At 56.4% G+C, this 57,671-nt stretch carries 50 protein-coding genes and 1 tRNA gene (1 of these 51 cut by a window edge); 21 read left to right on the top strand and 30 right to left on the bottom strand.

Annotated features, from left to right (window positions below; translation table 11 throughout):
- The first annotated feature begins 63 nt into the window (after positions 1 to 63).
- Positions 64 to 984: a LysR family transcriptional regulator gene (locus tag ACR0KX_RS01880; protein ID WP_170623101.1), complete on the top strand. Its 921-nt coding sequence runs from the start codon at positions 64 to 66 to the stop codon at positions 982 to 984.
- Between the two features lie 455 nt (positions 985 to 1,439).
- Here ACR0KX_RS01880 and ACR0KX_RS01885 read toward each other — a convergent pair whose 3' ends face one another.
- From ACR0KX_RS01885 to ACR0KX_RS01930, 10 genes are read right to left on the bottom strand one after another with little or no spacing between them, the layout of a single operon-like run.
- Positions 1,440 to 2,270, bottom strand: a complete 831-nt coding sequence (locus ACR0KX_RS01885) for a 3-oxoadipate:acetyl-CoA acetyltransferase (protein ID WP_170353296.1) — start codon at positions 2,268 to 2,270, stop codon at positions 1,440 to 1,442.
- Between the two features lies 1 nt (position 2,271).
- Positions 2,272 to 3,141, bottom strand: coding sequence for an intradiol ring-cleavage dioxygenase (locus tag ACR0KX_RS01890; protein WP_480627385.1), 870 nt, complete (start codon positions 3,139 to 3,141; stop codon positions 2,272 to 2,274).
- Positions 3,142 to 3,194: 53 nt separating this feature from the next.
- Positions 3,195 to 4,952 (bottom strand): FAD-dependent oxidoreductase, encoded by a 1,758-nt coding sequence (locus tag ACR0KX_RS01895; protein WP_170528644.1) that lies wholly within the window; start codon positions 4,950 to 4,952, stop codon positions 3,195 to 3,197.
- A 28-nt stretch (positions 4,953 to 4,980) separates the two neighbouring features.
- Positions 4,981 to 5,562 (bottom strand): VOC family protein, encoded by a 582-nt coding sequence (locus tag ACR0KX_RS01900; protein ID WP_170528642.1) that lies wholly within the window; start codon positions 5,560 to 5,562, stop codon positions 4,981 to 4,983.
- A 3-nt stretch (positions 5,563 to 5,565) separates the two neighbouring features.
- Positions 5,566 to 6,633, bottom strand: coding sequence for a branched-chain amino acid ABC transporter permease (locus ACR0KX_RS01905; protein WP_170353292.1), 1,068 nt, complete (start codon positions 6,631 to 6,633; stop codon positions 5,566 to 5,568).
- Entirely contained in the window at positions 6,633 to 7,496 is an 864-nt protein-coding gene (locus ACR0KX_RS01910; protein ID WP_170353291.1) for a branched-chain amino acid ABC transporter permease, read from the bottom strand. Before ACR0KX_RS01910 ends, ACR0KX_RS01905 begins: the two co-directional genes overlap by 1 nt.
- Positions 7,493 to 8,203, bottom strand: coding sequence for a branched-chain amino acid ABC transporter ATP-binding protein (locus ACR0KX_RS01915; RefSeq protein WP_170623105.1), 711 nt, complete (start codon positions 8,201 to 8,203; stop codon positions 7,493 to 7,495). Before ACR0KX_RS01915 ends, ACR0KX_RS01910 begins: the two co-directional genes overlap by 4 nt.
- The gene (locus ACR0KX_RS01920; RefSeq protein ID WP_170623107.1) at positions 8,203 to 8,922 is read right to left on the bottom strand and encodes an ABC transporter ATP-binding protein; all 720 of its coding nucleotides are present in this window, start codon (positions 8,920 to 8,922) and stop codon (positions 8,203 to 8,205) included. Before ACR0KX_RS01920 ends, ACR0KX_RS01915 begins: the two co-directional genes overlap by 1 nt.
- Positions 8,923 to 8,972: 50 nt before the next feature.
- Entirely contained in the window at positions 8,973 to 10,247 is a 1,275-nt protein-coding gene (locus ACR0KX_RS01925; RefSeq protein ID WP_170528638.1) for an ABC transporter substrate-binding protein, read from the bottom strand.
- Positions 10,248 to 10,272: 25 nt separating this feature from the next.
- Positions 10,273 to 11,334: a maleylacetate reductase gene (locus tag ACR0KX_RS01930; protein ID WP_170353287.1), complete on the bottom strand. Its 1,062-nt coding sequence runs from the start codon at positions 11,332 to 11,334 to the stop codon at positions 10,273 to 10,275.
- A gap of 103 nt (positions 11,335 to 11,437) precedes the next feature.
- Here ACR0KX_RS01930 and ACR0KX_RS01935 point away from each other — a divergent pair, with 103 nt between their 5' ends.
- From ACR0KX_RS01935 to ACR0KX_RS01950, 4 genes are all read left to right on the top strand, one after another.
- A complete protein-coding gene (locus ACR0KX_RS01935; RefSeq protein ID WP_170623109.1) occupies positions 11,438 to 12,364 on the top strand; it encodes a LysR family transcriptional regulator in 927 nt (308 codons plus the stop codon).
- A gap of 667 nt (positions 12,365 to 13,031) precedes the next feature.
- Positions 13,032 to 14,381 carry a site-specific DNA-methyltransferase gene (locus ACR0KX_RS01940; RefSeq protein ID WP_480707789.1) on the top strand — a complete coding sequence of 450 codons (1,350 nt, stop codon included), beginning with the start codon at positions 13,032 to 13,034 and terminating at the stop codon, positions 14,379 to 14,381.
- Positions 14,374 to 14,739: a DUF5681 domain-containing protein gene (locus tag ACR0KX_RS01945; RefSeq protein ID WP_170449314.1), complete on the top strand. Its 366-nt coding sequence runs from the start codon at positions 14,374 to 14,376 to the stop codon at positions 14,737 to 14,739. Before ACR0KX_RS01940 ends, ACR0KX_RS01945 begins: the two co-directional genes overlap by 8 nt.
- An 88-nt stretch (positions 14,740 to 14,827) precedes the next feature.
- Entirely contained in the window at positions 14,828 to 15,232 is a 405-nt protein-coding gene (locus ACR0KX_RS01950) for a DUF5681 domain-containing protein (protein ID WP_170623111.1), read from the top strand.
- A 29-nt stretch (positions 15,233 to 15,261) separates the two neighbouring features.
- Here the strand turns inward: ACR0KX_RS01950 and ACR0KX_RS01955 are convergent, their stop codons facing one another.
- Entirely contained in the window at positions 15,262 to 16,230 is a 969-nt protein-coding gene (locus ACR0KX_RS01955; protein WP_480707790.1) for a restriction endonuclease, read from the bottom strand.
- Positions 16,231 to 16,318: 88 nt separating this feature from the next.
- On the opposite strand from ACR0KX_RS01955, the gene ACR0KX_RS01960 reads away from it, so the two are divergent.
- On the top strand, positions 16,319 to 16,522 hold the full coding sequence (locus ACR0KX_RS01960) for a helix-turn-helix domain-containing protein (protein WP_170452299.1): 204 nt from the start codon (positions 16,319 to 16,321) through the stop codon (positions 16,520 to 16,522).
- 723 nt (positions 16,523 to 17,245) lie between these two features.
- Here ACR0KX_RS01960 and ACR0KX_RS01965 read toward each other — a convergent pair.
- Positions 17,246 to 17,812 (bottom strand): cupin domain-containing protein, encoded by a 567-nt coding sequence (locus ACR0KX_RS01965; RefSeq protein ID WP_170456026.1) that lies wholly within the window; start codon positions 17,810 to 17,812, stop codon positions 17,246 to 17,248.
- Positions 17,813 to 17,983: 171 nt separating this feature from the next.
- Between ACR0KX_RS01965 and aptA the strand changes: the two genes are divergently transcribed.
- From aptA to ACR0KX_RS02005, 8 genes are all read left to right on the top strand, one after another.
- Complete coding sequence (gene aptA / locus ACR0KX_RS01970) at positions 17,984 to 19,279, top strand: omega-aminotransferase AptA (protein WP_170623162.1); 1,296 nt, start codon at positions 17,984 to 17,986, stop codon at positions 19,277 to 19,279.
- 34 nt (positions 19,280 to 19,313) lie between these two features.
- The gene (locus ACR0KX_RS01975) at positions 19,314 to 20,825 is read left to right on the top strand and encodes a CoA-acylating methylmalonate-semialdehyde dehydrogenase (RefSeq protein WP_480707791.1); all 1,512 of its coding nucleotides are present in this window, start codon (positions 19,314 to 19,316) and stop codon (positions 20,823 to 20,825) included.
- 25 nt (positions 20,826 to 20,850) lie between these two features.
- Complete coding sequence (gene ald, locus ACR0KX_RS01980; RefSeq protein ID WP_170623042.1) at positions 20,851 to 21,960, top strand: alanine dehydrogenase; 1,110 nt, start codon at positions 20,851 to 20,853, stop codon at positions 21,958 to 21,960.
- A 104-nt stretch (positions 21,961 to 22,064) separates the two neighbouring features.
- On the top strand, positions 22,065 to 23,054 hold the full coding sequence (gene dctP, locus ACR0KX_RS01985; RefSeq protein ID WP_170456159.1) for a TRAP transporter substrate-binding protein DctP: 990 nt from the start codon (positions 22,065 to 22,067) through the stop codon (positions 23,052 to 23,054).
- 72 nt (positions 23,055 to 23,126) lie between these two features.
- Positions 23,127 to 23,741 (top strand): TRAP transporter small permease, encoded by a 615-nt coding sequence (locus ACR0KX_RS01990; RefSeq protein WP_480627364.1) that lies wholly within the window; start codon positions 23,127 to 23,129, stop codon positions 23,739 to 23,741.
- On the top strand, positions 23,738 to 25,030 hold the full coding sequence (locus ACR0KX_RS01995) for a TRAP transporter large permease (protein ID WP_170456020.1): 1,293 nt from the start codon (positions 23,738 to 23,740) through the stop codon (positions 25,028 to 25,030). The genes ACR0KX_RS01990 and ACR0KX_RS01995 overlap by 4 nt, the downstream gene beginning before the upstream one ends.
- Positions 25,031 to 25,173: 143 nt before the next feature.
- Positions 25,174 to 25,584: a universal stress protein gene (locus ACR0KX_RS02000; protein WP_170456018.1), complete on the top strand. Its 411-nt coding sequence runs from the start codon at positions 25,174 to 25,176 to the stop codon at positions 25,582 to 25,584.
- Between the two features lie 231 nt (positions 25,585 to 25,815).
- Positions 25,816 to 26,448 carry a tyrosine-type recombinase/integrase gene (locus tag ACR0KX_RS02005; protein ID WP_170633759.1) on the top strand — a complete coding sequence of 211 codons (633 nt, stop codon included), beginning with the start codon at positions 25,816 to 25,818 and terminating at the stop codon, positions 26,446 to 26,448.
- 253 nt (positions 26,449 to 26,701) lie between these two features.
- Here the strand turns inward: ACR0KX_RS02005 and ACR0KX_RS02010 are convergent, their stop codons facing one another.
- The 7 genes from ACR0KX_RS02010 to ACR0KX_RS02040 all read right to left on the bottom strand — a co-directional run bounded on the left by ACR0KX_RS02010 (position 26,702) and on the right by ACR0KX_RS02040 (position 35,231).
- On the bottom strand, positions 26,702 to 27,409 hold the full coding sequence (locus tag ACR0KX_RS02010; RefSeq protein ID WP_170523071.1) for an ABC transporter ATP-binding protein: 708 nt from the start codon (positions 27,407 to 27,409) through the stop codon (positions 26,702 to 26,704).
- On the bottom strand, positions 27,409 to 28,140 hold the full coding sequence (locus tag ACR0KX_RS02015) for an ATP-binding cassette domain-containing protein (protein WP_170623046.1): 732 nt from the start codon (positions 28,138 to 28,140) through the stop codon (positions 27,409 to 27,411). The genes ACR0KX_RS02010 and ACR0KX_RS02015 overlap by 1 nt, the downstream gene beginning before the upstream one ends.
- Complete coding sequence (locus tag ACR0KX_RS02020; RefSeq protein WP_170456012.1) at positions 28,137 to 29,084, bottom strand: branched-chain amino acid ABC transporter permease; 948 nt, start codon at positions 29,082 to 29,084, stop codon at positions 28,137 to 28,139. Before ACR0KX_RS02020 ends, ACR0KX_RS02015 begins: the two co-directional genes overlap by 4 nt.
- Positions 29,085 to 29,086: 2 nt before the next feature.
- Entirely contained in the window at positions 29,087 to 29,938 is an 852-nt protein-coding gene (locus ACR0KX_RS02025; protein WP_170523080.1) for a branched-chain amino acid ABC transporter permease, read from the bottom strand.
- Between the two features lie 71 nt (positions 29,939 to 30,009).
- A complete protein-coding gene (locus tag ACR0KX_RS02030) occupies positions 30,010 to 31,290 on the bottom strand; it encodes an ABC transporter substrate-binding protein (protein WP_170623048.1) in 1,281 nt (426 codons plus the stop codon).
- A gap of 98 nt (positions 31,291 to 31,388) precedes the next feature.
- Entirely contained in the window at positions 31,389 to 31,574 is a 186-nt protein-coding gene (locus ACR0KX_RS02035; RefSeq protein ID WP_170456006.1) for a RidA family protein, read from the bottom strand.
- Between the two features lie 336 nt (positions 31,575 to 31,910).
- Positions 31,911 to 35,231, bottom strand: coding sequence for an ATP-binding protein (locus tag ACR0KX_RS02040; RefSeq protein ID WP_480707792.1), 3,321 nt, complete (start codon positions 35,229 to 35,231; stop codon positions 31,911 to 31,913).
- A 583-nt stretch (positions 35,232 to 35,814) separates the two neighbouring features.
- Here ACR0KX_RS02040 and ACR0KX_RS02045 point away from each other — a divergent pair.
- A complete protein-coding gene (locus ACR0KX_RS02045) occupies positions 35,815 to 37,794 on the top strand; it encodes a bifunctional 2',3'-cyclic-nucleotide 2'-phosphodiesterase/3'-nucleotidase (RefSeq protein WP_170623052.1) in 1,980 nt (659 codons plus the stop codon).
- 302 nt (positions 37,795 to 38,096) lie between these two features.
- Here ACR0KX_RS02045 and ACR0KX_RS02050 read toward each other — a convergent pair whose 3' ends face one another.
- The 8 genes from ACR0KX_RS02050 to ACR0KX_RS02085 form a co-directional block, all read right to left on the bottom strand.
- Positions 38,097 to 40,751 (bottom strand): nitrate reductase, encoded by a 2,655-nt coding sequence (locus ACR0KX_RS02050; protein ID WP_170456000.1) that lies wholly within the window; start codon positions 40,749 to 40,751, stop codon positions 38,097 to 38,099.
- Positions 40,751 to 41,083 (bottom strand): nitrite reductase small subunit NirD, encoded by a 333-nt coding sequence (gene nirD, locus ACR0KX_RS02055; RefSeq protein ID WP_170455998.1) that lies wholly within the window; start codon positions 41,081 to 41,083, stop codon positions 40,751 to 40,753. Before nirD ends, ACR0KX_RS02050 begins: the two co-directional genes overlap by 1 nt.
- On the bottom strand, positions 41,080 to 43,515 hold the full coding sequence (gene nirB, locus ACR0KX_RS02060; RefSeq protein WP_170623054.1) for a nitrite reductase large subunit NirB: 2,436 nt from the start codon (positions 43,513 to 43,515) through the stop codon (positions 41,080 to 41,082). Before nirB ends, nirD begins: the two co-directional genes overlap by 4 nt.
- 4 nt (positions 43,516 to 43,519) lie before the next feature.
- Positions 43,520 to 45,199, bottom strand: a complete 1,680-nt coding sequence (locus ACR0KX_RS02065; RefSeq protein ID WP_170455994.1) for an ABC transporter ATP-binding protein — start codon at positions 45,197 to 45,199, stop codon at positions 43,520 to 43,522.
- Positions 45,200 to 45,204: 5 nt separating this feature from the next.
- Positions 45,205 to 46,287: an ABC transporter permease gene (locus ACR0KX_RS02070; protein ID WP_170455992.1), complete on the bottom strand. Its 1,083-nt coding sequence runs from the start codon at positions 46,285 to 46,287 to the stop codon at positions 45,205 to 45,207.
- Positions 46,288 to 46,359: 72 nt separating this feature from the next.
- Entirely contained in the window at positions 46,360 to 47,724 is a 1,365-nt protein-coding gene (locus ACR0KX_RS02075; protein ID WP_480707793.1) for a CmpA/NrtA family ABC transporter substrate-binding protein, read from the bottom strand.
- Between the two features lie 270 nt (positions 47,725 to 47,994).
- Positions 47,995 to 49,164: an ABC transporter substrate-binding protein gene (locus tag ACR0KX_RS02080; protein WP_170734275.1), complete on the bottom strand. Its 1,170-nt coding sequence runs from the start codon at positions 49,162 to 49,164 to the stop codon at positions 47,995 to 47,997.
- Complete coding sequence (locus ACR0KX_RS02085; RefSeq protein WP_170623060.1) at positions 49,161 to 49,745, bottom strand: ANTAR domain-containing protein; 585 nt, start codon at positions 49,743 to 49,745, stop codon at positions 49,161 to 49,163. Before ACR0KX_RS02085 ends, ACR0KX_RS02080 begins: the two co-directional genes overlap by 4 nt.
- 444 nt (positions 49,746 to 50,189) lie before the next feature.
- On the opposite strand from ACR0KX_RS02085, the gene ACR0KX_RS02090 reads away from it, so the two are divergent.
- From ACR0KX_RS02090 to ACR0KX_RS02100, 3 genes are read left to right on the top strand one after another with little or no spacing between them, the layout of a single operon-like run.
- The gene (locus tag ACR0KX_RS02090; RefSeq protein WP_170452284.1) at positions 50,190 to 50,444 is read left to right on the top strand and encodes a DUF3489 domain-containing protein; all 255 of its coding nucleotides are present in this window, start codon (positions 50,190 to 50,192) and stop codon (positions 50,442 to 50,444) included.
- Between the two features lie 5 nt (positions 50,445 to 50,449).
- Entirely contained in the window at positions 50,450 to 50,866 is a 417-nt protein-coding gene (locus ACR0KX_RS02095) for a DUF2924 domain-containing protein (protein WP_170452282.1), read from the top strand.
- A complete protein-coding gene (locus tag ACR0KX_RS02100; RefSeq protein ID WP_170523110.1) occupies positions 50,866 to 52,494 on the top strand; it encodes a recombinase family protein in 1,629 nt (542 codons plus the stop codon). The genes ACR0KX_RS02095 and ACR0KX_RS02100 overlap by 1 nt, the downstream gene beginning before the upstream one ends.
- 183 nt (positions 52,495 to 52,677) lie before the next feature.
- Here the strand turns inward: ACR0KX_RS02100 and ACR0KX_RS02105 are convergent.
- The 3 genes from ACR0KX_RS02105 to ACR0KX_RS02115 form a co-directional block, all read right to left on the bottom strand.
- Positions 52,678 to 52,752: transfer RNA gene (locus tag ACR0KX_RS02105), tRNA-Gln, on the bottom strand.
- A gap of 94 nt (positions 52,753 to 52,846) precedes the next feature.
- The gene (locus ACR0KX_RS02110) at positions 52,847 to 53,836 is read right to left on the bottom strand and encodes an NADPH:quinone reductase (RefSeq protein WP_170622317.1); all 990 of its coding nucleotides are present in this window, start codon (positions 53,834 to 53,836) and stop codon (positions 52,847 to 52,849) included.
- Positions 53,837 to 53,952: 116 nt separating this feature from the next.
- Positions 53,953 to 54,417, bottom strand: coding sequence for an SH3 domain-containing protein (locus ACR0KX_RS02115; protein ID WP_170453126.1), 465 nt, complete (start codon positions 54,415 to 54,417; stop codon positions 53,953 to 53,955).
- A gap of 195 nt (positions 54,418 to 54,612) precedes the next feature.
- On the opposite strand from ACR0KX_RS02115, the gene ACR0KX_RS02120 reads away from it, so the two are divergent.
- The 3 genes from ACR0KX_RS02120 to ggt all read left to right on the top strand — a co-directional run.
- Positions 54,613 to 55,599, top strand: a complete 987-nt coding sequence (locus ACR0KX_RS02120) for a 2-hydroxyacid dehydrogenase (RefSeq protein WP_170453125.1) — start codon at positions 54,613 to 54,615, stop codon at positions 55,597 to 55,599.
- A 20-nt stretch (positions 55,600 to 55,619) separates the two neighbouring features.
- Positions 55,620 to 55,994, top strand: coding sequence for a GFA family protein (locus ACR0KX_RS02125; protein ID WP_170452277.1), 375 nt, complete (start codon positions 55,620 to 55,622; stop codon positions 55,992 to 55,994).
- A 113-nt stretch (positions 55,995 to 56,107) separates the two neighbouring features.
- Positions 56,108 to 57,671, top strand: partial view of a gamma-glutamyltransferase gene (gene ggt / locus ACR0KX_RS02130; RefSeq protein ID WP_170622318.1) — the 5' portion only. It continues 230 nt past the right edge of the window; the window shows 1,564 of its 1,794 coding nt (coding positions 1–1,564); its start codon is at positions 56,108 to 56,110; its stop codon lies beyond the right edge, outside the window.

Raw genomic sequence — 57,671 nt, forward strand, 5'->3', positions numbered from 1 at the left:
GATGATAATCGTGTGAATTTGAAACTTATAGGTGAGAATAATTCGCCCAAAGGATCGCAAAACATGACTGAAATTGGCGCAATCCCCGTCTTTGTTGCCGTGGCGGACCGTGGCGGGTTCGCAGCCGCCGCGCGGCATCTGGGTCTTACAAAATCAGCAGTCAGCAAGCGGATCGGTGTACTGGAGGCACATCTGGGAACGCAGCTTTTTCATCGGTCGACGCGGTCCATTTCCCTTACCGAGGCGGGAGAAATCTATCTGGCCCACGCGGAGCAGGCGCTTGGCGCAGCGCAGGACGCCGAAGACGCAGTTGCGGCGTTGCAGGGGCAACCGGTTGGAATACTAAGGCTCAGTACACCCATGTCCTTTGGTCAACTGCATGTTGCGCCTCTGATTGCTGCATTCCTCAGGCAATATCCGGGGATTAGAATTGATCTGACAATGGATGACAAATTTGTCGATCTCGTCGAAGGGGGCATCGACGTGGCCTTACGCGCCGGAACGTTGCCGAACTCGGCCCTGATCGCACGCAAACTCGCCCCGATCCACAGCGTGATCGTCGCCTCGCCGGTCTATCTTGCGAAGTTCGGAACGCCAGAAACACCCGAGGATCTTCTGGCGCATTCCTGCCTTCACTACGCCTATTCGCGCGACCCTTCGGAATGGCGCTTAGCCGGGCCCGCGGGTGACGTGCGCGTTCAGACATCCGGTGTTCTGCGCGTGAACAACAGTGAAGCCCTTTGCACCGTGCTGCTTGACGGTCTTGGTATCGGTCGCCTGCCGACCTTTATTGCAGGAGCCCACTTGACCAGTGGCCGTCTGGTCAGGGTGCTGCCCGAATATCGCCTGCCTGAACAGGCGCTGTACGCAGTCTTCCCCGAACGAAAGCACATGCCAGCGAAAGTTCGCGCGTTTTTGGATTTCGTCGTTGAACGCATCGGGCACGACGCACCTTATTGGGATATGGATGCAGGTCCGCTTTAGGGACAAGGGCCGATGATACTCAAACAATAAACTTGGAACGACCAAGAACACCCAAAGTGCGGGGCAGTCCGGCAATGTCTTCTTCGGGGAATGCTGTAGTGCAGCGTCGGACACGTTCGTGAACGGCTGGATCGGGCCGTGGTTGGGTCGTGGCAAGCGGGGCAGGGTCAATTGCTGCGTCTGCTCCAAAGTCAGCGCTTGAGCCCATCTTGACCGATTCTGCGCGACGCACGAACGGGCGTGAACCACGTTTTGCCGCCATTTGTTATGGTTAGTAAGGTCCCAGAGCTGCCCTTGAGGACTGTTTTCAAATGCTGCATTCGCAGTTCGCATTGCTGCCGTTCGCTGCACCTGCTTGATCTCGGTAGCGATAGACGTCTGTACAGTGGACCTTGCAGTCCTCCGATTCTTGCACTGGATGGCGGCAGTCAGCTAAACGCTGACCTCGTCAATTTTCACCTGGACGACAAACCGAGTATCGCTCGTGCCTGCGTAGGTGTTGCGACTGGTCGGCCGTACTGAACGCAGATATCCGACGTGCGTTCGACCAATGCGGCGTTCGATGAGGCCAAAGTTTTTTTGTCCAGACGCACATTGTCTTCCAGACCCGTTCGTGCATGGCCTCCGGACGAAATTGCCCATTCGTTCAAAACAATCTGTTGCGCCCCAATCCCGGCGGCGCACCAGGGGGCGCCAGGGAATAGTCTATTGACAGTTTTTACATAGAAATCAAAAATCTCACGGTCTGCCGGCATCGCGTTTTGGACACCCATGACAAATTGCACATAAGGCGTATCTTTGATTTGCCCTTTCCGATGCATGTCAGCCGCCTTCAGAATGTGACTCAGATCGAAGGCTTCGATCTCAGGCTTGACGCCATAGGTCACCATTTCCGCCGCCAACCAGTCGACCAGATCAGGCGGGTTTTCATACACGCGCGTTGGAAAGTTGTTCGACCCCACCGACAAGGAGGCCATATCCGGCCGCAATGGCAACATGCCACCCCGCGTCTTGCCCGCACCGGACCGCCCGCCTGTCGAAAACTGAATGATCATGCCGGGGCAGTGTTTCTCCAACCCCTCTTTCAATCTTGCGAATTTGTCAGGATCGCTTGACGGCGTTTCGTCTTCATTGCGCACATGTGCGTGGCAGATGGTTGCCCCCGCTTCGAACGCTTGCTGGGTGCTTTCGATTTGTTCTTCGACGGTTATTGGCACGGCCGGGTTATTGGCCTTTGTGGGCAAAGACCCGGTTATCGCGACGCAAATGATGCACGGCTCGCCCATGTCACACCTCTTGGGGTGCCAGGACGAAATCAAATTCGACATCCCAATACGGACCGTCGAAGCCAACTTGCTCGGAGCGTACCGGGTCATCGACGCGGTTGAACTCGGCAATCAGACTTTCTTTGACACCAAAAACGGAATCCGAATGGAGATATTTGTCCTCGGGGTCAAAAATGTGGGTTGTCAGTTCGTCATACCCATCCTTTGACACAATGTAGTGCAAATGGGCCGGGCGAAACGGATGGCGACCCAACCGGTTCAACAAATCTCCGACGGGGCCATCGTCAGGAATAGAATAATGTTTGGGCCTGACAGCGCGGAACCAGTATTTTCCGTCCGGTCCCGTTCTAAAAACACCGCGCAGGTTAAAGTCGGGTTGGATGCCTTTTTGCTGAACGTCATAGAACCCTTCGTCGTTTGCCTGCCAGACGTCGATTTTGACGCCTTCCAGCGCGTTGCCATCAACATCTGTCACGCGCCCCCGCACCACCATATCTTCGCCCTTCTGGTCGAGGCATATGTTGTGGCCCATTGCATATTCAGGGGCATCGCCGACGTGAAATGGGCCCAACACAGTGTTCTCCGAAGCACCAGAGGGGCGGCGGGAATTTACAGCATCCACCAACATCGACACGCCCAAAACATCGGACAAAAGTATGAACTCTTGCCTCCAGTCGTCGCACATATGACCAATCTTGGTGAGGAACATGATGGCTTCGAACCATTCCTGCTGCGTCGGTTCGATTTCTTTAACCGCTTCATGAAGCTTGCGGGTGATCACCTCCATCACCTCTTTAAGCCTTTCGCTTTCCGCATTTTTGTTGCGGGCCGCAACCACCTCGGCCGAGTTTTCCTCGGTGAAGTATCCCATCTCATGCGAGTCCATTGTGATCTCCTAACCTGTAAAACCTGATCCGTTTCTGTTTATCGCGAAAGGACTGTGGTCAGAGCGCGACGCAGTTCGGCTTCGGCATCCTCAACCATATCGGTCGAGCGCCAAGCGATGTGTTGATCAGGACGGACCAGCAAACAGCCCGTATCCGAAATTTCCGATGCGCGCGCCCAATCCCCGGTGTGGTCAACATAGGTCTGGCGCGGGCCGATGACGTGACAGCGAATGGGCATTCCCAGCTCATTTGAGACGGTCTCGGCCGCTGCTACCCAGGCCTCGCCACCAATTCCGGTCAGCACGGTGAATTCTCCGCGACCACACAAATCCAGAGTTGAATGCTTGTTCCCTGTATCATGATCAAACACCCAGACATGTGGAATACGCGCGCCGGGCCAAGTCGTCGGCTGGAAGTGGAGTTCGGCGTCCTGATAGAAACCGGGGTTCGGTTGGCCATCTGTTTCAATTGCGCGGGAATCGTAACGTTGATTCATTTCGACACCGTGGGCGTCGAATTCATATTTCTTGAAGGCAATGGCCTCGCGGATTGCCTGTCTTTGCGCCGCAGCTTCCGGCGTTGACCCGGTCCTTGCCTCAAGGTTGCTTTGCATGACCTGCGGGTCGACCCCTTCGGCCATGCCAAGCGCTTCGAAGATCGGTCCGAATTCACCAATCGACTGGTTGGCCCGCGTGACGATCTGCTTTGCCACCGGTGCGCGTTCCTCGCTGTAGCTGTCCAACAAGCGTTTTCCAGCATGACCTTTCAATACGGCCGCCAGCTTCCACGCGAGGTTAAAGCTGTCCTGGATCGACGTGTTCGACCCGAGCCCGTTGGATGGTGGGTGTCGGTGTGCCGCGTCACCCATAATGAACACGCGATCCTTCTGCATATGGGTCGCGTACATGTTGTTGACGGTCCAGGTGTTGGCACTGATCAGTTCGATCTCAAGCTCGGGATCGCCAACCAATTGCCGTGCTACTTGCGTGGCCATCGCCTCATCAACTTCGGGGGCTGGTTGATTGATGTCATAGCCCCAGACAATGAGCCATTCGTTCCACGGGCGGACCATGCGGACCAGACCCATGCCGATGCCACCCACATTTGCGCCGGGTTGCATCACCCAGTAGAGAACCGATGGGCGATGCGCGACGTATTTGCTGAGATCCGCGCGGAACAGGATGTTCATCGAACCACCGACACCCATCTGGCCTTCAAACGGTAGCCCCTCATGTTCGGCGACCAGAGAATTGCCCCCGTCCGCACCGACAAGGTACTTCGACCGGATGGTGATCTCTTCACCCGACAACCGATCAAGGCACGTCGTCGTCACTCCATCTGCGTCTTGCTCATGACGCAAGTATTCAGTGCTCATGCGCGCCTGCGTGCCGCGGCGACAGGCCGTGCCGAACAGGATCGGCTCCATGAACGTCTGCGGTAGGTCGTTCATCATGGTCGGGCTGGACAACAGGTGTTCGGCCTTGGACAGGGGATGGTTGCCCCAGCTTTTCATGCGCCCAATTTCTTCACCGGCAAGGCTTTCGCAGAACACGTTCTCGCCCATCAGGTCCTGATGCGCCGCGTGCATGTAGGCTTCGGCCTCGACCTCGTGACCAAGGTCGCGCAGCACCTCCATCGTGCGCTGATTGGTGATATGTGCCCGCGGCGTATTGGCCAGCCAGCGATAGCGGTTGATGACCATGTTCTCGACGCCATAGCTGGACAGCAAAGCCGCCGTTGCAGACCCCGCCGGGCCGGTCCCGATGATCAGGACATCCGTTGTAATGGTGGCCATAAGCTCTCTCCCTTGTTCTTTGAATGTCTCAGGACCGCGGATCCCAAAGGCGGCCGTCATATTCGGCCTCATAGGCTTTGCCGTCCGGGTAGGTGACCAGTTCAAGCTGCATGCCCCAGGGGGCGAGGAAATAGACCCAGGTCTCGCCAGCACTTGGGCCGTCGGTCATGGTTGTCGGGTTGCCGAGGACCTGAATGCCCTTGTCCTGCAAATAGCTGACGGCACCTTCCATATCGGTGGTGTAGAACGCGATGTGATGCCCGCCGATATCCGAGTTGCGCGGTAGCTTCGTATCCTGATCGGGCGCCGTATATTCGAAGATTTCGAAATTGGCGCCGTCGCCACAGCGCACCAGGCGCATCGTCGGGATTTCGGCTTTGGCATCGACGTTCAGATGCTCCGCCATCCAGGTGCTGTCACCGCCCGAGAACGGTCCCAACGGGTAGAACACATTGCATCCGATCACGTCCTGAAAGAAGGTGACAGCCTCATCAACGCTCGGGACAGTAAATCCCACGTGGTCTGTGCCCGTCATTCCCGGCAGGGAGCTGCCAGCAAGTGCGCCAGTTCCAAGTGCTGCGGCCGCGACCGTCAACGCGATTGTTTTCATGGATCAATCCTCCTTGTTCGACTGCGCGCCAATCACCAAACGACGGCGCACGGGGAATATTTGAAGTCCGGTTTTTTCGGTGATCAGCCCCCAGAGGCCGCGCGGGGCGAAGAGCATGACGGCGATCCCGATCAGACCAAGCACCATGAGGTACCAGGAGCCGTAGTCGGCCAGCAGGCTCTGCAATATGAAGAAGATCAGCACGCCCAGGATTGGGCCTTCAATGGTCCCGATGCCTCCGATAACAACGATGAAAATCACGTAAGCGGTCCAGTCGGTGACCGAGAACGCCGCATCAGGTGAAATCCGCAACTTTTGAACGTAGATCAGCGCGCCGGTCAGCCCGGTTCCTGCGGCTGAGACCAAGTAGACCAGCCATTTCATCCGCACCGCATCGACGCCAACAGACTTAGCCGCTTCAACGTTGTCCCGTACCGCCGCCAGCGCCAGCCCACGCTTCGTTCTGAGCAGCCAGTAGATGCCCGCAATCGTTGCGATCACCAGCGCCAAGGCCAACCAATACGTCAGGATATCCCGCGCTGCCGCGCCGCGAACGTCAAACGTGGTTTGGATCCACTCGGTGGCCCACATCTCACGCGTTGCGGTGCGCGGCAGAGAGGTGCCGGTGCCGCCACCGAGCACTTTCCATTGGGCCACCAGCAGGCGCATGACCTCGGCGATGACCCATGTTCCGATGGCGAAGTAAGCCCCTTGCAGGCGAAAGGCGAAGAAGGCCGTAGGTATAGCGACAATCAGGGCTGCAGCGCCGCCCAACAGGATCGCCGGAACCGGGTCCATACCCCACAGGATGACGCCGCCGAACATGGCATAGGCCCCCATACCAACAAAGGCTTGTTGTCCGACCGAGACCAAACCGCCGTACCCCGCCAGCAGGTTCCAGAACTGCGCTAGTACAAGCATGGTGAAGATGAAGAACAGGTCTTGAATCAACCCCCTGCTGGCAAACGTCGGCAGCAGGATGAACAAAATGATCAGGGCGACGCAGACAGCTCCGGCGCTGTAGGATGCGCGGGTCTGAGTCTGGACGCTGTACATTGAGGTATCAGTCATTAGTCCACCGCCCTTGGAAACAGGCCTCTGGGTTTGATCAGAAGCACGATGAGAAAGGCCAGGTGGCCAGCCAGGATTTGCCATTCGGGGTTGATCGCCGCACCAACGGTCTGCGCGAGGCCGATGATGATGCCTCCAATCAACGTGCCCCACAGGCTGCCGAGGCCGCCAATGATTACGGCTTCAAAGGCGTAGATCAGGCGCGCTGGGCCGATGTTCGGGTCAAAGTTCGCCCGCATTCCTAGATAAAGCGCCGCCAAGGTCACCACGAGCATTGCGATGGCTGTCGCATTGGCGAAGATACGTTCTGGCCGGATACCCATCAGACCCGCTGTCACCGCATCATCCGAGGTCGCGCGGAACGCTCGGCCCAACTCTGTGCGGTAGAAAAGTTGGTTCAGACCTACGATGACAAGGATAGCCGAGGCAAAGGTCAGCAGCGGCAGAACACCAAGATTCAACCCGCCTATTTGAACGGAAGCGGTTGCAATCTCACCCGCAGGCAAACGTTGGCTATCTGCTGAGAACCCTTCGAGCAGAGCATTCTGCAAGACGATCGACAGACCGAATGTCACAAGCAAAGGCGGTAGGATATCAGGCCCCAGCACTCGGTTCAGCACGTGCCTTTGCAAGGCCCAACCCACGCCAAACATGATTGGTGCGGCAATGATGGCTGCCAGAAACGGCGACAGCCCAAACAACGAGACCAATAGAAGGATCAGATAGGCTGCAAAGACGATCAGATCGCCATGGGCCAAATTGACCAAACGCATGATCCCGAACACGAGGCTCAGGCCTGCCGCGAACAGCGCATAGAGCCCGCCCAACAGAACGCCCTGAATGATGGTGTCGATCCAGATCATGCGGCGGCTCCTCCGAAATAGGCGTCGTGAATGGCTTCACGGCTAAGCGTCTCGGCGGTGCCTTCCAGCGTGACGCGACCCTCCATCATGCAGTAGACGCGATCCGCGACTTTCATCGCCTGGCCAATGTCCTGCTCCACCACGATCAGGCTGGCTCCGGCCTCCTGAATGCGGGGGACGGCGTCGTAGATGTCCTTGATGACCACAGGTGCCAGCCCGAGGCTGATCTCGTCACAGAGCAAAACGCGCGGGTTGCTCATGAGGGCGCGGCCAATTGCCACCATCTGCTGTTGCCCACCTGAGAGAGCCGTCCCCGGATGGTTGCGACGCTCATTCAGGATCGGGAACAGGTCGTAGATCGTTTGCAAAGACCAATGGCCTGACACTTTTCGGCCATAGGTGCCGATCAGCAAATTTTCTTCGACACTGAGAGAAGGAAACAACCGACGCCCCTCGGGCACCATGGCCACTCCGCGCGCCATAATCTCGTCCGCGGCTAGGCCTCCGATGGGTTGACCGTCAAAGCGCACCTGTTCGGGCCCGTTGGTCAGAACGCCAGAGATCGAGCGCATGAGAGTCGATTTCCCGGCCCCGTTCGCGCCGATAATGGCGACGGTTTCGCCTTCGTTCAGGTGGATATCCACGCCGAACAGGGCTTGGAAATCTCCGTAATGGGCGGTCAGCGCGTGGGTTTCCAGCAGGCTCATCAGACTTCGATCCCCAGATAGATTTCTTTGACTTCCCGGCTGTTCATGATCGTGTCCGGATCGCCCAGGCCGATCACCTTGCCGAAATCCAGAACCAGCAGCCGTTCGACGACAGAGGTGAGCGCATGCAGGACGTGTTCGATCCAGATAATCGTGACACCGCTGCTGTGCAGTCCCTTGATCGTGTTGATCAGCGCGGTGCATTCCGCATCGGTCAAACCCCCGGCGATTTCGTCCAACAGCAGAAGCTTGGGGTTTGTGGCCATTGCACGCGCCAGCTCCAGCCGCTTGCGCTGTAGCAACCGCAAACCTGCTGCCGGATCATTGGCCGCATTCAGCATTTCCGTCTGTTCAAGAATACGAACGCAGTCCTGTTCGACCTCTTGTTCGGATTTGTTCTGCCCATGCGTTGCAGCCACCAGAAGATTTTCAAACACTGTCAGATGATCAAACGGTTGAGGGATCTGAAAAGAACGCCCAACACCGGATAAGCAGCGCTGCATGGGCGGCACGCGAGTGACATCTACGCTATCGAAATGGATCGATCCCGCGTCAGAGGTCAGGTTTCCGGTAATCAGGTTGAACAGCGTCGACTTCCCGGCGCCGTTCGGACCAATGATCCCAAGGGCTTGTCCTTGCTCGACGTCAAAGCTGACATCGTCGGTGACGGTCAGGGCTCCGAAGCTTTTGGAGACATTTTTGAGCGAAAGTATGGTCATACCGGTGTTCCTGCCCCGGGCTTGAGTCCGGGGCTTTGGTTTCGTTGCGATCAGGAAATTTCTTCCATCACACCCGCAGTCGGGATCTCGGGCACGGAAGAGTTGTCGACGATCACGAGGTCATAGCTGCCATTGTCGAGCAGCCTCCACTGCCCCCCAACCAGGGGCGTTTTGGCAACGTTCTGCGCAGCGAAGGGTGGCAGGCCCGCACCATCAAACGCGATCCGGCCCACGATAGAATCCAACTGCGTGGCAGCGATAGCTTCGGCTACGGCATCGCCATCGCCCGCGTCATCGACGCGGCCCATGACGTTTGCTGCCATTTCGAACAGTGCGTGCACAAAGCCGATGGGTTGGGTCCACTGTCGGCTAGTGGCAGCCATATAGCCTTGCGCCAGTTCAGCCGAGCTCGCGCCCGTCAGCGATGACGAGAATGGATGCGTGGGCGACCACCACACTTCGGAGCTCAGATTGTTGCCAGCGCTGCCCAAGACTTCGACCGCTTGCGGAAACAGGATAGCTTTACCGATGCTCGCGGCTTTCGGCGTAAAGCCTTGCTGCTTGGCCTGGCTCCAGAATGTAGTGAAATCGGGCGGGATCGGAACACCAGTCACTATCTCGACATTCGCCTGCCGGAAGGCATTGATCTGGGACGAGAAATCGTCCGTCAGGTTCTGGTACCGCCCGGGGTCGGTCAGTGTGTATCCAAGCTCGGAAAGAGCCGGCGGAAAGCCCACATTCGGATCCCCCCAGGCATTGCCGTCACCATCATTCGGGAACAAGGCGCCAACCTGTTTGTTGGTGTCCAACTGGCCCCACATCGCGGTGAAAACAGAGATCACATCTTCGAGCCCCCAGAAGAAGTGATAGGCGTAATAGAACGGCTCCCAAGATCCGGGATCGCCGGGATTGCCCTGCTGGCCGATGAACCACGGCTGCCACGGGGCAACGGTCGAAATGCAGGGCACTTCTTCGGCCTCGCAGGTTGACGCAACCGGGTTTGTCGTTTCGGGGGTCGAGGCGACCAGCATCAGGTCGATCTCGTCATCCACGATCAACTCACCCGCAACGTCGGCGGCGCGGTTCGGGTTCGACTGACTGTCCTTGACTATCACTTCGAAATTCGCGCCAGCCTCGGACGCGGCGAAATTATCCAGAATGTACGTGTCTGCTTCGGAAAAGGCAGCCAGAGGCCCTGATTGCGGGCTGACATAGCCCAGCTTGATCTTCGCGCCCTGTGCGATAGCGGGTGCGGCGAGCGCGCCGGCGGCCAGCCCGAGGCCGGTTGCGGCGCTGGATTGCAGCAATTTGCGTCGTGTGATCATGTGTCCCTCCATTGACACGGTGAACTCAAACGCTTGGGGCGTTGCCCGCCCAAGCGTTTTGCAATAGCGCCCGCACCCCGTCAGCCGTGACAGAGCGCGGGTTCCAATACGGATTTTTGAGTGTGATTTCTGTGGCGCGATCCAGATCGTCTTCCGAAAGGCCGAGGTCTTTCAAAGCCAGGGGTGCGCCCATGGCTATGGCAAATTCCCAAAGCGCCTGACCGGGCTTAGAACCGCCAAGACTGTCTGACACGGGGGCCAGCAGATCGGGCACGCTTACGGCATTGTAAGCGATGGCATGGGGCAGAACGATCGCATGGGTTTCCGCATGCGGCAGATTGAAGGACCCGCCCAGCGTATGGCAAAGCTTGTGGTGCAGGGCCATTCCGACAAGGCCAAGTACCGTGCCGCAGGCCCACGCGCCGCGCTGCGTTTCTTCTCTGGCTTTCAGGTCGTTGGGGTTTTCGACAACGGTTGGCAGACCCTCTGCGAACGCTTTGAGACCGTTGATTGCCAGCGCAGTAGTTTCCTCTGTGCGGTCTTTGGCATAGAGCGCTTCGGCCGCGTGCGCCACCGCGTTCAGCGCGCTGGTCACGGTCATTGAAGGCGGCAAAGAGGCCACAAGTTCAGGATCATACAAAATGACCCGCGGCAGAACGTTAGCGTCTGTAAGAGTGGTTTTGATACCTTTATCAGTCTGACCCAGGATCGGCGTGGCCTCACTGCCGGCATAGGTGGTTGGGATGGCGACCTGCGGTAGCCCGGTGCGCAGGGAAATTGCCTTGCTCAATCCGATCGTCGAGCCGCCTCCGATGGCCACTACACTGTCGGCTTGAACTGACTGGGCATGTTCGACTGCCTCTTCGGTGACGTCGACCGGCGTGTGCATTGTCGCGCGGGTAAATACACCCGACGCGCGATCCCCGATCATTGTCGCCAGTTCCATCGCCATATCCACTTGTTGCGGCGTCGAAAGAATCAGCGCTTTTGTCGAGCTTAGTTCAGACAGCTCGGAACAAATGTCGTTTCGCAAACCCGCGCCGAACCGAACCTTCTGACCGTTAATGCTGGTGATGCTGAGACCCATTGAGAGGTTTCCCGACCTGCGAAGAATTGTGAATTTGGTCAACGCTAGCAGGGCACGAACGAGTTCTTGATCGAATTTGGAACTGATAATATAACCTTGGGTTATGAAGTTAGATCCACGTCATCTCGAAATTCTCGCGGCCATCGTCGAAGCGGGTGGCTTGACCGAAGGCTCTGTTTTGCTTGGCAAATCTCAGCCCAGTGTCTCGCGCAGCGTGTCCTTGCTGGAAGATCGCGTGGGAGAACCCCTGTTCCTCCCCGCGCGGCGACCTCTGCAACCTACCGAACTTGGTCTTTCATTGGCGCGTGAGGGGCAGAGGATTCTGGATGCCGGCCGTCATGCGAGCCGTCTGGTGGACGAATACCGGCAAGGCCTTGCGGGCGCGGTGCGGGTTGCGGGTACGCCAATCTTCATGGACGGCGTGATCTCGAGCGTGATCGCGGAGTTTCAGGCCGAGCACCCAAACGTCCGGATCGACCAGTCCTATGGATATCCCGCGGACCTGTTGTCGCAGATTTCCAATGAGACATTGGACGTGGCAATTCTTCCTATTCGTCCGGCCGACGTATCTGAAGAGTACGAGTTTCGCCAAATCCTTCCTGGGCGAAATGTTATTGCTTGCCGCATAGGGCACCCTTTGGCGCGCAAGAAAGAGGTGAAACTCGATGATATTACCAACTATCCTTGGATCGCCCCGCCCGCGAACAGTCCACTTTTTCGCGACCTGAGAAATACCTTGGATGGAATTGGTGTGCGTGACCTCAAGATAAGCTTTACCGGAGGGTCTCTCAGCGCGGTCGCAAATGTCTTGACTGGCTCAGACTCTTTGACCGTGTTGCCGTTCTCGGTTGTCTTCATGATGCAACGCCAAAACACCCTGACATCCCTTCCCATCAAGATCGGCGACCCGGACCGCCACCTGGGCTGCGTTACGCTTTGCGATCGAATAATGTCTCCTTCATCGAGCCGATTCATTAGTTTTGTTGAACAAAAATTTGAGGTCTTGGATCGATTGATTTGCAATGCCTGAGTTGACCGCTGATGCAGGTCAATGGTTCCAGCCCAAGGTTACTTCAGCTTCGAGCTCATCGCCGCCCTGCGGCTGTGCAGAAATCAGCTGCCTAAAGTGAACACCGGAATGTCAGCTTTCACAGATTGCCCCACAAAATCTCGCACTTGCGGGGAAGGTCTGCAATCCGCCCTTGTTGCAGGAAATCGAGGTCGCGATGCGCAGACTGCAGAAGTTGGGGTCCGCTACGTGAATTCACGCTATGTCCAGCACAGCGGTAATTGTGAACCTCTGTGAGGATCGTCGGCTTTGGACCCTTCTAGAGCTTTTGATTGGCTCTGATATTTGTAGTCCGGATTTAGCAATAACAATGCTTCTTGAACGAGAGTGTATCGGGTTAAAGTTGAGTTTCCCGGCGTTCTGAATCTCTTCGGTTTGCCTGGAGTTCGACGTGGATGCACCGGTTGATATTGAATCTTTCACTGCAATAGTTACATTGATCTTAACAATAAAATGGCCGGAATGATCTTGACGCTGTCTGAGATTGAACCGGGACAGCGCCTGGCTGAAACAAGTGCCCAGACATATAACACGTTAGAATGCGCTTGCGTGGACCCGAAGTGAAACCCGGGGCCGCATTGTATCTGACGTTCTGAATTCGGCTCCGCCTATGTGAGGAGCCACGTCATTGACTGCGCTGAAGTTAGTTTATCAATCTCCCAACGCTCTTAAGCCAAGGAACAGAAATCCCAGAACGCATTCGAAAAGCCAGATCCGGCAGGTGATGCGCTCAATCGAGCACTTTGGGTTTACCAACCCCGTTCTTGTTGATGATGACAATCAGCTCATTGCGGGACATGGCCGTGACGAGGCAGCCAAACTCTTGGGGTTGGAGCAAGTCCCAACGATCTGTTTGTCAGGCATGAGCCAAGAGGACATTCGGGCTTATGTCATCGCGGACAACAAGCTTGCTGAAAATGCGGGTTGGGATGCAGGCCTTCTGGCGCTCGAATTCCAGTACCTCGAAGAGTTGGAAATCCCATTTGATCTCACACTAACGGGTTTCGAGTTGCCTGAGATCGATCTGAGCATCCAGGCGCTGAGACTGGATGGTGAGGAAGGGCAGGATCCGTTGGATCAGGTTCCGACACCAACTGGGAATTCGCCGGTAACCCGGGAGGGTGACATCTGGCACATTGGCCCTCATCGCCTGATCTGCGGGGATAGCACCAGGGCGGAGACCTATGCCGCTTTGCTCGGATCGGAACGTGCTCAGATGGTCTTCACAGATCCCCCTTACAACGTGCCCATACGGGGACACGTCTCGGGCTTGGGATCGGTTCAGCATCGAGAGTTTGCCATGGCGTCCGGTGAAATGTCGCCAGAAGACTTTCAGTGCTTCTTGACGACTGTATTCAAACACCTTGCCGCCTATAGTGAAGACGGTTCCATTCATTTTCAGTGTATGGACTGGCGCCATATAAGAGAAATCCTTGGGGCAGGGGACGTGGCTTACTCCGAGCTCAAAAACCTTTGTGTTTGGTCTAAGACCAATGGCGGAATGGGATCGCTGTACCGCTCACAGCACGAGTTGGTGTATTTGTTCAAATCGGGGGCCGGCAAACACATCAACAATGTCGAACTTGGAAAGAATGGCAGGAACCGGACGAATGTCTGGACTTATGCCGGAGCCAATAGTTTTGGTGAAGGGCAGGGCGGCCTTGAGATGCACCCTACAGTTAAGCCTGTGGCATTGGTGAGGGACGCCATTCTGGACTGCTCACATCGTGGCGGGTTGGTGTTGGACCCATTCTGTGGGTCGGGATCCACACTTGTAGCGGCTGAGCAATCGGGTCGCCGTGGATATGGGGTCGAGCTTGATGCAGCCTACTGTGACGTGATCCTGCGCCGTTTGACGGAAACATTCGGCCTGATCCCACGTCTTGGTGAAGACGGTCCGGTGTTTCATGAGGTCGCGGCTGATCGTGCAAGCGAAGGTGTCAGTGCGATAGCTGAATCGGAGGCAGCAGATGCGTGACAAAGACTACCAAGTTGGCTTCGGTCGTCCTCCTCGGGATACTCAGTTCCAAAAGGGACAATCCGGAAATCCAAAAGGCAGGCCCCGTAAAAAAGGGTCCATTGAACTGGATCTGGATCAGGTCCTGGATCAGCAGGTCAGAGTTCGTTTGCCCGGCGGCAGCAAAAACATGGACGCGCGCGAAGCCACACTGCGTGTGCAGGTTGATAAAGCGCTCAAGGGAAACATCCAATCGGCAAGGTACGTGCTAAAGCAGTTTGAAAAATATGAAGCCATAACACCCCCGCGATCGAAGATACAAACAGGCGTGGTGATCGCACCAAGAGCCCCCGTGCAAGAACATGAAAACGACACCTAATGGCTATCTTCAACGCTCAAAGACTGGGGCAAGCCGCGAGGTGCAAAGTATGGCCAAGCCCCTAATTTATGTATCAAGGAATTAGCCTATGACCGATGGTGCTGACCCGCTTGAGGATTTCGATCCTCTTTATCCCACCAGGTTCCAAAGAGGAAAATCTGGCAATCCCAAGGGAAGACTGCGCGGTGCGAAAGGGATGAAGCCTATTGTCCAGAGAGTTGCGCATGAAACACATGTTGTCAGCGAAGACGGCGAACGCAAGCGCTACTCGACTGTGGAATTGGTGTTGAAGATGATTCAGCGTGAAGCGCTGAAGGGTAATCTGAAAGCCAAAGTTCTACTTGATGAACTACAGGAAAAATACAGCCCGCAGGAGGTCAATAACATGGGCTACGGCTGTCTTGTTGCGCCTGAAGGTTGCACGCTTGAGACCACGCTGCTCAGGGTCGAATACGTTAAGGAGGATGAACAACCCTGGCACCGTCCGACATAGGCAGCACTGGAATGGCGTAGCTAAGTGAGTCAGACCATCCTGTCGGACAGCCACTTAAAAAGCCCGGACTCCAAAGTTCTTGAGGCCAGCTCGTTGCCTGTCCAAATGTCCAGGTTCAAATCCCTTTGCGTTGGAAGGGCCAATGCGCCGCGTGGATCGGCACATGCAAATATGAAACGGTCCCAGGACCCATCGGCTAAGAATCGTTCAATATAGCTGTCGAGCTCAGCCTGACGTGCCTGGCTCTTGACCTGAACCCAGGCCGTTTCCCCGGTCAGGGGTTGCTCGAGCACCAGGTCCACATCAGGCATGTTGCCACCCAGCAGGCTGGTACGCCGCCAGCCGTTTCGCAGGAAGATGAGATCAATCAATGTTTCAAATTCTGCCCAATGCAGGGTCCTGATCATTTGCTCTGCCAGACTATGCATCTCGTCGGTGAGCGCGCAGGCGTGGTGTTGTAGCGGATGGCGCTCTCCCCGGATGGATCGCAACAGGTAGTCCTGAGCCTCGACCTTACAAATTGTCCGCCTGTATGATGCTGTCTTGGTGAGCGCTGAACTCAGGGTGTTTAGTTGGAGAGGGGTGCCAGCAAGCGTTATTTTGGACCAGCCACTTTGTGTTGAGCGCCAACGCACCGGGCCCGACGATTTTACCTTGGATAGTTCGATCTTGTCGCCCGCAAGCGCCCACCATAGGTGCCCACGCGCCATTGTAATCCAAAGCGAGCCGTCTGGCAGGTCGTAGAAGTCTTTCAATTCCCGTATATCTTCTTTTGCGGCCTGAATTCCGCGCCCGGCCTGGGTCATCGTTGTTAGCAACATCTCCCAATCGCCTTCCAGACACAGCGAGTGGTCGGCCAGGTCAAAGTCGACAGGAATGACCGCATTCTCCTGGGCATAATCAACATGTTTGCCGCCAGAGCCTAGCTTTACATATCGCACATCTGATGGGTTCAACTGGTCTTTCATCTGCCGCGCCTTGTCGTCGATCGGTGACATACCAGCGCTTCGTTTAGGACGGAAGTCAACAGAATATGTCACTGATCGTCTGTAGACTGATCATCTGTGTCGATGTCCAACACGCTGTATGGATGTGCGCGACCGCCTTGCCAAAAACCTGCGACGCTTGCGGCAGATAAAAGGCTGGTCGCAAGAGGAGTTCGCGCATCAAGCGGATGTTCACAGGACGTACATTAGCGATCTCGAGCGCAGTGCCCGCAACCCAACGATTACCGTTGTGGATAAACTGGCTACCGCGCTTGGTGTCTCGCTGGGTGAGTTGTTGGACTAGTTCTACGGATTGACTGACTACCGATCCTGTGCAGGCTCATACGCCCGCTTTGCGCAATCCAAAGTTGGTGCTTCGCTTCATTTTCGCCCGTTCTGACGGGCTAAGAGCTCAATCGCCCGCATACGCGCGGCGGCGTGTTGCAGCGGGACCTGGAGGGACTGAACAAGCTCTATTGCTTCTTTTGGGCTAATCTTCGATCGCTGGCCTTTGAGAGCTTGCGATGCCGCGTCCTCCAAACTACCCGTTAGCTTTGCAAAAACGAAACTGAGCTGTTCACGGGTTGTGTTGTCCATGCCAGCAGTGCCGCTTGCCAAGCCATGGAAGTCGAGCAATTTCTTTACTATCATCGGATGTACGACAAAAAACGCTTTGAGGAATCCACATCAATTTATGGGACATGGCACAACTAATTGAGGTCCCAAACTTGTGGGCCCAATGTCCCATGACATGAAGCATCAGTCGTGGGTCAAGAAAATGCGACGCCGGAACCGGCCCAATCCCGACCTTCGCCGAGCATTCAAGATGCCGCAGCGGCAGCACGCATTCGGCCATTCGCTGCAGGCGCGAAACCTAATAAGCCCGCCGTCGGGGGGGGGCGTGAGAAAGGCGACAGTTGGCTCCTGATCGTGAATGTCGATTTCATTTCCACATTCTGAGTTGGTTATCGAATTTGACCATCCCGCGAAATATTGAAGCGTTCACAGAAGAGGTCTTGTGATTTAGTCAGAACGACGAAGGAGTGCATGCGCTAATGACTTTACAGGGTGTGTCTCCAGCGTTTCGAAACCTGTGTGGCAATATGCTTGAGAAATAGTACGCGTCCCCGGGACCCAGAACCCTGGACTGCCCATCTACCGTCACTTCAAGACGGCCCTCTATCACAACCGCGCATTCCTCTCCTTCATGCGATAGTTCAGACCGACCCGAGTCAGCTCCGACGTCGTACTTTTCTATGAGCATCTGAAGCTTTCTGTCTCGGCGCTCACCTGCGACAAGCAAATAGGAAACTCCGGGTGATCCAAGATCACGCATGCTGCTGTGAGGAAAATAAAAGCTGTCGTCGTTTTTGAGTTCAAAGCTGAAAAAGAAACCAAGATTTATGTCTACACCTGCAAGAATCTTCTTGAGCAATGCCACAGATGGCTGGGACGATCCGCTTTCAATTTGAGAAATCGTACCGCTTCCCACACCGGCCCGCTTTGCCATTTCGCGCTGACTGAGGCCCTTTGAGGTTCGAATCAATCGCAGCCGTCTTGCGGTTTCCAGATCAGATTTTAGTGAGGCATCCATAATGATTTCCCGCTTTTGATTTTAAGCACATTAGGGGGCGGCGGTCTGTTTTTCAATAACTTACAGAATCGCATAAAGCCGGGTGTGCGGAAGGTCTGAACTCTGCAAAGATTTGTCATCAAATGAAAATCTGTTTCACGAGGAAAGAACGTGCTCGATCAACCCAACTCAATGTCATCGTTTTGGATGCCGTTTTCGGCCAATCGTGATTTCCTTCGCGAGCCCCGAATGATCCAAGCGGCTGATGGGATGTACTACACTACCTCCGATGGTCGCAGGGTCATGGACGGCACCGCCGGACTGTGGTGCGTCAATGCCGGTCACCGTGATCCGCTTATCGTTGAAGCGGTACAGAAACAGGTGCACGAGCTGGATTACGCACCAAACTTCCAGTTCTCACACCCGCAGGCATTTGAGTTGTCGGCAAAGCTGACCGCGATGATGCCTGAGGGGATGAACCATGCTTTCTTCACCAACTCTGGCTCCGAGTCTGTTGATACGGCGCTAAAGATTGCGCTGCACTACCATCGAATGCGCGGCGATGGGGCGCGTACGCGTTTGATCGGGCGCGAGCGTGGCTACCACGGCACAGGGTTTGGTGGCATCTCGGTTGGCGGTATCGTCAAGAACCGCATGCATTTCGGCACGCTTCTGACCGGCGTTGATCACCTGCGTCACACGCATGATCTGGACAAAAACGCTTTCTCCCGCGGTTGCCCACAACACGGGGCAGAGCTGGCAGACGATCTGGAGCGTTTGGTTGCTTTGCATGACGCCTCGACCATTGCGGCTGTGATCGTCGAACCAATGGCCGGTTCGACCGGTGTTCTCCTGCCGCCGAAAGGATACCTAAAGCGGCTGCGTGAGATCTGCGACCGCCATGGCATTCTGCTGATTTTCGACGAGGTCATCACCGCTTTTGGCCGCTTGGGGGCAGCGACAGCATCAGAGTATTATGATGTAAAGCCGGACATCATCACGACCGCCAAAGGCCTCACCAATGGTGTCATTCCGATGGGAGCGGTCATCGTATCCGACAAGATATATGACTCGGCTATGGAAAACGCCGATGCGCCGATTGAGCTGTTCCACGGTTATACCTATTCCGCCAACCCTGTGTCCTGCGCCGCGGCGCTGGCAACGCTGGAGAGTTACAAGCAGAATGATCTATTCCGGCGCGCTGCATTGCTGTCGCAGCACTGGGAGGATCAGCTTCACAGCCTCAAGGGTCTGCCCAACGTCATCGATATCCGCAATCTGGGATTGGTGGGCGCGGTCGAGCTTGCACCACGAGAGGGCGCACCTGGGGCACGGGGTTATGATGCAATGAAACGGGGCTGGGACGCCGGAATAATGATCCGTGTCACAGGTGACATCATCGCCCTGTCTCCGCCGCTGATCATTTCAGAACCCGAAATAACGAAACTTTGTCAAATACTTGGAGAGGTATTGGCGGATCTGCCATAACCCCTGACTTCTAACACCAAAAAGGACTGACATCATGAAAGATGCATCCCCGATCGCTTTGATCGGCCACTACATTAATGGCCAAATCACTGTTCCTTCCGGCGAAAATACGCAGCCGGTTTTCAATCCCGCAACCGGTGCGCAAACCGGCGAGGTGTCGCTGGCGAACGTCCAGACTGTCGACGACGCAGTGGCCGCTGCCAAAGCCGCGTTCCCGAAGTGGTCAAACACACCGCCAATCCGCCGCGCCCGTCTTATGAACAACTTTCTGGCGCTGGTGCGCGAGCACAAAGACGATCTGGCACGCGCCATCACGGTTGAGCATGGCAAAGTGTTCACCGACGCTCAAGGCGAAGTTGAGCGCGGCATTGATATCATCGAGTTTGCCTGCGGCATTCCGCAACTCCTCAAGGGCGATTACACGGAGCAGGTCTCCACTGGCATGGACAACTGGACAACGCGTCAGGCGTTGGGCGTTGTGGCCGGAATTACTCCCTTCAACTTCCCGGTCATGGTGCCGATGTGGATGTTCCCGATTGCCATCGCCGCAGGCAATACCTTTATTCTGAAGCCGTCACCGACCGATCCGTCCGCTGCGCTGCTATACGCGGATCTGATGCAAAAAGCCGGTTTCCCTGATGGCGTATTCAACGTCGTACAAGGTGACAAGGTCGCCGTGGATGCGTTGCTGGAGAACGACGACGTCAAGGCCGTGTCCTTCGTCGGTTCGACCCCGATTGCGAACTACATCTACGAGGTTGGTGCGCGGCACGGCAAACGGGTTCAGGCCCTGGGTGGCGCAAAGAACCACATGCTGGTGATGCCCGATGCGGACATGAACAAGGCCGCCGACGCCCTGATCGGCGCGGCCTTTGGGTCGGCGGGCGAACGCTGCATGGCGATCTCGGTTGCTCTGCTGGTTGGCGATGCTGCCGACAAGCTTATCCCGGTTCTGAAAGAGCGCGCCGAAACCCTGAAGGTCAAGAATGGCCTTGAGCTGGATGCCGAGATGGGCCCGATCGTTACGGCCGCTGCGCGTGACCGGATCAAGGGTTATATCGACTCTGGCGTTGCAGAAGGTGCTGACCTGCTGGTCGATGGCCGTGACTACAGCGTCGAAGGGCATGAGGAAGGCTTCTTCCTGGGCGGCACTCTGTTCGACAATGTCACGACAGATATGAAGATCTACAAGGAAGAGATCTTTGGCCCGGTCCTGTCCTGTGTCCGCGTCTCGAACTTTGCCGAAGGCCTGCAACTGATCAACGACCACGAGTTCGGCAATGGTGTGTCGCTGTTCACCCGTGACGGCAACGTCGCGCGTGAATTCGGCAAGCAGGTTCAGGTCGGCATGGTCGGCGTCAATGTTCCGATCCCGGTTCCGATGGCCTGGCACGGTTTTGGCGGCTGGAAGAGGAGCCTGTTCGGCGACATGCACGCCTATGGCGAGGAGGGTGTGCGTTTCTACACCAAACAGAAATCCATCATGCAGCGCTGGCCCGAGAGCATTTCAGAAGGCGCCGAATTCGTCATGCCAACGGCGAAATGACCATCCGATCCAAGGAGTGAAGAACATGTTCATTGGTGTTCCCAAGGAAATCAAGAACCATGAATACCGCGTCGGCCTGACCCCTGAAAGCGTCGCGGAACTGGTTTCTCATGGTCACAACGTCATCGTGGAGACCAATGCCGGCACTGGCATTGGGGCTGGTGATGATGCCTATCGTGCCGCTGGCGCGGAGATTGCCGAAACCGCAGCGGATATTTTTGCCAATGCGGAGATGATTGTGAAGGTGAAGGAACCTCAGGCCGTTGAACGCGCTATGCTGCGGGAAGGTCAGATCCTTTACACCTATCTGCATCTCGCCCCCGACCCGGAACAAACCAAAGATCTGGTCGACTCGGGCGCTGTCTGCATCGCTTATGAAACCGTCACCGACGACAATGGCGGTCTGCCCCTGCTGAAACCGATGAGCCAGGTTGCCGGTCGCATGTCGATCCAGGCCGGTGCCGGTGCGTTGGAGAAAGCAAAGGGAGGCCTAGGCGTGCTGCTGGGCGGTGTGCCTGGTGTGAAACCAGGCAAGGTCGTGATCATCGGTGGCGGTGTTGTTGGGTTCAATGCGGCTCAGATGGCTGTTGGCTTGCACGCGGATGTGACCGTTCTGGACCGCAATCCGGCAGTTCTGGAGAAGCTGGAAAACCACTTCGAGGCCTCGGCCAAGGTTGTCTATTCAACCAAAGCTGCACTGGAGGAAGAAGTCACCAATGCGGATCTGGTTGTTGGCGCGGTTCTGATCCCGGGCGCTGCTGCGCCCAAGCTGGTTTCACGCGAGCTGATCTCGAAAATGAAACCCGGTGCGGTCGTCGTGGACGTGGCGATCGATCAGGGCGGCTGCTTTGAAACGTCCAAAGCCACCACTCACGCAGAGCCTACCTATGTTGTCGACGATGTTGTTCATTACTGCGTCGCCAACATGCCTGGCGCAGTCGCCCGAACCTCGACCTATGCACTGAACAACGTCACGCTGCCGCACGCTCTGGCTATTGCCAACAATGGCTGGAAGCAGGCGCTTGCAGACAATCGTCACCTGAAGAATGGCCTGAACGTGGCCCACGGGAAGGTGACTTACAAGGCTGTGGCCGATGATCTTGGATACGAGTTCATCGCCCCGGAACTTTGCTGACTTGAAGCAAAGAAATGTCCCGTTGCGCGTATTGCGGCGGGACACACACTACTGAGGAGGAAACCTTAATGATTACGAAGATTAACCGCCGCGCCATCGGCGCGATGGGTGGCGCAGCTTTGCTCGCTGCAACCACAATCTCAACGACCGCTGCAGCGGAAGACATGACACTGCGCTTCGCTGGCGTGTTCCCGATCGATCATCAGGGCACGAAGATGATGGAACAGGTCGCAGCGGATGTGGCAGCAGCGGATGTCGGCTTGAAGGTCGAGGTCTTCCCTGCAAACCAGCTGGGTTCTGGTGAGGCGCTGTTCGAAGATGTTGCACGCGGCAACATCGATCTGGCATCGGCGTTCATCTATGCCGATACAGATCCACGCCTCGAATTCCTGTCAATGCCGTTCCTGCTGGGCGGCTGGGATGACATGGAGAGCACGCTTCTGAACATGGACTCCGAGTTCAACACCATCCTGCAAGAGATCACCGACGAATATGGCGTGCGCGTCATGGCGCAGAATCCGGAAGGGTTCATCGGCATCGTTTCGTCGCAAGAGCCCCAGAACTGGAATACTTTTGACGACAAGGGCATGAACATTCGCGTCTGGTCGTCCAGCGTTGTGAAGTCGATGGTCGAAGAACTGGGTTACCAGGCGACCACCATGGCATGGGGCGACATCTTCCCCGCACTTCAGGCCGGTATTGTTGATGGGGCGATCTGCTGCACCAAGACAGCCACCTACTCGATCTTCGCTCAGTCAGATGTTGGCACCCATTTTGTCGAGTACAACTCGATTTCGGAACTGACAACTTTCTATGCGTCGCAGCGGACACTCGACAAGCTGAACGATGAACAGCGCACCGCTCTGCAAGCCGCTATGACCAAGGCGTCCGAAGACTTCTTTGCCTACAACCGTGAGAACGACGAAGTGTTCGGCCAGAAACTGATCGACAAAGGCTACACCATCTTGCGCCTGAGCGACGAAGAACAAGCTGCGATGGCCGCTCATGTCCAGGAAACGGTCTGGCCCGCAATGGCACAAAACGTCGGTCAGGACATCATCGACCGCCTGCTGGCAGCAAAAGAACAGCAATAATCACTGAGAAGAAGGGCCAGCAGATCAGCTGGCCCTTTTTTGGTCTTTGGCTCAACAAAGGGAGGGAGAAAGATGTCTAGTTCTGAAGCTGAACGTCCATTGGTCGTCGAAAGCGCAGAAAAGAAGAGTTCGCAAAAAATCACTGACGAGTTGCCAGTCATTATTGGGTATCCGCTGAAAGCAGTGGCTTTTGTCATGAGGCAGATCGTTATGTTTGCCGGTTTCCTGATGGCTTTCACATTTGGGGCAGTTGTTGTCATCCGGTATGGATTTGGCGGTGATCTGTTTGCCTACGAAGAATGGCTTTTGGGCATTAGCATCATCGGCTTTTTTGCAGGTGCTGTTCTGGCCTCTGCCCGCAACCTGCACATCAACGCGGACATTCTTGGCATTGTGATCCAAAATCCTCGGTTGATTTGGTGGCGCGGCTTTGTCGTCCTGACAGTCGAGGTGCTGGTGATCCTATTCCTCATGTACGCCTGTTATGTCTCGCTGCTTGATGACTTCTCATTCCCCCGGCTGCGCGCAACCCCGGTGCTGCGCATTCCGTTTGTGACCTGGCGGATTGCAATCATGATTGCCTTTGGCCTCATGGCGACGTTCACGGCGGCATATTTGTACGTGCACATCCGCAAAGGGCTCGGTCTACCCCTGAGATCCGAAATGCAAAAAGGAGAAACCCAATGATCATCGGAGGAAGTCTCCTTATCGTCTGCTTTATGCTGCTGTTAGGCGTCAGCGTTTATGTGGCATTCGGATCGGTTTTGATTTTCATCGCCCTTATTGGAGATCAATCCATCACCGGCTACTTGCCCACCGGCTCTACAGGTATCCGCTCACTGGTGCTTCTGGCGATCCCCCTCTTCATGATTGCCGGTGGCATCATGGAAAAAGGTAAGATCGCCGCCCCTCTTGTTGCACTGGCTGAAATGTTCATTGGTCACATCAAAGGAGGTTTGAGCGCAGCGGGGGTGCTGGCCTGCGGTGTGTTTGGCTCCATTTCCGGCAGTGCAAACGCAACGCTGACCTGTATCGGCGGCATCATGATGCCCCACCTGAAAAAGGCCAACTATCCGGGTGGGCAATCGGCGGCTTTGATCGTAGCGGCCAGCCCTTTAGGTCTGTTGATCCCGCCGAGTTCGTCGCACATCCTTTATGGCTGGGTCGCACAGCAGCATGTACTAAAGTGCTTCTTGTCCACGGTCATTCCGGCGATCATCCTGATCACGCTATTGATAATCGTTAATCAGTTCATGCTGCGGAAGTATGACGACATCAACCTGACGGAACGTCCTAAACCGTTCCTGCCGACATTCGGAGTTCAGGCGCGCCTGGCCGGACCTGCGCTTATGATGCCGTTGATCATCCTTGGCGGTATCTATGGCGGTATCATGACACCGACCGAAGCCGCCGGTATCGCAGTGGTCTACTCGATCCCAATCGCGCTCTACTTCTATCGTGGCCTGACCTGGAAAACTCTGGCCCAGACGATCCAGAATTCCGGTGTTACGATTGGTGTGGTCATGGTCATGATCTTCATGGTTCTGATCGTGTCGGACAACCTGATCTCGCAGGGTGCACCTCAGTTGGCCAAAGATCTGGTCTATTCCGTTTCGGACAATCCGGTCGTCATCCTTCTGATGATCAACGTCGTGATGATCCTGATCGGGATGCTGATGGACGATATCTCCGGTCTGCTTTTGGCAACACCAATCCTACTGCCCATCGCGCAGAGCACCGGCATGGATCCCATCCATTTCGCGGCCGTGATTGGCGTGAACTTAGGTATGGCGAACATCACCCCTCCGACTGCACCTCTGCTCTATCTTGGTGCGCAGGTCTGTGATGAACCGGTTTCGCGCATGTTATGGCCGACTTTGATCTTCATAGTCTTTGCCTGGCTCCCAACGCTGATGTTGACAACTTTTGTACCAGAGTTGGCCCTGTTCCTGCCGGACCTCCTGCTCAGCAGGTAGCGACGGGAAAGCACAAATAAGCCCAAGACGAAACTGCACGCACCCCATTCTTACGGCTGGGGTGCCTGTGCGCCCTCCCGAACGTGAAATAGGAGCGGCGAGTTAGCAGCAGAAAACTGAAGACCTGAATACGGAGGTTTGAAATGTACAAAAATATTCTAGTCGCTCTGTCTCTGGAGCATGGCATCAGTGAACACGCACTTGCGGCGGCACATGCCCTTGTATCCGAAGGTGGAAAAATCACTGCCGCGCATATCCATGAGCCCCCAAACAGACAGATAATGTACTATATGGATGAAGGAATCGCAGAAAAGTCTCTCCAAAAAGCAAAGGCGCGCTTGGCCGAGCGCCTAACAAGTGAGACAGAAGTGTCGTCTATCCTGATCGAGAGCCAATCGGCGGGTCGCGCAATCACCGAATACGCCAACAAACACGGCATCGACTGTATCGTCCTCGCTTCACACAAACCTGGGATGAAAGAGTTCTTTTTGGGTTCCACGGCTGCTCTCGTTGTTCGCCATGCTCAGTGTTCGGTGCATGTACTCCGACTGTGACGCTGGCACCCGCAACATGCTCGTAACTTCGCCCAGTGAAATCTGCGGTGATAAGCACGTCTCACGGTGACCAAGGTCTAATTTTGGTGCACCTAAAAGAGTTTCACTTTGCGGCCTTTGGGAGGTATGATTCGCAGCCAATCTCGGCGGCAACGCGGCATCCTGTGATATCCTCTTTTGTCAACGTCGGGTTGTCGTTGTGGGCGGGAATGGCGGAAAGGAGGATCAGTTATGGATACACCAAACTTACCTGCCATTCGCGCGCTTCGCCCAGCTTGGAACAAGGGACGCATCGTCGGTCAAAAACGCCCGTTAAAACCCAAACACGTCTGGGCAATTCGAGTAAGATTGGAGCTCGCAGAGAACCATCGCGACCTCGCTCTCTTCAATATGGCCATCGACAGCAAGTTGCGCGGTTGTGACTTGGTGAAGATGAAAGTCGTTGACATCATGGCCTCTGGTCAGATCAAGGAGCGGGCTTCGGTGCTGCAAAGTAAAACTCAGAAACCGGTCCGCTTCGAAATTTCTGAAGGTACTCGGACCTCCGTCGAGAAGTGGATGGAAGATGAACTTATGGTTGGGTCTGAATACCTTTGGCCAGGGCGTTTCCATGAGCGTTTGCACATTTCAACGCGCCAGTATGCCCGGATCGTGCGTGATTGGGTCACGTCTATAGGTTTGGAAGCCAGCGCATATGGCACACATTCGATGCGGCGCACAAAGGTTACTCAGATTTACAAAAAGACGGGCAATCTGCGCGCGGTACAACTCTTACTTGGGCATACAAAGATGGACAGTACCGTTCGGTATCTCGGAGTTGAGCTCGAGGATGCACTTGCTATAGCAGAGGCAATTGAAATCTGAATACTGCGGGCCGCTTTCGTTGGCGGCCCCAGCCAGTCATTCATCGACTAGGAAAGATACTGTGATCGCAACCCGCATCCTGGACGCTCGATGCAGCCGCTAAGTTAGATCGTAAACAAATTTAATCTTCTTGGACATAAGGAAAATTCGCTACGCTTTCGCCAACAATTTTTTGTTGGACTGCAGTCTTTCAGTTCGTCAAACAAGCGCCGACGCAAAGAAGAGAAATGGCCAGCACAAAGCCGCGCATGCCTCAGTGGCTGCCGAAATAGGCCTCGAGCAGCCGCTCATCGTTGCGCAGTTCTTCGGCGGTTCCCGAGGTTTGCATCCGGCCCGATTCCAGCACGTAAATCCGGCTGGCCAGAGACAGCGCGAAATTGGCGTTTTGCTCGGTGATCACAACGGTCAGGCCGAATTCCTTGTTCAACTGTCGAACAACTTCGGCGATCTCGTTGCAGATCTTGGGGGCCAGGCCGATCGTCGGTTCGTCGATCAGCAGCAGTTCGGGGCTGGTCATCAGCGCGCGCCCAAAGGACACCATCTGCCGTTCACCCCCCGATTGGGTCGAGGTTTCCTGCCCTTCCCGCTCTTTCAGGCGCGGGAACAGCTTGTGGACCATGTCCATGTTGTCCTCGATGTCCTCGCGGGCGGTATAGGCACCGACCATGAGGTTGTCGCGCACCGACATGTAGGGGAACAGGTTGAACCGTTCCGGCGCATAACCGACGCCGTGGCGCACGATCTCGGCGGGGGTCCGGCCCGTCAGGCTGTGGCCATGCAGCCGGATGTCACCTTCGGTTTCCACCAAACCCATGATGCTGTCCAAAAGGGTGGACTTGCCTGCCCCGTTGGGGCCGACCACGGCGACGATCTCGCCCGGTTCGACGGTGATCGAGATGTCGGTCAGCGCCTGCGCCTTGCCGTAGAACGCCGACAGGTTTTCGATTTCCAGATAAGACATCAGGCGCTCCCCAGATACGAGGCCTGCACGGCCTTGTCATTCATCACCTCGGTAAAGGTGCCCTCGGCGATCATCGTGCCCCGCTCGATGGCGACGGCGCGGTCGATCAGTGGCTCCAGCGCGGGCAGATCATGGCTGACGATCAGGAAGGTCATGCCATCCTTGCGCATCTGCTGGATCAGTTCCGAGATCTGCGCGATCTCACCCACGGTCAGACCGGCGAACACCTCGTCCAGCAGCATCACCTTGGGTGCGGTGGCCATGGTGCGGGCCATTTCCAGCTTGCGCAGGTCACCCATGGCCAGCTCGGACGGGGTCCGTTCCAGATCGGCCTCGGTAAATCCGACGCTCAGGGCAAGTTCCCGTTCCCGCTCGGTATCCGGAGACTTGGTGATCATGCTCCAGATATTGTCGGGCATCAGGCCTACGCGGATGTTTTCGGCCACGTTCATGTCGCCGAAAGGGCGCGGGATCTGATAGGTCCGGCTGACCCCGGCCTGAATCCGCTGTGATGTCGGCAGGGACGAGATCTCATTCCCGAACAGTTCGATCGTGCCGCTGTTCTGGCGATGCTCGCCCATGATCTGGCTGAACACGGTGGTCTTGCCCGCCCCGTTCGGACCGATCAGGCCCAGGGATTCACCCTCTTTGAGGGAGAAGGACAGACCATTGGTGGCGACCAGCCCGCCGAAGCGTTTGAACAGGTTTGTGACTTCCAGCGCTGCGGTCATGCCACACCTCCTTTCCGCAGCCGGGCAAAGCCGCGCTGTATCAGTTCGATCAGGCCTTTGGGCTGATACATGTAAAGGACCAGCGCGATCGCCCCGTAGACGAAGTACCGTTCCGCCCCCGGCAACACCGGACGCAGGTATTCCAGCAGGAAGGTCATGAAGAACGCTCCGATCATCGGACCGATGATGGTCGAGGTTCCGCCCAGCAGCGCCGCCACGATGATGGTGAACAAAAAGCTGATATCGAACAGAGCACGTGGTGCCAGCGAGCCCAGATAGTGGACATAGAACGCCCCGCCCAGCCCTGCGACCATCGCGCTGGTCAGAAAGGCAAACGCCTTGAGCCGCGTGGTGTTGAGGCCCGAGCCCCGCACGCTTTCCTCGTTCATGCCGATGGCGGCCAGTGCGGTGCCCAGACGGGTTTTCATCAGCAGCCACATGCTGATCGCAACGCTCAGCATCAGCGCGGTCGACAGGTAATAGCCGTTTGCCGCACCACGGGTCAGGGTCTGGATGCCCGACATGCCGCGGGTGCCGCCGGTCAGATCCGGACGGATCACCTGCACCAGTTGGTACAGCAGCTCCATGAAGGCCAGCGTGACCAGCGCAAAGTAACTGCCACGGATGCGCAGCGCAGGCAGCAGCACCAGCAGACCCGCAGCCATGGTGACCAGAACTGCAGCCGGGATGGAGATTTCGACCGGCACGTCAAACCGCTTGGTCAGGATCGCCGTGGTATAGGCCCCGATCCCGATCAGGAACGGGTGGCCAAAGCTGATATACCCGGTACGACCGGACAATACGTCCCAGCTGATGGCGAAGATCGCCAAGTAGTTGGCAAAGATCATCGTCCGCAGTGTGCCGTTCGAGACGACCTGCGGCAGCAACAGCATTCCAGCGATCAGACCGCCCCAGAGGGCAAAGTGAAACCAGCGCAGCTCCATCGTCAAAGTTCCTCGCGGCCAAAGAGGCCCTGTGGACGCGTCACCAGCACGCCAATGATCAGCAGCATGGTGAACACGCCGCGCAGTTCCGGGGCGAGTGTCGCCACCACGATAACCTCGAGAAAGCCGACGATATGGGCCACCACCAGCGTGCCGATGATCGATCCGATCCCGCCGACGATGACAACCGCGACCGAGATGATCAGCGGGGCCACCCACATCGAGGGCGACAGCTGCGTGTAGCTGGCGAAGAACACCCCGCCAAGCGCACCCAGCGCGCCGGAAATGCCCCAGGTGATCAGGTTGATCCGGTCCGGGTCGATGCCCGAGATTGCCGCGCCCTTGGCGTCCATCGACACCGCCTGCATCGCCCGCCCGGTATGGGTCAGCCGCACAAAGGCATAGAGGCCCAGCAAAATGGCCCAGCTGATCAGCGTAGCGATCAGAATGTTATACGTCACCGAGGCCCCAGCCACATTAATCACGCCGGGTACGATCGGCAGCAGGATCTTGCTGCTGTCGCCAAAGGCCAGCACCACGCCCGCCTGAATGACGACGGCCAGTATCAGCGTTGAAATCTCAACGGCGACATGATCGCCTTTCAGTGTCTTGACGATCAGGCGGTATTTCAGCACCCCCATCACCACACCCAGCGCGGCGGCAACGACAACACCCATCAGTTTGGGCATTCCCAGGGTCTGCGACACCCAGAAATAGATATACCCACCGACCATCAGATATGCGCCATAGGCAAGGTTCAGGACGCGGCCGATGCTGAAGATCAGCGTGAAACCCATGGCGATAAGCGCATAGAGACCGCTGAGCAAAAGCCCCTGTATCAGTATCTGCAACATTTAGTTTGGATCCTTAGCTTCGGGCGCGCATCAAGGCGCGCGCCCGCTTTATGCTATTCTACGCGGTGGGATTACTTCTCGACCCAGCTGGGCAGAGTGAACTCGCCCGTCGCGTATTTCTCGGGGTAGACCACAGCCGCCGTGCCGTCTTCGTACCATTGGACCACAACCATCGAAGGCTGGGCATCGTCGAAAGGTTCAGACAAGTCAAAACGCGCGTTGTGCGGATAGGTCCGGTTGGTGACGGGCTCAACCTCGTCATCGCCCCAGAAGGCGTAACGCAGCCACAACTGACCATCCAGATCCAGCACCAGATCCTGCTTCTTCATCGCCTCGGCCCAGGCCTCGACCTTGTCAAACCCACCGGCCTCTTCGGCTGCCGCCATCGCCTGTTTCAACCCGTGATAAGCGTTGAACCCATTAAAATGGGGCAGCAGCGGGCGGCTGTCATACTTGGCCTGATAGGTGTCGACAAATTCCTGGCTGGCCGGGTCCAGCTTGAAACCCACCGAAGGCACCGGCGACAGGGTTGAGATGCCACCGCCAGCCCCTCCTGTATCCTCCCAATACTCCATCCCCAGGGCAGAGACGTTTACGCCCGTCATCGCCATCGGCACCTGAAGCTTTACATATTGCGAGGATACCACCTGCGAGTTTACCGACGAGACCTGATAGATGAAATCTGCGCCCGTATCCTGCGCCCGGCTGAAGATCGGCGCGAAATCGACGGTGGCGACGTCATAGGTGATGATGTCCTTGACTTCGATCCCGGCCACGGGGGCCAGCGCCTCGGTCACAAGACCGGTGATGGCCTCGCCAAAGGCTGTGTCCTCGGCTAAAATGACCACGGTGTCCCAGCCCATTTGGCCCTTCAACACATCCGCGCCAAAGTTAATGTACAGCGTTGCCAGCGCCTCGTCCGAGGCGATGTTCATGAAATAGGGAGCCATACCCTCGGGGTCTTCGGCCACCATGTCGATGATGCCGATATAAGATGTCCAGGTGTCCAGCGTCGGGATGCGGTATTCCTGCATCCGTGGCAGCCAGCCCAGCGACACATCGTCGATCGAGCCCGAGATGATAAAATCAACCTCTTCGGTTTCCGCCAGATACTCGTAAGCGCGCACGCCTTCGGTAGGGTCCTGCCCGGTATCAGCTGAAACAAGCGTGATCTGCTGGCCCAGAACACCGCCATTGGCGTTCAGTTCCTCAATGGCAACTTCGGCACCGCGCAGCGTGGACAAACCGGTGTCCGAAGACAGTGACCCGATAAATCCAACTTTGATCTCTGCAGCGGCCGTCGAGGCCATTAGCGCGATGCATGTTCCGCTTAGTAGTGCTGTTTTGATCATCACATTAGCTCCCTGTGTTTGTTATTTTACCATTCTTGTATTCTGTATACAGTACACAAGCCGAAGGTGCGATCAAATCCTTTCTTGGGGACTCATGTTCAGAATCCGCTGATTTCTCCGTTTTTGTTGCGAATCACTGCGTCAACGTCGATCTTCACCAACAGACCGGGTTGCGTCAGGTCGACCTGAACAGCAGTCAGTACCCGGTCGATATCTTTGAACACCTCACCATGCACACGGGCGAATTCGCCTGCCTGTAACAGGTCAGTCAGATATAACTGCAACCTGCCACATTGCGCAGATCGGCCCCCATCTCCTTTGGCGCTTTTTCGGTGCGGGAAAGGAATTAGCTCGTTTGCGCGCCTACATCGCCGGGCGCATGAATGCGTCCCGTGAGTTCGATTGCCGTCGTACCCACGACCCAGACAAACGGCGCGATACGACTTTGAGCGCGACTATTATTGCTACAGTTGCACCCCGCAATGCTGTCATTCGCTGCGTCAGCGAAATCTCCAAGCGTATTGCCTCACAGTTGGCGCAATGAAGTGAAAAATTTCCGCATTCCGTAAAAAGAGTTTCGCAATCAGTAGAACCGCGTGATGCCTTGAAAAGCATGAAATTTAGCTTACGGGTCTTTGATTAAGGAGCTTAATTGCATCAATCACATCGATCGTAGACTCACCTCCTGCAATACCATCCAGAGCAGTACGAAGATCAGATATCGCCTTGTGCGTATGTCCAAATAGTCTGCATTGTTCTGCGTAATCTACCGACGTTCGGAGTTCAAACATCTTAGCTTTCTGTTCTCTTGCAGTGGCCAAAGCCTCAAGAAATGCTTTTTCTGCGAGCTCATTCTCGCAACGTGCGAGCGCGTAGACTCGATCGGTCTCGGATCGGGCCCAGCCTTCATTTGTGTGGTGCTGTTGATCACGGGCCTGAGCCAACAATTTCAGGGCACCGTCCCGATTACCTATGTTCAAGGTGAGTTCCGCCACTAGGGTCAGAAAGAACGGTTTATAGTTTCCCGCACCACTCTCCCACCAAGTTATAGACGCTGCGTGTAACGCATCGATCGTTTCTTGTTTCGGCGAAACATAGGCATTCACCCAGCTTCGCCACAAGGTCGCGGTCAAAGACATGAATGTAAACGAGTGCTTGGCTGAAAGTTCCTCAAGCTGTTCCGCGATCTCCAGCACTTTTGCGGGTTCACGGCGCAGAAGGTGAAGCATACACAGATAGGTCATTGACTGCGCGATGCTATGAGCATGCTCCAGCTCTTTTGCGCCCGCCACCGCGAGCTGTTGAACCTCAAGGGCTTTGTCCGGGTCCCCACGCATCCAAATGGCCAAGCTTAGAAAGCACGAAGTAATCGCCGCATGGTCGGATCCATAGATGTACGCCAGATGCGCATCACGTTCCCGGCTGTAGAGGTCCAGTGCTTTGCTTAAATGCTCGTATGCCGATACCAGGTCGCCAATGTGGAACAGTACAGCACCCATTGCGCGATGCGCCACCATCTGATGCTGCGTCTCACGAGTCGACACCGCTAGGTCCAGCAATTGCGCTGCGACTTTCCTAGCCAAATCATACTCGGCACGCACCAAATGGAAGGAATACAAACCATTCAGAATTGGGAACAGATGCTCAGTATCGTCGATGCGTTCACACAAGTCGCGTATTCTTGCATAAACAGAACCGGTTTCGTCGGCAGCTATTCCTGCGGTTGATCGTAAGACACCAGCCTTGAGAACCTGAATCTCAATTTCCTTGCGGTCCCGTTCAATACTTTGATCCATTTCGCCAAGCTGTTCAATCGCCAACGACAGTTGCGTGCTTGCCTCAATGTTAGCTGATCGCTGGACTGCTCGTTGGCCCGCAAGGAAACGATAGTCTACGGCCTCCTTACACATTCCTGCCATGGTATAATGATGAGCCAGAATTTCAGGGCTTGCGTCACCAGTGTGAGCCAACGTGTCATTCAATTGTTGCGCGACGCGAGAGTGCAGAACCCGACGTTCCCGCTTTAAAAGGCTGTTATAGGCGGTGTCACGAATAAGGGCGTGACGGTAGCTGAAGGTTTCAAAATCCTCTGCACGAGAAACTGAAACTATGCCAGCTTCGACCAGAAGCTCCAATCCTGCGCGTAACGCTTTATCGCTGATTCTGGCCACTTTTGAAATCAACTGGTAAGTAAACTGAGGGCCAATTACAGCTCCAATCTGGGCAACCTCTTTGGCAGAGCTCAGGCGGTCAAGGCGTGCCATCAGTGCATCATGTAACGTACTGGGCACCGAGTTCGCAGGCGATGCCCCACCCATCGTGTAAGTGTCCCTTCCCCTGGTCAGGATGCCCGATTCAAGGAGATCTTTTGTCACCTCCTCGACGTATAGCGGCACACCGTCGGATCTTGCCGCGACCACGTCATACATCCCGTCAGCGACCAATTCGTCTTTGGCGACTTCGTCAACAATGCTCTTGACCTGTCGAAAGCTTAATTGCTTCAAATCAAGCTTTGTAAGGTTCGATTGCAGTGTCCAACCTGGATCGAATTCAGGCCGGAACGTCATAACCACCAGAACTGGAAGGTCGCGAATTCGCTCCACCAACCGATCCAGCAACAATTTGGTTGTTGGATCAATCCAGTGAGCATCTTCAAACAGGAAGAGAACCGGATGATCTTCAGCCTTTGACGAAAGATTGTTCAGCAACAATTCCAGAGACCGATCCATGATCTGCCGCGGTGTCAGATCCAACGACCCCAAATGATCTTCGAACGGTATGGACAAAAGGGATGCTGCCAACTTCAAAGCTTGGTCGGTTTGATCGCTCAACACGCCGCGGATTTTTTCAAGCTTGACGTGATTTGACTCGTCAGCGCGAAGATCAGCGGCACTCTCAAGTTGGCGAATGACAGGGTACAGTGCAGTCGCAAAGTGATATGGAGAACATTGATATCGCATTTGCGTGTGGGGCAAATCGGAGATGTTCTGCCGAAATTCCTCCACCAGACGCGACTTGCCAATTCCCGGCTCGCCTGACACCAACACAACCTGCCCATTACGATCACTGGCCAAGGCCCAATTATCGTTCAACGCCTTCAATTCTGCGGCGCGACCTACCAAAGGCTTGAGCAAAACACTGTCGATCGCCATAAACCGGCTGACTGTTTCCCGCTCTCTGGTTACTTGCCAGGCTTCGACCTCCTTAGCAAAACCCTTAAGCTTGAACGCGCCACGCAAAACATATTCAAAAGCATCACCAGCCAACTGATGAGTGGTTGGGGCGATGATCATCGTCCCCGGATCTGCCATCGCTTGAAGACGCGCGGCCAAGTTGGGTGTCTCACCCATCGCCGTTCCGTCCTCAAACATCTTTTCGCCTCGCAGATCGCCGACCACGACCAATCCGGTTGCGATCCCAATGCGGACGTTGAGTTTCGCGTGGGTGCGAACATCCGGCATCTCATCAATGATACGCAGACCCGCACGTATGGCGCGTTCGGGATCATCTTCATGGGCGTGGGGAAATCCAAAAAAAACCATGATTCCGTCGCCATAGTAGCTGGCAATATGGCCATCAAACGCTGCAACAGCAGCCGCACAGGTTTCCTTAAAAAGTCGAAGAACATCGGCCAGATCCTCCGGATCGACGCTTTGTGCTATTTCCGTTGATCCGACAAGATCGATAAACATTACCGTAAGCTGTCGCCGCTCTGCCACGATTTCGGGGCTACTGGTTTTGCTGGGCGGTCGCCGCTCCACTTCTATGCTGGCGCGAATAGCTTTCAGAAACCGCCTCCTCGGCCCGAGGGGAAGTCCGATTGTTACTAGGTCTTCGTCAGTTAATTCGGACAGGTCGCCAAGTTCGATTTCATGTTCAGTAAAAGCGACAGCATACTTGGACAAACCATGTTTCTTTAGCCAAGACGCTATATCGGACATCAATAAGTTTTGCTTACGTTAGTAACAGGATCTCTACATGTACTCTGCCAGCAAGCATCTCCTTGTTAACTTAAACCGCCAATTAACCGATGGCTTATTTGTTAAACAATAAGAACAAGTACCTATTCAATGAAGACGACCGTTTAATACCAAGTCAAGGACTTCATTAGCTCTATTGACGTTTTACTGGAAGCCACGTCGGATCCAAGCAGGCGGTTTCGCCGAGGCTGCAAGCTGTGTTGCCTGGAGAACTAACGGACTGCGGACAGGAGAAACCATCTGTTGCAGCTCTGCGAAACAAGGTTGCATGAATGAGAAAATATATGTCAAAGCATACCTTTTTCAGCATTTTGTTTGCTTCCTTCAGGTTCGAAGGTTCAAAATCTCGCCGCGTTTGATTGATAAGCAACTATTGGCTTAGGTTCACCATCTGCGATCCCTTAGCAAACCCCCAATTTTAACGTATGGTGTTAAGTACAGCCGCCTGTGAATAACGCGACACATGCTCTCGTAACCGATTTCATACGAATGGCTCGGATAGTCCGCGAAAGTCGCGTTGACCAACCCACTTGAGAGGTGCCCAATGTCGTTCTCTAACCGCCCACCAATTTCGCGTCGTCAGTTTCTGTACACAACTGCTGCAAGTGCCGCAGCCGTTACGCTTCACCCCTTCTCGGCTGCTGCGGCGAACAACCAGGCACATTTGCGGATCATGGAAACAACCGACATCCATGTTCATGTATTCCCCTATGATTATTATGCCGACAAGCCCCGTGACACGGTGGGCCTGTCCCGTACGGCTTCGATCATAAATGAAATCCGCTCTGAGGCGACGAACTCGCTTCTGGTGGACAACGGAGACTTTCTGCAAGGAAACCCAATGGGCGATTACATCGCCTATGAACGCGGTATGAAAGAAGGGGGCAGCCATCCAATCATCACCGCATTCAATACGATTGGCTATGATGCGGCCACACTGGGCAACCACGAGTTTAACTACGGATTAAACTTTCTTGAGACCTCATTGGCAGGTGCGGATTTCCCAGCGGTTCTGGCTAATGTAGCAAAGGAGAAAGGCGCAAGCCCGCGCGAGGACAAGACGCTTGTCCAACCATACGCCATTCTCGACCGCGAGATCGAAATGGGTGACGGCACAAAACATCCGATCAAGATCGGTGTGATAGGCTTTACGCCTCCGCAGATCATGAACTGGGATCGCAAGCATCTCGAAGGCAATGTCCAAGCGCGGGATATCGTTGAGACGGCAAAGGCTTTTGTCCCTGAGATGCAGGAGCGGGGCTGCGACCTGATCATCGCCTTGTCGCATTCCGGGATTGGGGACGCCAACCATGAAGATGGTATGGAAAACGCGTCGGTCGTGCTGGCTGGCGTCGAAGGGATCGACGCGCTGGTCACAGGTCACAACCATTTAGTTTTTCCGTCGCCTACCTTTGCAGACCGCCCCGGAATTGACGTCGATAAAGGTACTCTGATGGGCAAGCCCGCCGTCATGGGCGGGTTCTGGGGGTCGCATCTTGGTCTGCTTGATCTGCTGCTGCAACGGGATGGAAATGAATGGCGGGTGGTGACAACCACATCCGAGGCGCGGCCTATCTCGCGGCGGAACGAAGACCGGTCAATCACCGCCTTGGTCGAAGATGATGAGCGCGTCCTGGACTCGGTTGCGACGGATCACGACGAAACGCTGGCCTATGTTCGTCGCGCAGTTGGCAAGACCTCGGCACCGCTGCACAGTTATTTCGCGCTGGTCGCAGATGATCCCTCAGTCCAGATCGTCTCGATTGCGCAGAAGTGGTATGTCGAAGAGATGCTGAAAGGCACCGAACATGAAGGCCTGCCGATCCTGTCTGCGGCAGCGCCTTTCAAGGCTGGTGGCCGCGGTGGTCCGGAATACTACACCGATGTACCCGTTGGTGATGTTGCCATCAAAAACGTCGCGGATCTCTATCTCTATCCGAACACGGTGCGCGCAGTCCGCGTGAATGGAGCGCAAGTTAGGGGTTGGTTGGAACGGTCGGCCGGAATGTTCAATCAGGTTGAGACGGGTTCAAAGGATGCGATCCTGCTGAACCCGGAATTCCCGTCCTACAATTTCGACGTCATAGATGGCGTGACCTATGAAATTGACCTGTCCCAGCCATCGCGCTTCGGACCCAAGGGAGAAGAGATTAACCCCGATGCAGCGCGCATTGTGAACCTTTCTTACGACGGCGAACCAGTTACCGATGATATGGAGTTCATTATCGCCACCAACAACTATCGCGCATCAGGGGGTGGTTCATTCCCCGGAGCTTTAGGTGACACAATCGTATTTGAGGCCCCGGATACCAACCGCGACGTCATCGTTCGCTACATTGTCGAACAGGGTACGATTGATCCAAAGGCAGATGCCAACTGGTCTTTTGCTCCGCTTGCGGACACGACTGTTTTGTTCGAGACAGGCCCGAAAGCACGGGATTACATAGGCGACGTCAAGGGTGTCACAATTGAGGACGCCGGAGAAGGTGCCGACGGCTTCGCAGCCTTCCGGATCAAGCTCTGACTCAATTTGGGCTCAAAAATAACCCGCCATCAAAAAAGGTGGCGGGGTTGTTTCAGTTGCCTCGCGGCCCTCTGTAGCGACGCGAATTTCATCGCTTTTGCTAAGTGCAGCTCGTCAGACGAGACACTTACTACAAACGCGAAACTCGGGCATGGGTGGAGGTCGGAAACAATAGGCAAAGACATCTTCTGACCCCGGTAAGGCTAAATTGGATATGTTGAACAGTATGAACAGAACCCATGCTTTATTTGAATGCCGATAAAAGCAAACCGCAGTCTTGGTCGAAAACCCCGTGTCTACCCTTATTGTTCTTGCAGGCAATTCTTCGGGTTATTGCGTTTCAACTTCGAATGCTCCGTGACCAAGTCAACCAACTCTGGACGGCATGAACCACAGTTCGTTCCAGCCTGAAGGGTATCTCCGATATCGTCCACATCGATCAAACGTTTGTCGTGAATGGCGCTAATGATGGTCTTTAATCCCACCCCGAAACACGAACAGATGATTGGTCCACAGTCTTCAGAAGCGGAAGATGACCGGCCAGACAGAATCTGATGGAGTGAGACCTCAGGCAAAGTTGCCAAAAACTCTCGCATTAGTGTGATGGGTTGTCGGGAAACAAAGAGCGCTGCCAAAAGGCGCTGTCCGTCAGACAATGCGATCCTGTACGAGCCGCGTTTGGAATCTTCGATTGAAGTCACTACGGCATCGGATAGCCCAAACCACTCGAGGGCTTTGTCTTCCCAATCGTCAATATCTTGCTTCCCCGCTAACTCGATCCTGTAACCTTTGGCCGTTTTGCTCATTGCCCAATATTCTGCCGTAGGTGAGGCCGCATCGACGGACACGGCGAAACCGTACCACGAGGCATTCATACGTCGCACAGAAACGGCCGCCGCCTTGCTCTCAGGCTGTCCAGAGATTGGATCGACTACACTTGGAACAAGCGCATCCACACGGGCTGTTGGCGCCGTTTCACCTGTCCAGTGAATGGGAGCAAATACTTGACCTGGCGCGACGGTGTCTGTGATGCGAAGTCGAAAGATGCCGCTTCCGACCACGCTGTTGAGCTCAACCAAATCTGCGGTACCAAGACCCAACCGATCAACGTCCTTCGGATTAACCTCGACGTATGGTTCGGCCAAATGGGCCGAAAGACGGGGAGACAACCCAGACCGAGTCATAGTGTGCCACTGATCCCGGTTTCGTCCTGTGTTCAACAGAAACGGGTATTGGTCAGACGTCGCCGCTTTGGGTGAACGATGAGTGACAGGAACAAAACGTGCTTTGCCATCCGGATGAAAAAACTGCGCATCATCGAAAAATCGGCCATCCGATTTGCGAGATGTCGTCGGCCACCGTGACGGGTTCAGATCTTCGTAGTCCGAGTCATCAATGTCCGAAAATTCGGTAATGTCCAAGTCTTTGCCAAATGCCACGGCAAGCGAAGTCATGTTCGCGTATTCTCGAAAAATCTGCGCCGGTGACTCATAACTGAATGCCTCGGTCCACCCCATGCGGCGGCCCACCTCGGCCATAACATCCCAATCCGCACGTGCTTGTCCCGGAGGTGACAGAACGACGCGTTGTCTGCTGATCGTGCGGTCTGAATTGGTTACTGTTCCGCTTTTTTCGCCCCATCCCGCAGCGGGCAACAAAACGTCTGCAACGCGTGCAGTGTCTGTTCGGGCAGTCAGGTCACTGACAACTACGAATGGACTTTTTTTGATAGCCGCCATCACTCGGTCTGCATCCGGCATGGTGGCCGCCGGATTGGTGTGGATGATCCAAAGTGCCTTTATCTGACCGCCTTCGACAGCGCGAAACAGGTCAACCGCTTTCAGCCCCTGCTTTTCTGGCATCTTTGGAGCTTTCCAGAAGTCCTGGACGGCTGTTCTGTGAGCTTCGTTTTCGATATCCAAGTGACATGCGAGCATGTTGGCCAAGCCACCGACCTCTCGGCCTCCCATAGCGTTAGGCTGACCGGTGACCGAGAACGGACCCATCCCTGCGCGACCGATCCGCCCGGTGGCCAGATGGCAGTTCAGGATCGCGTTGACCTTGTCTGATCCGCTGGAGGATTGATTTACTCCCTGGCTGAAGATCGTAACAACGCGCTCTGTACCGATCCATAAATCGCAAAAAGCCTCAATTTCATCAGGGCTTAGCCCGGTCTCATTCGCATCATCAAGCTGCGCGAGTTCGAGGGCTTCATTGAACCCCAGGCTGCGATCCAGAAAATCCGGAGCAATATGCCCCGTTTGGTGAATTCTGTTCAGCAACCGATTGAACAGCGCCACGTCACTGCCGGGTCGCAGCGCCAGATGGAGATCTGCTTGATCGCAGCTTGCTGTTCGACGCGGATCGACAACTACAATCTTCGTACCGCGCGCCTGACGGGCAGCTATGACACGCTGATACAGAACGGGGTGGCACCAAGCGAGATTCGAGCCAACCAAGACAACCAGATCAGCCTCGTCTAGATCCTCAAAGGTTCCGGGTACTGTATCTGTCCCGAAGGCGCGTTTGTGCCCGGCCACGGTCGAAGCCATGCATAGCCGCGAGTTGGTGTCGATATTCGCCGAGCCTATGAAGCCTTTCATCAGCTTGTTGGCAACATAGTAGTCCTCGGTTAGCAACTGTCCTGATACATAAAAAGCCACGCTGTCCGGCCCATGCTTCTTAATTGCGGCAGAGAACCGATCTGCGACCAATTGCAAGGCATTGTCCCAACTGGTGTTCTGGCCAAAGGCGCGAGGAGCCAGCAACCGGTGTTGCAGCCCGACAGTTTCACCTAACGCCAGTCCTTTTGAACATAAACGACCACGGTTCGCCGGATGATCCGGATCGCCGCGAACGGTCAAACCTCCGACCCCATCAGGCCTCAGGAGCACACCGCAGCCAACCCCGCAATAAGCGCAGGTCGAACGAACTTCGGGTAGGCTGGTGCCGTCCATCAGGCTGCGCTCCGTTGAGCAACCGCGCTGACGTCGAGCAGAATACGATCATCTTCGAGGCGCACCGGATATGTGGTGATCCGACCGTCATCGGCACCCTGCGCTTCGCCTGTGTTCAGGTCGAACACCCAATTGTGTAAGGGGCAGGTCACCGACTGGCCGTGGACAATGCCTTCGGACAATGGGCCACCCTTGTGCGGGCAGCTGTTTGTCGCGGCGTATACTTCTGCCTTGGCGGTCCGGAAGACGGCGATACAGCCGATATGGGTTTTGACCAGACGCGCTCCGCGCAGTGGTATGTCGTCGATATGTCCGATGTCGATCCAGCTCATTCCGCCGCCTCCAGTGTGAAATCTGCAATCGGCGCATAAGTTTGCGCCTTGTCGCGCACGTGTTCGGCCCATGGATCCTTGCGGTAGATGCTTTGCGACAGTTCAAACCGCGCGACCAAGTCGGCCCGGTTTTCAAGATCATCCACAACCTGCGCCTTGACCCAGTCCATGCCGACCTTCTCCAGCCATTTATACAATCGATCCAGATACTTACCGCCTTCACGATAGGCCTGGGTGACGGCCATCACGACCTCGATGGCCTCGTCTTCGGTGGGCACCTGACAGAGCAACTCGGTCTCTTTCACGTCCATACCTGCGGCCCCGCCGATGCTGATCTGATAGCCAGATTCCACGCAAACGACACCGATATCCTTGCAGGTCGCCTCAGCACAGTTGCGAGGACAGCCGGATACGGCCAGCTTCAGCTTGTGCGGCGTCCACGACCCCCACAGGATTTTCTCAAGCTTGATGCCAAGCCCAGTGCTGTCCTGCGTGCCAAACCGGCAATGATCGGTGCCGACGCAGGTTTTGACCGTGCGTAGACCTTTGGAATAGGCGTGGCCAGAGACCAGCCCGGCCTTGTTCAGGTCTGACCATATGGCGGGCAGATCTTCGCCTTTGACGCCCAGCAGATCGATCCGCTGACCGCCAGTAACCTTGACGGTGGGCACATCGTACTTGTCCGCCGCATTTGCAATGGCGCGCAGTTCGTCAGGCGTGGTGATCCCGCCCCACATACGCGGTACAACGCTAAATGTGCCGTCCTTCTGGATGTTGGCGTGTTTGCGTTCGTTCACAAAGCGGCTTTGCGGGTCGTCCTGATACTCCAGCGGCCAATCCGCCAGCAGGTAATAGTTGATCGCCGGGCGGCAGACATGGCAGCCATTGGGCGTCGTCCAGCCAAGTTCCTGCCAGACGGCAGCCTGACTTTTCAGTTCCTGGCCCTTGATCAGACGACGTACATCCTCATGCGTCAGATCGGTGCAGCCGCAGATTGGTTGCACCGTTGGCATCTGGAAGTCGTCACCCAATGTGACCTGCAACACCTGTTCCACCAGCCCAGAACAGGTGCCGCAGGACGCACTGGCCTTGGTGCCTGCACGAACCGCGCCCAGATCGTCGGCGCCTGCGTTGATCGCCTCGACAATCTCGCCTTTGCATACGCCGTTGCAGCCGCAAATCTCCGCCTCAGGCGGCAATGCTGCAACGGCTGAGAGAGGGTCCGCGGTGTCGCCCCCCTGATAGGCTGGACCAAAGATCAGTGTCTCTCGCATCGCTTCGATGCTGGTGCCATCCTTGATCAGGCCAAAGAACCAGCTGCCATCGGCCGTGTCGCCATACATAACGGCGCCGACCAGACGATCCTCTTCGATCACAAGGCGTTTGTAGACCCCGCGCGAGGGGTCTCGGAACACGATATCCTCACGTTCTGGCCCTTCGGCGAAGTCACCAGCGCTGAACAGGTCGCAGCCGGTGACCTTCAACTTGGTCGACAGTGTTTTCTGCGTGAAAGCAGCATCTTCCTCCAGCAATGCCTGCGCTGCGACTTTCGCTTGATCGTAGAGCGGAGCGACAAGGCCAAAGACCTCTCCGTCATGTTCGACACACTCACCAACCGCAAAGACATCCGGGTCCGAGGTCAGCATCTGGTCATCCACATGAATGCCACGCCCGGTGGCCAGACCAGCCTCTTGCGCCAGCGCCGTATTGGGGCGAATGCCCACCGCCATGACCAGCAGATCACAGGGCAGTTCGGTCCCGTCATCCAGCAACAAAGCGCGGACCTTGCCGTCTTCCCCAAGGATTTCTTTGGAGTTCGCCTGCAGGCAGATCTTGATGCCTTTGTCTTCCAGCGACTTCTTCAGCAAATACCCTGCAGCTTCGTCCAGCTGACGCTCCATCAGGTGGCCCATGATATGAACGACCGTGACGTCAACCCCATGCGCGGCCATGCCCGCGGCGGCTTCAAGCCCCAGCAGGCCGCCGCCGATGACGACAACCTTGTTGTCCGGGCCCATGCCCATCATCTGCTGGGTGTCTTCCAGATCACGATAGGCAATCACGCCGTCCAGATCATGACCGGGCAAGGGGATGATGAACGGGTTAGACCCGGTGGCGATCACCAGCCTGTCGTATGGAACGTGGCCGTTTGCGCCCACGACCACCTTCATCTCGCGGTCGATTTTTTCAACTTTTTCGCCAAAGCGGCAGGAGATGCCGCGCTCGGCATACCAGGTGTCGTCATGGGTGACGATCTCTTCATAGGTCTTCTCACCCGATAGAACGGGGCTCAGCATGATGCGGTTGTAGTTCCCGCGAGGCTCGGCGTTGAACAGGGTGATGTCGAACGCATCCGGCGCGGCATCGGTCAGGTGTTCCAGCACCCGACCTGAGGCCATACCTGCGCCAATGACAACAAGTCTTTGCTTCATGATTTCACTCCGCTGCAATCGCCTTGGGGGCGGGTGTGTTGGGCTTGGCGCCGTGTTCGTATTCTTCGAGGAAATCGAGGACTTCCTGCCGGTAGGCGTAGTAGTCCGGATGTTCCAAAAGGGCCTTGCGAGTGCGCGGCCGCGGCAGGTCAACCTTGGTGATCCTGCCGATCGTTGCCTGCGGGCCGTTGGTCATCATCACCACACGGTCGGCCAGAAGGATCGCCTCATCCACGTCGTGGGTCACACAGATCGCGGTGACCTTGGTGCGGGACCAGACCTCCATCAGAACTTCTTGCAATTCCCATCGTGTGAGGCTGTCGAGCATTCCAAACGGTTCATCCAGCAGCAGCAGTTTGGGAGACAGGGCAAAAGCGCGGGCGATGCCGACGCGTTGCTTCATGCCGTTCGACAGGTTTGAGGCGGATTTGTCCATCGCATCGGCCAGACCGACCCGCTCCAGATAGTATTCGACCACATCCTGCCGCTCGGCCAAGCTGGCCTTGGGATAGACTTTATCCACCCCAATCGCGACGTTTTCCTTGGCGCTGAGCCACGGGAACAGGTTGGGTGACTGGAACACGACGGCGCGCTCAGGATCTGCCCCTTCGACATGGCGTCCATCCAGCTTGATCGCGCCTTTCGAGATGTCGTTCAGCCCAGCGGCCATTGTCAGAACCGTGGATTTGCCACAGCCAGAGTGGCCGATCAGCGAGATGAATTCTCCCTTGTCGATCTTCAGGTCGAAATCCTCGACCACGGTCAACGGGCCTTTGGGAGTCGGATAAACCTTGTGCAGTTGCGAGAAGTCTAGGAAGCGGTCCTGGATCATCCCTTTCTGCGCCTCTGCCACCGCCGTTGGCACGCCATGAATTGGGGTGACATCGGGCAGGATGCGCGAGCCTTCGACCTTGGCCTCGATTCCCACATCCATCAGGTATTTGGTGACGTTAGCGCGCAAGCGCTTGAATGTTTCTTCGTTGTTCATCGCGCCCCGATCCCGTGGGCGCGGGATCGACACCCGAAACTCCTGTCCGAGCGTACCATCCGGGTTCAGGGCAATGATCCGGTCGGCCAGAATGATTGCCTCATCCACGTCATTGGTGATGAGGACACAGGTTTTCTTGTTAGCCTCCCAGATGTGTTCAATCTCATCCGCCAGATTGGCGCGAGTCAGCGCGTCAAGCGCTGACAGAGGCTCATCCAGCAGCAGAACCTCGGGGTTCATCGACAAGGCGCGCGCCACGTTGACCCGCTGTCGCATCCCACCGGACAGTTCTGCTGGGCGGCGCGTTGCGGCATGGCTTAGGCCTACCATCTTCACGTAGTGCGCAACCTTCTCGGATTTCTCGGCCTTACTGAGGCCGGGAAAGACTGTGTCTACCGCCAGACCCACATTGCCGCTGACCGTCAGCCACGGCATCAGAGAATAGTTTTGGAAGATCACGCCACGCTCGGGGCCCGGCCCCTTGATCGGAGTACCTTTGAACGTGACCTCTCCGCCGGTTGGGGTGTCCAGTCCGGCCATCAGGTTGATCAAGGTCGTCTTGCCGGTGCCCGAGAAGCCGAGGATCACCAGAAACTCACCCTCTTGCACGTCAAGGTCGATACCTTTCAGCACGTCGGTGCGTGCGGCGCCTGCACCGAAGGATTTCGAGGCCTTCTTGAAGCTCAGAATGCTCATCTCGATCACCGGTTATTCGTGAAGGTAAACAGCGATTGCAGCGCGTACATCACCCGGTCCAGCAGAAAGCCGATGATGCCGATGGTGAAGACCGCAACCATGATTTTGGCGAGCGAGCTGGACGAGCCGTTCTGAAACTCATCCCAGACAAATTTGCCCAAGCCGGGGTTCTGCGCCAGCATTTCAGCCGCGATCAGAACCATCCAGCCGACGCCCAGCGACAAGCGCAGGCCAGTGAAGATCAGCGGCAAGGCCGAGGGCAGCACCAGCTTGGTGATCTTGGTATAAGTGTTCATTTTCAGAACCTTGGAAACGTTTACCAAGTCTCTATCGATGGATGCCACGCCCAGAGAAGTGTTGATCAGCGTGGGCCAAAGCGAACACAGGGTCACAGTGATGGCCGAGATCAGGAAGGATTTGGCGAACAAGCCGTCATTGGTGACGTAAACCGCCGAGACGATCATGGTCACGATCGGTAGCCATGCCAGCGGTGAGACCGGCTTGAAGATTTGGATCAGCGGGTTCAGCGCCGCATTTGCAGTCGGTGAAAGGCCAGCAGCGATCCCAAGCGGAACAGCCACAACCGTAGCGATCAGGAAGCCGAAAAACACGGTTTTGATCGAGGTCCAGATTTGCTGGTAGTAGGACGGAGCACCGGTGTAAGCGACTTGCTTGACCTCATCCGCCCGGCCCGCATCGATCAGCTTCTGGTTCCGTTTCTCAACCATCGCCTCGAACTTGTCGCGTTTGGCGGCCTTGGCCTGCGCGTCCTCGTTCAGGTTGATCATTTCTTCCCAGACCTGAGCCGGTCCGGGGACCGCGCCCAGAGAGGTTTGAACTTTGGGTGCCAATGTCCCCCACAACAGCAGGAACGCGCAGATCGACAAAAGGGGAACGACCAGAAGACGCCAGATCTCGGTCATCTGGGCGCGCGGGTTGTCTCCGGCAGCGGCCTTCAGAACCGGGGTGGCCCAGCTGAGGCCCAGAACCTGGAACCATTTGTCGGCTGCGTTGATACGGGTGAACAGGCGGGCGCGACGCGCCTCTCGGGCGGCGTCTGCGTTGAATTCGGGATCGACCGTTGTCATCTGATGTGTCCTTGCGATGGCGGGGCACTTTGGGGTCCGCGCTCGACCAATGCCGGGCGCGCTGTTTCGGGATTAGCCTTGCACGTCCGAGCCGACGATCTTCTGATCGCCTTTCAGACCGATGGAGAGGCTTTCGAGATAGGCGTTGGGGGCGCGGCCGTCATAGGCGATGCCGTCGATGATATCCTCGGCAGGGGTCGGCGCTTTGTAACCATCGCTTTCCCAAGGGAAGTCGGCCTCATTCGCCAGCCCTTCGTCGACCAGCAAGCGCGCGGCTTCCAGATAGATCTCAGGCTTGTAGATGGATTTGGCGACTTCGTCATACCAGCTGTCGGGCTTGGATTCGGGGATCTGACCCCAACGGCGCATCTGGGTCAGGTACCAGATGGCGTCTGAGTAGAACGGGTAGGTCGCGTTGTAGCGGAAGAACACGTTGAAATCAGGAACTTCGCGCTTGTCGCCTTTCTCGTATTCGAACGTGCCGATCATCGAGTTGGCGATCACGTCATAGTCCGCGCCGACGTATTCCGCACGGCTCAGAATTTCGACGGCTTCAGGGCGGTTGGCGTTGTCGTTTTCATCCAGCCACTGCGCAGCACGGATCAGAGCCTTGGTCACGGCCAGAGTGGTGTTTGGGTATTCTTCGGCGAACTCTGCCGTGATGCCAAACACCTTTTCCGGGTTGTTCTTCCACAGCTCATAGTCGGTAATCACCGGAACGCCGATACCCTTGAACACGGCCTGCTGGTTCCACGGCTCACCCACGCAGTAGCCATAGATCGTGCCGGCCTCTAACGTGGCAGGCATCTGCGGCGGAGGCGTCACCGACAGGAATACATCTGCACCGATCTGACCGGTCACGTTTTCGGGGCTGTAGAAGCCCGGATGCAGACCACCGGCTGCCAACCAATAGCGCAGTTCGTAATTGTGGGTCGAAACCGGGAAGACCATGCCCATGTTAAAAGGCTTGCCTTCGGACTTGTATTTCTCAACCACCGGAGCCAGAGCTTCGGCGCTGATCGGGTGCTGAGGACGGCCATCCTCCATGACAGGGATGTTCGGCTTCATCTCTTCCCAAACCTCGTTGGAGACGGTGATGCCGTTGCCGTTCAGGTCCATCGAAAACGGAGTGATAATATGGGCTTCGGTCCCGTACCCAATGGTCGCTGCCAAAGGCTGTCCAGCCAGCATATGCGCGCCGTCCAACTGACCGTCGATTACGCCGTCCAGCAGCACTTTCCAGTTGGCTTGTGCTTCCAGCGTCACGAACAGGCCTTCGTCCAGAAAGTACCCATTCTCATAAGCAACAGCCAGCGGCGCCATATCGGTCAGCTTGATGAAGCCAAACGTCAGCTCGTCTTTTTCCAGTTCCAACTCGGCTAGCGCCGGAGACACAAGTGCCGTCGTTGCAGCGAGGCCTAAAAGAAGCATTTTCATCTCGATCCCTTTCGGTTCAGCCCAACCCCTTGGGCAAACAAAAAAGCCGCCGACACAGTCCGCCGGGAGGAGGTGGCGGATGGTCGAGCGGCTTTGCTCTTGTGAGGTGCCCTGGACTATGGGCGAATTCCGTCGGTGGGCGTCGTTGCCTGCCGATGTCTTAATTAAGTCAGTCGCAAAGCGCGGCGTCATCACTTTTTGAGGTTTTCACCCTGAAAATTCTGCAATGCAGCAAGAAGATATGCTGCACTGCAAAAATTTTGTGCAGACTTACCCGGTAGGCTCGAAAATGCGCCGGTCGAAAAAGACATTCCGAGACAGAATCAGGCTGCCATTGGCCGAGGCAACCGCCGTCGACTCGGGCAACGCCCCCTCCAGTTTCTCCGACGCGCCGGGGGTTTCGACGCCCAACCCTTGTAACTCGCGGCGATAGAGATCACTGCGAAAGACCTTGGCGGCTTGTCGTTCCGCAGTTCCGGCGTCCAGCCCGTTTCTTTGCGCCAATTGATGCGCGACCCATTTCGCCTGGCTGCGCCACGGGAAAGTAGCGGCGCCGTCAAAGAACTCGACGAATCCATCCACATGGCGTTGCTCGCCGCGGGCCGAGATTGTGAATTCGCCCATCAATGCTCGGTCGATCAGTTCGGGTGAGACGTTGAGGTAGGTTTTACGCGATAGCATCTCGGACGCGGTCGTCCGGCTGTCTGCGTTCGAGAGCCAGCGCCCCGCGCGCCAAACGGCCCGCATGAGGCTGCCCAGCAAATGCGGCTCGGTTTCGGCCCAATCGTTTCTGACCGCCAACACCTTTTCAGGTGCACAGGTCCAGATCGCCTTGCCGGGCAGCAGCAGTGCGCCGACATTGTCGTCTACGGCGAATGAGCCCCAAGGCTCGCCCACGCAGAAGGCATCGATCTCGCCACCCGCGAGTGCCTGCGCCATCAGCGGCGGTGGCACAGTTCGGATTTCGACCCGTTTAGAGGCCAGCTCGGTTCTAGAAACCCAATAGCGCAGTAATTCAACATGCATTGAAAAGGGAAAAGGCACGCCAAATACCAAAACGTCACCGGCGGCCTTTGCCAGCGCAGTCCCAGCCGCAGCGGCATCAAAGAAGTCGAAGCCGTAACCTTGTTCGGTCAACCGGTCAGCCAATTGCGTTCCAACGCCGATGACATTGCCATTCAGGGAAAGGACAGACACGGCGGATAGCGGCGTTGCAATGCCACCAAGACCTAAAGCCATCGCAACGGGGATAGGCGACAGCAAATGCGCCGCATCCACATGCCCGAAGGCGAGCATGTCGCGCAAAGAGGACCATGACGGGGCTGGGCGCAGGTCCAGCGAAACACCCTCGGCATGGTCAAACCCCATCTCGCGCGCGACGATAAGCGGGGCCGCGTCGACCAGAGGCATATAGGCGACGGGCAGAATTGGGGTTCTCATGACAACAACCCCGACGCAGTTACAAGGGCTTCGGCAACATCCGCGACCCGGCGGTTCTGATTCATCGCAGTTTTGCGCAGCAGGGCATAGGCTTCGTCTTCCGACACACCCTTGGCCTTCATCAACAACCCTTTGGCGCGGTCGATCACCTTGCGATCTTCCAAGGCGCGGCGGGTCTCCGCCAGTTCGGTCCGCATCTGACGTAGTACCTGAAAGCGAGCGATGGCGGTATCGATCACAGGTTTTATGCGCTCGACTTGAAGGCCATCGACTACATATGCTGAGACCCCAGCTTCAACGGCGGCTTTTGACAACCCGCCCGCTGCGCCCGAGACGAACATAGCCACGGGACGTTCCAGTGGACCCGACGCAACGGTCAGCTCTTCAAGCATATCGCGCGAGGGATTGTCGATATCTATCAGGACAATGTCTGGGCTATGCGTTGCGATTTTGCGTGCCAGCCCGGAGACATTACCGATCACAAAAACCTCAACGTCTCCGGACTCTTTTAAGGAATCTACAATTGCAAAAGCACGTTCTTGATTCTGTTCGACTACAACGACTGTCAGGTTTGTTTTCATAGAGAATCAAGTGAGCCCAAGCGTCATTGATCGCAATTACAACTCCATCAAAAGTAGTCATCGGACTACCGGTTCGCCCAATTTCTCAGCTTATTTTTCGCGCGCAGCGGAATGTCTGCACAGTTTTTTTGCATGTATCAAAAAATTTTACAGTGAACACCGCGGTGACGCATTGGATCGAATCTTTTTGGGGGGCACTCCTTAGCTCTGGGACGTTCAAATGCACTTCCTTAGACGATCAATTCGAAAGTCCGCTTTGTCAGCAAACCATGTGGTTTCGCGAACGCAGCGAACGACCGCTTCCCGCCCGATTCTTACAGTAAACAACTGGACTTTGGCTTGTACGGAAGTGGTACTGACGACGGTTGAGATTCGCTCGGGGCACCCGGGCTCCACTCAGTACAGGGCGCAGGATCAGCCTGTGCCCGCAAAGTGGAGACATCAATGACAACTTCATGTGATACGGAAATCAAAACACCACCCGCCAAACCCGCCCGGAACAACCCGACGCGACAGCAACAGTTGCAGAAACTGTTGTCCCGCAAGGCTGGTGCAACGATTGCGCAGATTCAGAACGCCTTTGGGTGGCAACCGCATTCCGCGCGCGCGGCGATTTCGATGTTGCGCAAGGCGGGACATACTGTTGAGCGATCTGGATCTGGCAAAGGTACGCTCTACCGGATAGTGAAGTCGGTGTGATCGCCATGGATCCTACGCGCGCGGATCGTGACCTTGCGAAGACATTTGACGACATTGAACACCTAGATCGCCTCGGCTGTCTTGACCGATGGCGGGAAGTGTTCGGTCGGTCGCCGCCAAAATACCTGTCCCCGCAGTTCATGAAACGGGTACTAATCTGGGAACTACAGAACCGGGAATTGGGAGGGTTGTCTGCGAAGACAGAACGCCGATTGCAGAATATCGCGTTGGGAAAAACGCCGCCTCCTAGTCTGAAGCCGGGTTCACATCTAGTGCGGGAATGGAACGGACGCACCTATCAGATTGAAGTGGTTGATCGCGGGTTCGTCATGGACGGCAAAACATGGCGTTCCCTGTCCGCCATAGCAAAGCACATCACCGGAGCGCACTGGTCCGGGCCGCGCTTCTTCGGGGTTCAGTGATGCGACGCATCCGCTGCGCCATTTACACTCGGAAAAGCTCGGAGGAGGGGCTGGAGCAGGATTTCAACTCACTCGATGCCCAGCGGGAAGCCTGTGAAGCATACATCGCGAGCCAGAAGCATGAGGGCTGGGAATTATTGCCGGATCACTATGACGATGGCGGTATCTCGGGCGGTCATCTTGACCGCCCGGCGTTGCAGCGGCTGATGCAGGCTGTTGACCAGAAACGCGTGGATCAGATTGTTGTCTACAAGATTGACCGGCTGACGCGCTCGCTGGCTGATTTTGCAAAGCTGGTCGAACGCCTCGACGCGGCCGACGCATCGTTTGTGTCCGTTACCCAGTCCTTTAATACGTCGACCAGTATGGGTCGCCTGACACTCAACGTGCTGCTCAGCTTCGCTCAGTTCGAACGGGAAGTCACCGCTGAGCGTATCCGGGATAAAATTGCTGCCTCAAAACGCAAGGGTCTTTGGATGGGCGGGAACGTTCCACTTGGGTATCAGGCTGACGGCCGGACGCTCAAAATCGACGAAGAAGAAGCTGAGATCATCAGGACGCTCTACGATCTCTATCTGGAGCATCAGACCATTCTTGACGTGAAAGAGCAGGCGGAAGCACTGGGTCTCCGGTCGCGCCGCCGGGAACGTTCTGGCGGACGCGTGACAGGTGGTACGTTCTTCGATCGCGGACACATCCATCATCTGATCAGCAACCCAATCTATGCTGGCCACATCCGACACAAGGGTCGGGTTTATGAGGGGCAGCATCCTGCCATCATCAACCCGGCGGTGTGGGAGCGGGTGCAGCAGCTGCTGAAAGATGGCGCAGTAAGGGAGCGCGGCGTTAAGCAGAAAGCAAAGCGATCAGCACTGGCCGGAAAGCTCTATGATGAGACCGGAGATCGGCTGACGCCCAGCCATAGTCGCAAAAATGGAAAGCGGTTGCGGTACTATATCTCTGGTCGTCTTGTGACGGATCGCAGTCAGAAGTTTCCCGATACGTGGCGACTGCCTGCAGAACAGCTTGAGAACCTCCTGGCTGAAGTGGTTAGACAACACCTAAGCCGACCGAACGCTGTGACATCAATGTTACAGGATATGTCTGCGGCCGAAATTGCTTCAGCAGCGGAGCATCTCAGAAATTGCCAGTCCGTCAGGAAATGCCTCGACCTGATTGCGCGGGCAGACATACGACAGGGGTCGCTGAGTCTGCAGCTGGATCTACAGGCACTGGCCCGGATGATCGAGTGCAGAGCGGATCAGGTCAATGCCGAAGAACTAACAATTGAAGCTCCATTCCAGATGCGCCGCAGAGGCGTGGAACTGAAATTGCACTTGGGCGATCCGCCTCCTGAGATCGATCAGACACTTGTCCGCAACATAATCAAGGCGCGCCAATTGTTGGCGATGATTATTGACGGCAGAACGTTTTCTGAGATTGCTGAAGAAGAGGGCATTTCCAAACGCCGCGTTCAGGATGTGGTCGATCTGGCCATGCTAGCGCCTGATGTTCTGGATGCCATCGCTGCAGGCGAGCAACCTGACGGCCTGACCACGGATTACCTAATCAAGTCCGGCTTCCCAGCGATCTGGTCAGAACAGCGCCAGCAGTTCGCTGCGCTCTGATCTACAGACTCTCCCAAAGTCACCAAACTCGTACCGCCGGAACCGCGTACTGAGACTGCGGCCCGAAATCGGCTATTGTTGTGCTCACGTTCGCGTCTCAGCTCGAATCGTCAAAAACTAAGTCCCTGAAAATTAGCCACAATCGGCAACCAATTATTCAGTGTGTGATTTAATGGAAAATCATGGCTGGGGTGGTAGGATTCGAACCTACGATACACGGTACCAAAAACCGCTGCCTTACCACTTGGCTACACCCCAACGGTGAGCGGCTATCTACGATTGTTGTTGGCGGGGTTCAAGGGCTTTTGGGTAAAAAATGCGACTGCCTTGGAAAAATATTTTTGGCCGGTCGTCAGGTGGTTTTCAACAGCACTGCGCCGTTGCGATTGCCGGTTTGGACAAGGTCATGGGCGTATGCGCAATCCTGTAGCGGTAGGATGTTTTCAACCGGGCAAATCAAGCTGCCATCTTCCAATGCTGCATGCAGCCGATTGATCGCCGCAGATCGCGGTGCAGGCGGGAGGAGGTAGATCAGGATAAGCTCAAGCGTCACAGCTTTGAACATCAGGGGGTAAAAGGGCAGGGTGGGGGACATCTCCTGCGCAGAGCCGAACGCGTTGATGCGTCCATTCTCGGCGATCACGGCAGTATTTGTTTCTACATTCCGGCCAAATTCGACATCGACGATTCGGTTGATCGGAACGCCATCATTGGCGGCAAGGATTTGCTGGGCCAGATCGGGATCGCTGTAGTCCAGTACCGTTTCCGCTCCGGCCTGTCGCACGCGCTCATAATTGCGTGGATTTGCTGTGCTTATGACCCGGGCACCTGCCCATTTCGCCAGTTGGACGGCCAGATAACCGACCGTGCCTGCTCCGCCGTGGATCAAAATGGTTTGGCCTTCAATTTCACCGCCTGAAAAGACAGCGTGGCTGGCCGTCAGGCCCGGAATGCCCAGAACCGCCCCGGTTTCCAGGGAGACGGCGTCAGGAAGGGCAACCGCCTGATCCGAGGGCAGTGTGATTTGGGTGGCCGCTGTTCCCAAGGCGCGATTCCACTGGCCATTCCATATCCAGACGCGCTGACCCAGCCGCGATTTTGGAACGCCTTCTCCAACGGCAGAGATTACACCGGACCCGTCGCTGTGTGGGACGATCACCGGGAACGCGGGTTTCGTGACCCCGGGTCTGGATCCGGCACGCGCTTTGACGTCCGAGGGGTTCACACCTGAAAAGGCCAGATCAACGGTCACGTCACCTGGGGCCGGAGGCACGTCGGGAAGGTCTTGCAGTTTCAGAACGTCTGACGCATTGCCGAATGCTGAGTATGTGATGGCTTTCATGGTGTCCCCTCGGCCCTGTCAGGGCAATTTAGCTGCGTCGCGGGGCATTGCCAGAGATTCGAACCTCGGTCGCGCCCGAACGATTGCGCGGTGCAGCCAGCACAAGGCGGTGGCTCTTACTCGCGGATTTCGGAGGGTTCGACGCCCCAGAGGTTGGATTTCAAGGTCCAGCCGCGATAGCCGCCTGCGGATATACGGCACCAATCCAATGAGCAGGTGCCAAGGCGGGCGACGACTCCGGTTTCGAAATGCGCATTGATCTGGGAATTCGGGTCAGGGCGGGCGTAGACGGGCAACATATCGGATTCGATCAGAACGGTCCGAACACCTGACAGCAACGCGTAATGGACCCAGCCGCCGGCTCCGTCGCGGTCCTGTACCTTGCGCCAGTTGCCGTACTCGGCGGTGATCTGCAGCGGCATGCCCCGACGTTTGAACACCCAGTCGATTCGATGGGTCAGGGACGGCCCGCGCCGCACATTCCCCTCGGCCGCTTTCATCGAGACATAGCGGGGCAGGGGCAGATTCGTGACGGGGCCGCGCGCCTCTTGCGTCGCGGCGGCGATCGGGCCGAACGCCATAAGAACCACGGTAAGGATCGCCAAACAGCGGCGTTTCACCGGTAGAAGACCACTCACTGACTGTCTGCTCTTGTGCCTGTTGATCTGCTTTCGAAAAAAGGTCGACTCAATGCCTTAGGGGTTCTTGTGCCCCGCCTTATCCTGCGCCACGATGCCATGGAGCGCGCGCGTTTGCAAAGCGATGGGAGGGCTGAGGTGCCAAGAGAACGTCTGAGTGTTGTTGTAACGCGACGGTTGCCCGAGGCAGTGGAAACGCGGTTGAGCGAGTTGTTCGATGTTCGCCTGCGCGAGGATGACGCGCCCATGACACGCGAAGAACTGGTCGCGGCGGTGCAAGAGGCCGATGTGCTGGTACCCACAGTGACCGACACAATTGACGGTGGATTGTTGGGGCAGGCGGGTGAGAACCTGCGTCTGATCGCAAACTATGGCGCGGGTGTCGATAATATCGACGTGGCCACAGCCCGGCAGCGCGGCATTCTGGTGTCGAACACGCCGGGTGTGCTGACCGACGATACGGCCGACATGACCATGGGCCTTATTCTGGCGGTTACGCGCCGCATTCCCGAAGGGTTGGCCGTGATGCAGCAGGGCGATTGGGCCGGGTGGGCACCCACAGCATTGCTGGGTGGCCGGATCGGTGGTCGACGTCTGGGCATTCTGGGCATGGGCCGGATTGGGCAGGCCGTTGCCCGCCGTGCCAGCGCCTTTGGCATGCAGGTGCATTATCACAATCGCCGCCGCCTGCGCCCCGAGACCGAGGAAGAGCTTGAGGCGACCTATTGGGAAAGCCTGGATCAGATGGTGGCGCGCATGGATGTGATCTCGGTCAATTGTCCGTCAACGCCATCGACCTTTCACCTGATGAATGCGCGACGGTTGAAGCTGATGAAGCCCTCGGCAGTGCTTGTGAACACGTCGCGGGGTGAGGTGGTGGACGAGAACGCCCTGACCCGCCTGATCCGCGCGGGTGAGATCGCCGGGGCCGGGCTGGATGTTTATGAACACGGCACCAATGTGAACCCGCGCCTGCGGCAATTGCCGAACGTTGTGCTTCTGCCGCATATGGGGTCGGCCACGTTGGAAGGGCGGATCGAGATGGGCGAGAAGGTGATCATCAACATCAAGACGTTTGAGGATGGCCACCGCCCGCCAGATCAGGTTGTGCCCGCTATGCTATAGCGCATTGGGAAAGGACTGTGATGGAGGTTTATCGGGCCGGATGCCGCTGTGGCAGCGTGCGCGTAACGGCAAATGGGCCTCCGTCGCGGGTTGGGATGTGCCACTGCCTTGACTGTCGTAAGCATCACGGAGCGTTGTTTTATGCCGCTGCCATCTTTCCCAGGGACGCGGTTGAGATCAGCGGAGAGGTCCGCAGCTATGCGGGGCGGTCATTTTGTCCGATCTGCGGTTCGCCGGTATTTGCCCAAACCGGAGAAGAGGTCGAGGTTCATTTGGGCAGTTTTGACCAACCCGACCAATTGAAACCGACATATGAATGCTGGACAATCCGGCGGGAAGGCTGGCTGCCCGAATTTGAGGGCATGCAACGATACGATCGGGACCGCGCAGATTAGGTGATGAACGGTGTGGCGGAACTCTGCCGTCGTTCGGTTCTGTATCAACCGATGGTTGCGGTGTTGCGGTGGCCCGTACAGTGTTGAAAGCAATAGTTGAATTGGAGGATACGATGCGTTCCGGTTATATTTCAGGTCTCATACTGTCTGCGATCACGTTTGCTGCCCCGGCTATTGCGCAGGAAACCGCAGATGCGGTTGCGCCCGAAGGGGCAACGGAAGGTCAGGTTCAGACCCTCACCGAAGAAGTGGTTGCCGCGCTTGAGGCGAAGGCCGCAGGCGTGCCGGTGCAATCCGACAACTGGATGGTCGCCGCCGCCAATCCGCTGGCCGTCGAAGCCGGGGCGCGGGTGCTGCGCGCAGGCGGCTCGGCTGCGGATGCGATGGTTGCTGTTCAGGTTGTTCTGGGGCTGGTCGAGCCGCAATCCTCGGGTCTTGGGGGCGGGGCATTTCTGGTTTGGTACGATGCCGCCACAGGAGAATTGAACACGCTGGACGGGCGCGAAACGGCCCCACTGGAGGCGACGCCGCGGCTGTTTCACGACGAAAACGGTGAACCGCTGAAATTCTTCGACGCTGTAGTTGGCGGGCTGTCGGTGGGTACTCCGGGAACGCCCGCGCTGTTGGAAGAGGCGCACCGCCGCTGGGGCCGGTCGCCATGGCCCGGCCTGTTCACAGATGGTATCCGGCTGGCCGAGGACGGCTTCCTTGTGTCGCCGCGCCTCGCCACGCTGGTCGAGAATGATGCCGAACGGCTTTCCCGCTTTCCGGCAACGGCCGAGTATTTCCTGCCCGGCGGAGAACCCTTGCAACAAGGGCAGCGATTGGTGAACCCCGACTATGCAGAGACGTTGCGGACACTGGCGGCCGATGGGGCTGCGGGGTTTTATGGCGGTGATATCGCTGCGGGCATCGTCAACACCGTTCGGACCGCTCCGGGCAATCCGGGCGTTCTGTCGGGCATTGACCTTGCGCTGTATCAGGTGATCGAGCGTGAGCCGGTCTGCGCGGCATACCGGTCGTTTGACGTATGCGGTATGGGGCCCCCTTCATCGGGCGCGCTGACGGTTGGTCAGATTCTGGGCAAGCTGGACAATTTCGACCTGTCCGCCATGGGGCCGGACAGCATGGAAGCCTGGCGTTTGATCGGAGACGCCTCGCGCCTCGCCTTTGCGGACCGGGGGCGGTACATGGCGGATAGTGATTATGTCCCCATGCCGACCAATGGGCTGGTGGATCCGGACTACCTGTCGGAACGCGCTGCCTTGCTGAACACCGAAAGCGCGCTGACCGAGGTCGCGCCCGGCAATCCCGAATTCGACCACGCGTTGAACTGGGCCGATGATGCCTCGCTGGAACTGCCTTCGACCTCGCATATTTCGATTGTGGACGGCTATGGCAATGTCCTGTCGATGACCACGACCATCGAAAACGGCTTTGGCTCGCGCCTCATGACCAACGGGTTTCTGTTGAACAACGAATTGACGGATTTCTCGTTCAAGACCCATTCGGACGGAGTACCCATTGCCAACCGGCTGGAGCCTGGCAAACGTCCCCGCTCGTCGATGAGCCCGACGATTGTGATGCTGGACGGCGCGCCGGTTCTGGCCATTGGATCGCCCGGTGGCAGCCGTATCATTGGCTACGTGGCCAAGTCGATCATCGCCTGGGCGGATT

The organism is Ruegeria sp. BG5, assembly GCF_056538425.1.

Excerpts from the sequence above, each read along its gene's own strand:
- ACR0KX_RS01880 (WP_170623101.1), top strand. The coding sequence starts at position 64 with ATGACTGAAATTGGCGCAATCCCCGTCTTTGTTGCCGTGGCGGACCGT.
- ACR0KX_RS01885 (WP_170353296.1), bottom strand. The coding sequence starts at position 2,270 with ATGGGCGAGCCGTGCATCATTTGCGTCGCGATAACCGGGTCTTTGCCC.
- ACR0KX_RS01890 (WP_480627385.1), bottom strand. The coding sequence starts at position 3,141 with ATGGGATACTTCACCGAGGAAAACTCGGCCGAGGTGGTTGCGGCCCGC.
- ACR0KX_RS01895 (WP_170528644.1), bottom strand. The coding sequence starts at position 4,952 with ATGGCCACCATTACAACGGATGTCCTGATCATCGGGACCGGCCCGGCG.
- ACR0KX_RS01900 (WP_170528642.1), bottom strand. The coding sequence starts at position 5,562 with ATGAAAACAATCGCGTTGACGGTCGCGGCCGCAGCACTTGGAACTGGC.
- ACR0KX_RS01905 (WP_170353292.1), bottom strand. The coding sequence starts at position 6,633 with ATGACTGATACCTCAATGTACAGCGTCCAGACTCAGACCCGCGCATCC.
- ACR0KX_RS01910 (WP_170353291.1), bottom strand. The coding sequence starts at position 7,496 with ATGATCTGGATCGACACCATCATTCAGGGCGTTCTGTTGGGCGGGCTC.
- ACR0KX_RS01915 (WP_170623105.1), bottom strand. The coding sequence starts at position 8,203 with ATGAGCCTGCTGGAAACCCACGCGCTGACCGCCCATTACGGAGATTTC.
- ACR0KX_RS01920 (WP_170623107.1), bottom strand. The coding sequence starts at position 8,922 with ATGACCATACTTTCGCTCAAAAATGTCTCCAAAAGCTTCGGAGCCCTG.
- ACR0KX_RS01925 (WP_170528638.1), bottom strand. The coding sequence starts at position 10,247 with ATGATCACACGACGCAAATTGCTGCAATCCAGCGCCGCAACCGGCCTC.
- ACR0KX_RS01930 (WP_170353287.1), bottom strand. The coding sequence starts at position 11,334 with ATGGGTCTCAGCATCACCAGCATTAACGGTCAGAAGGTTCGGTTCGGC.
- ACR0KX_RS01935 (WP_170623109.1), top strand. The coding sequence starts at position 11,438 with ATGAAGTTAGATCCACGTCATCTCGAAATTCTCGCGGCCATCGTCGAA.
- ACR0KX_RS01945 (WP_170449314.1), top strand. The coding sequence starts at position 14,374 with ATGCGTGACAAAGACTACCAAGTTGGCTTCGGTCGTCCTCCTCGGGAT.
- ACR0KX_RS01950 (WP_170623111.1), top strand. The coding sequence starts at position 14,828 with ATGACCGATGGTGCTGACCCGCTTGAGGATTTCGATCCTCTTTATCCC.
- ACR0KX_RS01955 (WP_480707790.1), bottom strand. The coding sequence starts at position 16,230 with ATGTCACCGATCGACGACAAGGCGCGGCAGATGAAAGACCAGTTGAAC.
- ACR0KX_RS01960 (WP_170452299.1), top strand. The coding sequence starts at position 16,319 with ATGGATGTGCGCGACCGCCTTGCCAAAAACCTGCGACGCTTGCGGCAG.
- ACR0KX_RS01965 (WP_170456026.1), bottom strand. The coding sequence starts at position 17,812 with ATGGATGCCTCACTAAAATCTGATCTGGAAACCGCAAGACGGCTGCGA.
- aptA (WP_170623162.1), top strand. The coding sequence starts at position 17,984 with ATGTCATCGTTTTGGATGCCGTTTTCGGCCAATCGTGATTTCCTTCGC.
- ACR0KX_RS01975 (WP_480707791.1), top strand. The coding sequence starts at position 19,314 with ATGAAAGATGCATCCCCGATCGCTTTGATCGGCCACTACATTAATGGC.
- ald (WP_170623042.1), top strand. The coding sequence starts at position 20,851 with ATGTTCATTGGTGTTCCCAAGGAAATCAAGAACCATGAATACCGCGTC.
- dctP (WP_170456159.1), top strand. The coding sequence starts at position 22,065 with ATGGGTGGCGCAGCTTTGCTCGCTGCAACCACAATCTCAACGACCGCT.
- ACR0KX_RS01990 (WP_480627364.1), top strand. The coding sequence starts at position 23,127 with ATGTCTAGTTCTGAAGCTGAACGTCCATTGGTCGTCGAAAGCGCAGAA.
- ACR0KX_RS01995 (WP_170456020.1), top strand. The coding sequence starts at position 23,738 with ATGATCATCGGAGGAAGTCTCCTTATCGTCTGCTTTATGCTGCTGTTA.
- ACR0KX_RS02000 (WP_170456018.1), top strand. The coding sequence starts at position 25,174 with ATGTACAAAAATATTCTAGTCGCTCTGTCTCTGGAGCATGGCATCAGT.
- ACR0KX_RS02005 (WP_170633759.1), top strand. The coding sequence starts at position 25,816 with ATGGATACACCAAACTTACCTGCCATTCGCGCGCTTCGCCCAGCTTGG.
- ACR0KX_RS02010 (WP_170523071.1), bottom strand. The coding sequence starts at position 27,409 with ATGTCTTATCTGGAAATCGAAAACCTGTCGGCGTTCTACGGCAAGGCG.
- ACR0KX_RS02015 (WP_170623046.1), bottom strand. The coding sequence starts at position 28,140 with ATGACCGCAGCGCTGGAAGTCACAAACCTGTTCAAACGCTTCGGCGGG.
- ACR0KX_RS02020 (WP_170456012.1), bottom strand. The coding sequence starts at position 29,084 with ATGGAGCTGCGCTGGTTTCACTTTGCCCTCTGGGGCGGTCTGATCGCT.
- ACR0KX_RS02025 (WP_170523080.1), bottom strand. The coding sequence starts at position 29,938 with ATGTTGCAGATACTGATACAGGGGCTTTTGCTCAGCGGTCTCTATGCG.
- ACR0KX_RS02030 (WP_170623048.1), bottom strand. The coding sequence starts at position 31,290 with ATGATCAAAACAGCACTACTAAGCGGAACATGCATCGCGCTAATGGCC.
- ACR0KX_RS02040 (WP_480707792.1), bottom strand. The coding sequence starts at position 35,231 with ATGTCCGATATAGCGTCTTGGCTAAAGAAACATGGTTTGTCCAAGTAT.
- ACR0KX_RS02045 (WP_170623052.1), top strand. The coding sequence starts at position 35,815 with ATGTCGTTCTCTAACCGCCCACCAATTTCGCGTCGTCAGTTTCTGTAC.
- ACR0KX_RS02050 (WP_170456000.1), bottom strand. The coding sequence starts at position 40,751 with ATGGACGGCACCAGCCTACCCGAAGTTCGTTCGACCTGCGCTTATTGC.
- nirD (WP_170455998.1), bottom strand. The coding sequence starts at position 41,083 with ATGAGCTGGATCGACATCGGACATATCGACGACATACCACTGCGCGGA.
- nirB (WP_170623054.1), bottom strand. The coding sequence starts at position 43,515 with ATGAAGCAAAGACTTGTTGTCATTGGCGCAGGTATGGCCTCAGGTCGG.
- ACR0KX_RS02065 (WP_170455994.1), bottom strand. The coding sequence starts at position 45,199 with ATGAGCATTCTGAGCTTCAAGAAGGCCTCGAAATCCTTCGGTGCAGGC.
- ACR0KX_RS02070 (WP_170455992.1), bottom strand. The coding sequence starts at position 46,287 with ATGACAACGGTCGATCCCGAATTCAACGCAGACGCCGCCCGAGAGGCG.
- ACR0KX_RS02075 (WP_480707793.1), bottom strand. The coding sequence starts at position 47,724 with ATGAAAATGCTTCTTTTAGGCCTCGCTGCAACGACGGCACTTGTGTCT.
- ACR0KX_RS02080 (WP_170734275.1), bottom strand. The coding sequence starts at position 49,164 with ATGAGAACCCCAATTCTGCCCGTCGCCTATATGCCTCTGGTCGACGCG.
- ACR0KX_RS02085 (WP_170623060.1), bottom strand. The coding sequence starts at position 49,745 with ATGAAAACAAACCTGACAGTCGTTGTAGTCGAACAGAATCAAGAACGT.
- ACR0KX_RS02090 (WP_170452284.1), top strand. The coding sequence starts at position 50,190 with ATGACAACTTCATGTGATACGGAAATCAAAACACCACCCGCCAAACCC.
- ACR0KX_RS02095 (WP_170452282.1), top strand. The coding sequence starts at position 50,450 with ATGGATCCTACGCGCGCGGATCGTGACCTTGCGAAGACATTTGACGAC.
- ACR0KX_RS02100 (WP_170523110.1), top strand. The coding sequence starts at position 50,866 with ATGCGACGCATCCGCTGCGCCATTTACACTCGGAAAAGCTCGGAGGAG.
- ACR0KX_RS02110 (WP_170622317.1), bottom strand. The coding sequence starts at position 53,836 with ATGAAAGCCATCACATACTCAGCATTCGGCAATGCGTCAGACGTTCTG.
- ACR0KX_RS02115 (WP_170453126.1), bottom strand. The coding sequence starts at position 54,417 with ATGGCGTTCGGCCCGATCGCCGCCGCGACGCAAGAGGCGCGCGGCCCC.
- ACR0KX_RS02125 (WP_170452277.1), top strand. The coding sequence starts at position 55,620 with ATGGAGGTTTATCGGGCCGGATGCCGCTGTGGCAGCGTGCGCGTAACG.